The sequence below is a fragment of the Ectopseudomonas toyotomiensis genome, from assembly GCF_017167985.1.
In the GTDB taxonomy this organism is placed as follows: Bacteria; Pseudomonadota; Gammaproteobacteria; order Pseudomonadales; family Pseudomonadaceae; genus Aquipseudomonas; species Aquipseudomonas toyotomiensis.
Map to the genome: position 1 here is coordinate 1,067,501 of NZ_CP070505.1, position 56,846 is coordinate 1,124,346.

The 56,846-nt window shown below is 62.4% G+C and carries 54 protein-coding genes and 2 tRNA genes (2 of these 56 running past the window's edge); 24 read left to right on the plus strand and 32 right to left on the minus strand.

Annotated elements, in window-relative coordinates; all coding sequences use genetic code 11:
- From msrQ to ilvC, 4 genes are all read right to left on the minus strand, one after another.
- A protein-coding gene (gene msrQ / locus JWV26_RS04840) for a protein-methionine-sulfoxide reductase heme-binding subunit MsrQ (RefSeq protein ID WP_206418522.1) crosses the window boundary here: on the minus strand, positions 1-399 show its 5' portion. The gene continues 228 nt to the left of window position 1, outside the view; the window shows 399 of its 627 coding nt (coding positions 1-399); its start codon is at positions 397-399; the stop codon falls past the left edge of the window.
- Entirely contained in the window at positions 399-1,409 is a 1,011-nt protein-coding gene (gene msrP, locus JWV26_RS04845; protein ID WP_206418523.1) for a protein-methionine-sulfoxide reductase catalytic subunit MsrP, read from the minus strand. Before msrP ends, msrQ begins: the two co-directional genes overlap by 1 nt.
- 66 nt (positions 1,410-1,475) lie before the next feature.
- Positions 1,476-2,291, minus strand: a complete 816-nt coding sequence (pssA, locus tag JWV26_RS04850; protein WP_026088416.1) for a CDP-diacylglycerol--serine O-phosphatidyltransferase — start codon at positions 2,289-2,291, stop codon at positions 1,476-1,478.
- A gap of 147 nt (positions 2,292-2,438) precedes the next feature.
- The gene (gene ilvC / locus JWV26_RS04855) at positions 2,439-3,455 is read right to left on the minus strand and encodes a ketol-acid reductoisomerase (RefSeq protein WP_017675289.1); all 1,017 of its coding nucleotides are present in this window, start codon (positions 3,453-3,455) and stop codon (positions 2,439-2,441) included.
- A 126-nt stretch (positions 3,456-3,581) separates the two neighbouring features.
- Between ilvC and ilvY the strand changes: the two genes are divergently transcribed.
- Complete coding sequence (ilvY, locus tag JWV26_RS04860) at positions 3,582-4,463, plus strand: HTH-type transcriptional activator IlvY (RefSeq protein ID WP_206418524.1); 882 nt, start codon at positions 3,582-3,584, stop codon at positions 4,461-4,463.
- Between the two features lie 54 nt (positions 4,464-4,517).
- On the opposite strand, the gene ilvN is transcribed toward ilvY, so the two are convergent.
- Both ilvN and JWV26_RS04870 read right to left on the minus strand, forming a co-directional pair.
- Positions 4,518-5,009 (minus strand): acetolactate synthase small subunit, encoded by a 492-nt coding sequence (gene ilvN, locus JWV26_RS04865; protein ID WP_003462832.1) that lies wholly within the window; start codon positions 5,007-5,009, stop codon positions 4,518-4,520.
- Between the two features lies 1 nt (position 5,010).
- Complete coding sequence (locus JWV26_RS04870; protein WP_072424228.1) at positions 5,011-6,735, minus strand: acetolactate synthase 3 large subunit; 1,725 nt, start codon at positions 6,733-6,735, stop codon at positions 5,011-5,013.
- A gap of 401 nt (positions 6,736-7,136) precedes the next feature.
- Here JWV26_RS04870 and JWV26_RS04875 point away from each other — a divergent pair, with 401 nt between their 5' ends.
- Entirely contained in the window at positions 7,137-7,571 is a 435-nt protein-coding gene (locus JWV26_RS04875; RefSeq protein WP_206418525.1) for a DUF4124 domain-containing protein, read from the plus strand.
- Between the two features lie 18 nt (positions 7,572-7,589).
- Here JWV26_RS04875 and JWV26_RS04880 read toward each other — a convergent pair whose 3' ends face one another.
- From JWV26_RS04880 to mrcB, 3 genes are all read right to left on the minus strand, one after another.
- Positions 7,590-7,919, minus strand: coding sequence for a YqcC family protein (locus JWV26_RS04880; RefSeq protein WP_074916271.1), 330 nt, complete (start codon positions 7,917-7,919; stop codon positions 7,590-7,592).
- Positions 7,919-8,599, minus strand: coding sequence for a tetratricopeptide repeat protein (locus JWV26_RS04885; RefSeq protein ID WP_074916273.1), 681 nt, complete (start codon positions 8,597-8,599; stop codon positions 7,919-7,921). The genes JWV26_RS04880 and JWV26_RS04885 overlap by 1 nt, the downstream gene beginning before the upstream one ends.
- Positions 8,600-8,665: 66 nt before the next feature.
- Complete coding sequence (gene mrcB, locus JWV26_RS04890; protein ID WP_139228014.1) at positions 8,666-10,984, minus strand: penicillin-binding protein 1B; 2,319 nt, start codon at positions 10,982-10,984, stop codon at positions 8,666-8,668.
- A 114-nt stretch (positions 10,985-11,098) separates the two neighbouring features.
- On the opposite strand from mrcB, the gene JWV26_RS04895 reads away from it, so the two are divergent.
- From JWV26_RS04895 to JWV26_RS04910, 4 genes are all read left to right on the plus strand, one after another.
- Positions 11,099-12,661, plus strand: coding sequence for a bifunctional aminoglycoside phosphotransferase/ATP-binding protein (locus JWV26_RS04895; RefSeq protein ID WP_206418526.1), 1,563 nt, complete (start codon positions 11,099-11,101; stop codon positions 12,659-12,661).
- 87 nt (positions 12,662-12,748) lie between these two features.
- On the plus strand, positions 12,749-13,093 hold the full coding sequence (locus JWV26_RS04900) for a pentapeptide repeat-containing protein (RefSeq protein ID WP_072424234.1): 345 nt from the start codon (positions 12,749-12,751) through the stop codon (positions 13,091-13,093).
- Between the two features lie 100 nt (positions 13,094-13,193).
- A complete protein-coding gene (locus tag JWV26_RS04905; protein ID WP_017675298.1) occupies positions 13,194-13,466 on the plus strand; it encodes a TfoX/Sxy family protein in 273 nt (90 codons plus the stop codon).
- Positions 13,467-13,571: 105 nt separating this feature from the next.
- Positions 13,572-14,369: a cyclic nucleotide-binding domain-containing protein gene (locus JWV26_RS04910; protein ID WP_017675299.1), complete on the plus strand. Its 798-nt coding sequence runs from the start codon at positions 13,572-13,574 to the stop codon at positions 14,367-14,369.
- Between the two features lie 295 nt (positions 14,370-14,664).
- Here JWV26_RS04910 and JWV26_RS04915 read toward each other — a convergent pair whose 3' ends face one another.
- From JWV26_RS04915 to JWV26_RS04940, 6 genes are all read right to left on the minus strand, one after another.
- Positions 14,665-15,072, minus strand: coding sequence for a nuclear transport factor 2 family protein (locus tag JWV26_RS04915; RefSeq protein WP_206418527.1), 408 nt, complete (start codon positions 15,070-15,072; stop codon positions 14,665-14,667).
- A 61-nt stretch (positions 15,073-15,133) separates the two neighbouring features.
- Positions 15,134-16,015, minus strand: coding sequence for a ChaN family lipoprotein (locus JWV26_RS04920; RefSeq protein ID WP_206418528.1), 882 nt, complete (start codon positions 16,013-16,015; stop codon positions 15,134-15,136).
- Positions 16,016-16,030: 15 nt separating this feature from the next.
- Positions 16,031-16,798: a heme ABC transporter ATP-binding protein gene (locus JWV26_RS04925; protein WP_021489307.1), complete on the minus strand. Its 768-nt coding sequence runs from the start codon at positions 16,796-16,798 to the stop codon at positions 16,031-16,033.
- Positions 16,798-17,838: a FecCD family ABC transporter permease gene (locus JWV26_RS04930; RefSeq protein ID WP_420890292.1), complete on the minus strand. Its 1,041-nt coding sequence runs from the start codon at positions 17,836-17,838 to the stop codon at positions 16,798-16,800. Before JWV26_RS04930 ends, JWV26_RS04925 begins: the two co-directional genes overlap by 1 nt.
- Positions 17,835-18,734 (minus strand): heme/hemin ABC transporter substrate-binding protein, encoded by a 900-nt coding sequence (locus JWV26_RS04935; RefSeq protein ID WP_072424238.1) that lies wholly within the window; start codon positions 18,732-18,734, stop codon positions 17,835-17,837. Before JWV26_RS04935 ends, JWV26_RS04930 begins: the two co-directional genes overlap by 4 nt.
- Positions 18,735-18,794: 60 nt before the next feature.
- Complete coding sequence (locus JWV26_RS04940; protein ID WP_206418529.1) at positions 18,795-19,859, minus strand: hemin-degrading factor; 1,065 nt, start codon at positions 19,857-19,859, stop codon at positions 18,795-18,797.
- Between the two features lie 303 nt (positions 19,860-20,162).
- Here JWV26_RS04940 and JWV26_RS04945 point away from each other — a divergent pair, with 303 nt between their 5' ends.
- Positions 20,163-20,480: a Rieske (2Fe-2S) protein gene (locus JWV26_RS04945; protein ID WP_074916286.1), complete on the plus strand. Its 318-nt coding sequence runs from the start codon at positions 20,163-20,165 to the stop codon at positions 20,478-20,480.
- Between the two features lie 86 nt (positions 20,481-20,566).
- Here JWV26_RS04945 and sfsA read toward each other — a convergent pair whose 3' ends face one another.
- On the minus strand, positions 20,567-21,274 hold the full coding sequence (gene sfsA, locus JWV26_RS04950; RefSeq protein WP_206418530.1) for a DNA/RNA nuclease SfsA: 708 nt from the start codon (positions 21,272-21,274) through the stop codon (positions 20,567-20,569).
- Complete coding sequence (locus JWV26_RS04955) at positions 21,264-22,445, minus strand: pyridoxal phosphate-dependent aminotransferase (protein ID WP_206418531.1); 1,182 nt, start codon at positions 22,443-22,445, stop codon at positions 21,264-21,266. The genes sfsA and JWV26_RS04955 overlap by 11 nt, the downstream gene beginning before the upstream one ends.
- Positions 22,446-22,703: 258 nt before the next feature.
- Here JWV26_RS04955 and dksA point away from each other — a divergent pair, with 258 nt between their 5' ends.
- From dksA to pgi, 10 genes are all read left to right on the plus strand, one after another.
- The gene (dksA, locus tag JWV26_RS04960; RefSeq protein WP_013716970.1) at positions 22,704-23,150 is read left to right on the plus strand and encodes an RNA polymerase-binding protein DksA; all 447 of its coding nucleotides are present in this window, start codon (positions 22,704-22,706) and stop codon (positions 23,148-23,150) included.
- Between the two features lie 50 nt (positions 23,151-23,200).
- Complete coding sequence (gluQRS, locus tag JWV26_RS04965) at positions 23,201-24,085, plus strand: tRNA glutamyl-Q(34) synthetase GluQRS (protein ID WP_206418532.1); 885 nt, start codon at positions 23,201-23,203, stop codon at positions 24,083-24,085.
- 136 nt (positions 24,086-24,221) lie between these two features.
- On the plus strand, positions 24,222-24,398 hold the full coding sequence (locus JWV26_RS04970) for a hypothetical protein (protein WP_003244646.1): 177 nt from the start codon (positions 24,222-24,224) through the stop codon (positions 24,396-24,398).
- Entirely contained in the window at positions 24,382-27,336 is a 2,955-nt protein-coding gene (locus JWV26_RS04975) for a sensor histidine kinase (RefSeq protein WP_090435368.1), read from the plus strand. Before JWV26_RS04970 ends, JWV26_RS04975 begins: the two co-directional genes overlap by 17 nt.
- A 53-nt stretch (positions 27,337-27,389) precedes the next feature.
- Positions 27,390-28,817, plus strand: a complete 1,428-nt coding sequence (locus JWV26_RS04980) for a sigma-54-dependent transcriptional regulator (RefSeq protein ID WP_206418533.1) — start codon at positions 27,390-27,392, stop codon at positions 28,815-28,817.
- Between the two features lie 769 nt (positions 28,818-29,586).
- On the plus strand, positions 29,587-30,981 hold the full coding sequence (locus JWV26_RS04985) for a polynucleotide adenylyltransferase PcnB (protein ID WP_021489316.1): 1,395 nt from the start codon (positions 29,587-29,589) through the stop codon (positions 30,979-30,981).
- Positions 30,981-31,466, plus strand: a complete 486-nt coding sequence (gene folK / locus JWV26_RS04990) for a 2-amino-4-hydroxy-6-hydroxymethyldihydropteridine diphosphokinase (RefSeq protein ID WP_174892483.1) — start codon at positions 30,981-30,983, stop codon at positions 31,464-31,466. The genes JWV26_RS04985 and folK overlap by 1 nt, the downstream gene beginning before the upstream one ends.
- A 274-nt stretch (positions 31,467-31,740) precedes the next feature.
- A complete protein-coding gene (gene panB, locus JWV26_RS04995) occupies positions 31,741-32,541 on the plus strand; it encodes a 3-methyl-2-oxobutanoate hydroxymethyltransferase (RefSeq protein ID WP_059392570.1) in 801 nt (266 codons plus the stop codon).
- Positions 32,538-33,395 carry a pantoate--beta-alanine ligase gene (panC, locus tag JWV26_RS05000; protein WP_074916299.1) on the plus strand — a complete coding sequence of 286 codons (858 nt, stop codon included), beginning with the start codon at positions 32,538-32,540 and terminating at the stop codon, positions 33,393-33,395. Before panB ends, panC begins: the two co-directional genes overlap by 4 nt.
- A gap of 80 nt (positions 33,396-33,475) precedes the next feature.
- Positions 33,476-35,140, plus strand: coding sequence for a glucose-6-phosphate isomerase (pgi, locus tag JWV26_RS05005; RefSeq protein WP_072424248.1), 1,665 nt, complete (start codon positions 33,476-33,478; stop codon positions 35,138-35,140).
- 28 nt (positions 35,141-35,168) lie between these two features.
- Here the strand turns inward: pgi and JWV26_RS05010 are convergent, their stop codons facing one another.
- Complete coding sequence (locus tag JWV26_RS05010; protein ID WP_241201278.1) at positions 35,169-36,215, minus strand: GlxA family transcriptional regulator; 1,047 nt, start codon at positions 36,213-36,215, stop codon at positions 35,169-35,171.
- A gap of 30 nt (positions 36,216-36,245) precedes the next feature.
- On the opposite strand from JWV26_RS05010, the gene JWV26_RS05015 reads away from it, so the two are divergent.
- The 7 genes from JWV26_RS05015 (at position 36,246) to JWV26_RS05045 (ending at position 45,019) form a co-directional block, all read left to right on the plus strand.
- A complete protein-coding gene (locus JWV26_RS05015; protein ID WP_206418534.1) occupies positions 36,246-37,352 on the plus strand; it encodes a DJ-1/PfpI family protein in 1,107 nt (368 codons plus the stop codon).
- Positions 37,353-37,415: 63 nt separating this feature from the next.
- Positions 37,416-39,353, plus strand: coding sequence for an acetate--CoA ligase (gene acs, locus JWV26_RS05020; protein ID WP_206418535.1), 1,938 nt, complete (start codon positions 37,416-37,418; stop codon positions 39,351-39,353).
- Between the two features lie 70 nt (positions 39,354-39,423).
- Positions 39,424-40,296, plus strand: a complete 873-nt coding sequence (locus tag JWV26_RS05025; protein ID WP_206418536.1) for an oxygenase MpaB family protein — start codon at positions 39,424-39,426, stop codon at positions 40,294-40,296.
- Between the two features lie 100 nt (positions 40,297-40,396).
- Positions 40,397-41,413: a class I SAM-dependent rRNA methyltransferase gene (locus tag JWV26_RS05030; RefSeq protein ID WP_206418537.1), complete on the plus strand. Its 1,017-nt coding sequence runs from the start codon at positions 40,397-40,399 to the stop codon at positions 41,411-41,413.
- A 102-nt stretch (positions 41,414-41,515) separates the two neighbouring features.
- Positions 41,516-44,398 carry a DUF748 domain-containing protein gene (locus tag JWV26_RS05035; protein WP_206418538.1) on the plus strand — a complete coding sequence of 961 codons (2,883 nt, stop codon included), beginning with the start codon at positions 41,516-41,518 and terminating at the stop codon, positions 44,396-44,398.
- Positions 44,395-44,703, plus strand: a complete 309-nt coding sequence (locus JWV26_RS05040) for a DUF2845 domain-containing protein (protein WP_045736373.1) — start codon at positions 44,395-44,397, stop codon at positions 44,701-44,703. Before JWV26_RS05035 ends, JWV26_RS05040 begins: the two co-directional genes overlap by 4 nt.
- Before the next feature lie 13 nt (positions 44,704-44,716).
- On the plus strand, positions 44,717-45,019 hold the full coding sequence (locus JWV26_RS05045; RefSeq protein ID WP_074916311.1) for a DUF2845 domain-containing protein: 303 nt from the start codon (positions 44,717-44,719) through the stop codon (positions 45,017-45,019).
- A gap of 216 nt (positions 45,020-45,235) precedes the next feature.
- Here the strand turns inward: JWV26_RS05045 and JWV26_RS05050 are convergent, their stop codons facing one another.
- From JWV26_RS05050 to glmM, 14 genes are all read right to left on the minus strand, one after another.
- The gene (locus tag JWV26_RS05050) at positions 45,236-45,433 is read right to left on the minus strand and encodes a CsbD family protein (protein ID WP_074916313.1); all 198 of its coding nucleotides are present in this window, start codon (positions 45,431-45,433) and stop codon (positions 45,236-45,238) included.
- Between the two features lie 57 nt (positions 45,434-45,490).
- Complete coding sequence (locus JWV26_RS05055; protein WP_017675327.1) at positions 45,491-45,844, minus strand: BON domain-containing protein; 354 nt, start codon at positions 45,842-45,844, stop codon at positions 45,491-45,493.
- 318 nt (positions 45,845-46,162) lie between these two features.
- Positions 46,163-48,268 (minus strand): polyribonucleotide nucleotidyltransferase, encoded by a 2,106-nt coding sequence (gene pnp / locus JWV26_RS05060; protein WP_074679481.1) that lies wholly within the window; start codon positions 48,266-48,268, stop codon positions 46,163-46,165.
- A 171-nt stretch (positions 48,269-48,439) separates the two neighbouring features.
- Positions 48,440-48,709, minus strand: coding sequence for a 30S ribosomal protein S15 (rpsO, locus tag JWV26_RS05065; RefSeq protein ID WP_004424394.1), 270 nt, complete (start codon positions 48,707-48,709; stop codon positions 48,440-48,442).
- Positions 48,710-48,879: 170 nt separating this feature from the next.
- A complete protein-coding gene (truB, locus tag JWV26_RS05070; protein WP_004424396.1) occupies positions 48,880-49,800 on the minus strand; it encodes a tRNA pseudouridine(55) synthase TruB in 921 nt (306 codons plus the stop codon).
- A gap of 3 nt (positions 49,801-49,803) precedes the next feature.
- A complete protein-coding gene (rbfA, locus tag JWV26_RS05075) occupies positions 49,804-50,196 on the minus strand; it encodes a 30S ribosome-binding factor RbfA (RefSeq protein ID WP_004424397.1) in 393 nt (130 codons plus the stop codon).
- 109 nt (positions 50,197-50,305) lie between these two features.
- The gene (gene infB / locus JWV26_RS05080) at positions 50,306-52,792 is read right to left on the minus strand and encodes a translation initiation factor IF-2 (RefSeq protein WP_074916317.1); all 2,487 of its coding nucleotides are present in this window, start codon (positions 52,790-52,792) and stop codon (positions 50,306-50,308) included.
- Between the two features lie 27 nt (positions 52,793-52,819).
- Complete coding sequence (nusA, locus tag JWV26_RS05085; RefSeq protein WP_074916320.1) at positions 52,820-54,301, minus strand: transcription termination factor NusA; 1,482 nt, start codon at positions 54,299-54,301, stop codon at positions 52,820-52,822.
- A gap of 160 nt (positions 54,302-54,461) precedes the next feature.
- Complete coding sequence (rimP, locus tag JWV26_RS05090; protein WP_004424406.1) at positions 54,462-54,920, minus strand: ribosome maturation factor RimP; 459 nt, start codon at positions 54,918-54,920, stop codon at positions 54,462-54,464.
- Positions 54,921-55,049: 129 nt separating this feature from the next.
- Positions 55,050-55,126: transfer RNA gene (locus JWV26_RS05095), tRNA-Met, on the minus strand.
- Between the two features lie 97 nt (positions 55,127-55,223).
- Positions 55,224-55,309 (minus strand) — tRNA-Leu (locus JWV26_RS05100).
- A 7-nt stretch (positions 55,310-55,316) separates the two neighbouring features.
- Positions 55,317-55,694, minus strand: coding sequence for a preprotein translocase subunit SecG (gene secG / locus JWV26_RS05105; RefSeq protein ID WP_004424408.1), 378 nt, complete (start codon positions 55,692-55,694; stop codon positions 55,317-55,319).
- Positions 55,695-55,697: 3 nt separating this feature from the next.
- Positions 55,698-56,453, minus strand: coding sequence for a triose-phosphate isomerase (gene tpiA / locus JWV26_RS05110; RefSeq protein WP_206418539.1), 756 nt, complete (start codon positions 56,451-56,453; stop codon positions 55,698-55,700).
- Positions 56,454-56,518: 65 nt separating this feature from the next.
- A protein-coding gene (gene glmM / locus JWV26_RS05115) for a phosphoglucosamine mutase (protein ID WP_079782870.1) crosses the window boundary here: on the minus strand, positions 56,519-56,846 show its end. The gene runs 1,010 nt beyond the window's last position; 328 of the gene's 1,338 nt are visible here — the last part of the coding sequence; its start codon lies off the right edge, out of view — the gene reads right to left on this strand; it ends in the stop codon at positions 56,519-56,521.

A 56,846-nucleotide genomic window follows, 5' to 3' on the forward strand; every position in this document is an offset into this window, starting at 1 on the left:
GCTGAAGCGATTGGAAGTAACGGCCAGGGCAAGCAAGCCTATATAGGCCAATGCCCCAACGATTATGTAGGGGCGCTCGGAAAGATCGCGCAGCACCAGTTCCAGACGCACCCCAGCGATAAACAGCACATAGCCGGACAAGTGCAGCGTCACGTAGGCAAAGCACCACAGTCCCAGCTGTCGTCGCACGGCAATCCACCCACCCCAGCGCGTCAACTGCTGCAGCGGCGTCATTGCCAGGGTAATCAGCAGAAGGATCAAGGCGCCGAGCCCCAGGTTATCTACCAGCGCCTTGCCCGGATCAGGCCCCAGTAAATTAAAGGCAGCGCAGTACAGCCAATAGAGCGGCGGCACTAAAGCAGCCAGGAAGATACCGACACGCCACAACCGATAGCGCATCAGTAGTACCTCGCCAGGTCCATGCCTGCGTAGAGGTCAGCGACCTCCTCGTAGCCATTGAACATCCGCGTATCGATCACGTTGGGGCTGAACAACCCGCTGGGCAAACGTCGCTCGGTCGCCTGCGACCAGCGCGGATGGTCGACCTGCGGATTGACGTTGGCATAGAAGCCGTACTCATTCGGCGCGATACGCTCCCAGGTAGTTTTGGGCGCCTCACCCACAAGACTTATCCGCACGATGGATTTGATGCTCTTGAACCCGTACTTCCAAGGCACTACCAGGCGCAGAGGCGCCCCATTCTGGTTTGGCAAAACACGTCCGTACATGCCGACGGCCATGAAGGCCAACGGATGCATGGCCTCATCCAGCCGCAGCCCCTCGACATAGGGCCAATCGATCAGCGAGAACCCCGAGCGTTGCCCCGGCATGCGCTCACGATCGACCAGCGTCTCGAAGCGCACATAGCGAGCCGACGAGGTGGGTTCGACCTGTTTGAGCAGATCAGCCAACGGAAAACCCAGCCAGGGAATGACCATGGACCAGGCCTCGACGCAGCGCAGCCTGTAGATACGCTCTTCGAATGCATGCGGTTTGACCAACTCCTCGATGGAGTAGCGCCCTGGCTTGCTCACTTCGCCATCGACCATCACCGTCCAGGGCTCGACCTGCAACTTGCCGGCATTGGCTGCCGGGTCGCCCTTGCCCGTACCGAACTCATAGAAGTTGTTGTAGTGCGTGGCGTCCTTGAAGGGCGTGATGCTTTCACCTTCAGCGGTTATCGCCTGCCAACGCGCCGCCGCCAGCTTCTCTTGAAACCAGCCCGGAGCCTTCGACGACTCGACATCGGCGTAGACACCTGGAGTGTCAGCACTGGCCAGACCCGGCATGGCAGCCATGGCCGCCAGCGCCAGCGAGCCCTGCATCAGCTTGCGACGAGAGAGATAAACAGACTCGGGGGTGACTTCGGACTCGAGAGCCCGAGAGGAAGGAGGAACTCGGATGAGCATGGCAACTCCGCGACTACAGTTCGAGAAACGAACTGTAGACCACGGAGCGGAGAAGAAATTACAGCGTCAGGCAGATTTACGGCGACGCAATTGCAGCAGGTACTGGATCGGACCGGAAGCCGCATAAGCGAGGAAGATCAGCAGCAGGATACGAGGTGGGTCGCTGAACACCACCGCGAACACCAGCACCACGGCCAGAATGGCCACGAAGGGCACGCGCCCCTTCAGATCCAGGTCCTTGAAGCTGTAGTACTTGATGTTACTGACCATCAGGCAGCCCGCGGCAGCAACGAGCAGCGCCACGGCGAAGGACATGTTGGAGCCCTTGATACCGAAATCGCTGAATGCCCACACCGTACCGGCAACCACGCCCGCCGCAGCCGGACTGGCCAGGCCGATGAAGTAGCGCTTGTCGACGCTACCGATCTGCGTATTGAAGCGCGCCAGACGCAATGCAGCGCCAGCGACATAGATGAAGGCGACCATCCAGCCCACTTTGCCCATGCTGCCCAGTGCCCATTCGAATGCGAGCAGAGCCGGCGCCACACCGAAAGCGACCATATCGGAAAGCGAGTCGTACTCGGCACCGAATGCACTTTGCGTATTGGTCAGGCGCGCTACGCGACCGTCCAGACCGTCGAGCACCATGGCGACAAATACTGCGGCGGCGGCCACGTAGAAGTTGCCGTTCATCGCATTGATGATGGAATAGAAACCGGCGAACAGGTTGGCCGTGGTGAACAGATTGGGCAGCAGGTAGATACCACGGTGACGCACCTTGCGCCCTTCCGCGTCCTGCCCTTCCTCTATGTGCTCGTCGATCGGCAGCAGGCTTTCCAGATTGTCGCCAGCCGGCTTTTGATCCTCGGGACCTTCACTCATGAACAGCACCTTGCAACGGGTTTGACGAATTTCGACCGGGACGACTGAACTCAGTTCGCCACTCAGCGAGCTGGCTTTATACCAGAAGCCTCGCCGCAGAATGAAAAAACGCGGCATAAAGCCGCGTTCTTTCGCACATCGCAGACCTTAGTTCTTGGCCTTGTCGACGATCTTGTTGGCAGCAATCCACGGCATCATCGAGCGCAGTTGCTCACCGATGACTTCGATACCATGAGCGGCGTTGTTACGGCGCTTGGCAGTCATCGACGGGTAGCCAGTGGCGCCTTCGCTGATGAACATCTTGGCGTACTCGCCATCCTGGATACGCTTGAGGGCGTTGCGCATGGCCTGACGGGATTCGGCGTTGATCACTTCCGGACCGGTCACGTACTCGCCGTACTCAGCGTTGTTGGAGATCGAGTAGTTCATGTTGGCGATGCCGCCTTCGTACATGAGGTCAACGATCAGCTTCAGTTCGTGCAGGCACTCGAAGTAGGCCATTTCCGGCGCGTAGCCAGCTTCGACCAGGGTTTCGAAACCGGCCTTGACCAGCTCGACGGTACCGCCACAGAGAACAGCCTGCTCACCGAACAGGTCGGTTTCGGTCTCGTCCTTGAAGGTGGTTTCGATGATGCCGGTACGACCACCGCCAACGCCCGAGGCGTAGGACAGAGCGACGTTCTTGGCATTGCCGGAGGCGTCTTGGTAAACGGCGATCAAGTCAGGAATGCCGCCGCCCTTGACGAACTCGGTGCGTACGGTGTGGCCCGGAGCCTTCGGCGCGATCATGATCACGTCGAGATCGGCACGCGGCACAACCTGATTGTAGTGAATGGCGAAACCATGGGAGAAGGCCAGGGTGGCGCCCTTCTTGATGTTCGGCTCGATTTCGTTCTTGTACAGCTGACCCTGGAATTCGTCCGGGGTCAGGATCATGACCAGGTCAGCGGCAGCGACGGCAGAAGCCACGTCGGTCACTTTCAGGCCATGAGCCTCGGCCTTGGCAACGGTAGCCGAGCCTTTGCGCAGGCCGATGGTGACGTCAACGCCGGAATCTTTCAGGTTGCAGGCCTGGGCGTGGCCCTGGGAGCCGTAACCGATGATGGCGACTTTCTTGCCCTGGATGATGGAGAGGTCGCAATCTTTGTCGTAATAAACTTTCATGTTCTTGGCTCTTTTGAATCGAAAGGGATGGGGTGCGAGGCACCGCGACGAAGACACCTTAAGTGATCCGCACCATTGCGTAAAATGATATATTTGCAATACAACATGCCGATATATGAAACATAAATGGACAGCCATTCCCTCCGGCTTTTTCTCTCCCTGGCAGACAACCTGCATTTCGGCCGCACGAGCCGCGAGCAGCACGTCAGCCCGTCCGCGCTCAGCCGCAGCATCAAGCAGCTCGAGGACGAAGTGGGCGCCACGCTGTTCGTGCGCGACAACCGCTCGGTGCGCCTGACTCGCGAGGGCCAACAGTTTCGTGAGTACGCGAGCGAGGTCATCAATGGTTGGCAGGCGATTCGCCAGACCTTCATGCAGGACCAGTTGAACCTGCATGGCGAGCTGTCGCTGTATTGCTCGGTCACGGCAAGCTACAGCTTCCTCTATGACATTCTTAGCAGCTTTCGCCAGGACTACCCACGCATCGAAATGAAACTGCATACCGGAGATCCGGCCAAGGCTGTCGAACGGGTGCAGCAGGGACTGGAGGACCTGGCCATCGGCGCCCTCCCCGATAGCCTGCCGAGCGGCGTGGAATTCCAGTCGATCACTCGCTCGGAATTGCGCTTCATCGGCCCACAGGCTCCCCAGCTGTTGAACGAAGAACAACTGTGCAACCCAACTTCAGAGAGCTGGAAGGACGTGCCGATGATTCTCTCCGAGGAAGGCCTGGCCCGCACGCGCACCGACCGCTGGCTGAAAAGCCACAACATCAAACCGCGCATCTATGCCCAGGTCAGCGGCAACGAAGCGATCGTCAGCATGGTCAGTCTGGGCTTCGGTATCGGAGTGGTGCCGCAGATCGTGCTGGACAACAGCCCGCTGACCGCCCGCATCCGTATCTACGATATCCAGCCACCGCTTACCGCTTATGACATTGGCCTGTTCGCACTGGAAAAGCGCCTCAAGGACCCGCTGATCGCCGCCTTCTGGAATCGTCAGCGCTGAATGCCAGACAATAAAAAGCCCCGCACCAGGCGGGGCTCTGCATTACTACAGCAATTAGATGCTCAGTACCTTGTCGCCACGCGCGATACCGGTGACACCACTGCGCACCGTTTCTAGGATCGATGCAGTACCGACAGCCTGAATGAAGCTGTCCAGTTTGTCGCTGGTACCGGTCAGCTGCACGGTGTAGACGCTGCTGGTCACATCCACGATCTGGCCGCGGAAGATGTCGGTCGTACGCTTGACTTCGGCACGCTGGGCGCCGGTGGCCTTGATCTTGACCAGCATCAATTCGCGTTCGATGTGCGCGCTTTCCGACAGGTTGACCAGTTTGACCACCTCGACCAGCTTGTTGAGGTTCTTGGTGATCTGCTCGATCACCTCATCCTGACCAACGGTGGTGAGGGTCAGGCGCGACAGCGTCGGATCCTCGGTTGGCGCAACGGTGAGGCTTTCGATGTTGTAGTTACGCTGGGAGAACAGACCGACCACACGGGACAGTGCGCCCGGCTCGTTTTCCAGCAGCAGGGAAATGATGTGTCGCATCTTAGGTCCGCTCCGTCTTGCTCAGCCACATGTCACGCATCGCACCGTCTCTGATCTGCATCGGATAGACGTGCTCGCTGGAATCCACCGCGATGTCGAGGAACACCAGGCGATTCTTCAGGGCGAAGGCTTCCTCCAGCTTGGGCTTGAGGTCCTTCAGCGAGGTGATGCGCATGCCGACATGGCCATAGGCCTCGGCCAGTTTGACGAAGTCCGGCAGCGACTCCATGTAGGAGTGCGAATAACGGCTGTTGTACTGCATGTCCTGCCATTGGCGAACCATGCCGAGGGTGCCGTTGTTCAGGTTGACGATCTTCACCGGCAGGTCGTACTGCAGACAGGTCGACAGCTCCTGAATATTCATCTGGATACTGCCCTCGCCGGTGACGCACGCCACGTCGGCATCCGGGAAGTTCAGCTTGATGCCCATCGCAGCCGGGAAACCGAAGCCCATGGTGCCCAGGCCGCCGGAGTTGATCCAACGGTTGGGCTTGTTGAAACGGTAATACTGCGCAGCGAACATCTGGTGCTGACCGACATCAGAGGTGATGAAGGCATCGCCCTTGGTCACGTCACACAGGGTTTCGATCACGGTCTGCGGCTTGATGATCGAACCGTCGCCCTCGTTGTAAGGGAACAGACGGCCGCTACCACGCCACTCGTCGATCTGTTTCCACCAGCTGGCAACGGTGTCCTTGTTCGGAGTTTCGCCGATTTCCTTGAGGATGGCGACCATCTCGGTCAGCACACTGTCCACCGGGCCAACGATCGGGATGTCAGCCTTGATGGTCTTGGAGATCGAAGCCGGGTCGATGTCGATGTGGATGATCTTGGCGTTCGGGCAGAACTTGGCCGCGCCGTTGATCACGCGGTCATCGAAGCGCGCACCGACTGCCAGGATCACGTCGGCATGGTGCATCGCCAGGTTGGCGGTGTAGCTGCCGTGCATACCGAGCATGCCGATGAACTGGCGATCGGTACCCGGATAGCCACCGAGGCCCATCAAGGTGTTGGTCACCGGCAGGTTGAGCATTTGCGCCAGCTCGGTCAGCGGCGCGGAAGCGCCGCCCATGATCACGCCACCGCCGGAGTACATGACCGGACGCTTGGCAGCCAGGAGCATCTCGGCAGCCTTGCGGATCTGGCCGGAGTGGCCACGCACCGCCGGGCTGTAGGAACGCAGCTTGACCTTCTTCGGATAGACGTACTCGAACTTCTGGGTGGGATCACCCATGTCCTTCGGAATGTCGACCACGACCGGACCTGGACGGCCGGATTCGGCGAGGTAGAACGCCTTCTTCAGCACTTCGGGGATTTCCGACGGGTGCTTGATGATGAAGCTGTGCTTCACGATCGGGCGGGAAATACCGACCATGTCGGTTTCCTGGAAAGCATCGGTACCGACCATGGCACTCGGCACCTGGCCGGAGATCACCACCATCGGAATGGAGTCCATGTAGGCGGTGGCAATACCGGTGATGGCATTGGTCGCGCCGGGGCCAGAGGTCACCAGCACCACACCGGCCTTGCCGGTGGCGCGGGCATAGCCGTCAGCCATATGGGTCGCTGCCTGTTCATGACGGACCAGGATGTGGGTCACTTCCGGTTCTTTGAACAGGGCATCGTAAATATGCAGGAGAGCACCACCGGGGTACCCATAGATATGCTTAACGCCTTCGTCACGCAGGAAGCGGACGACCATTTCAGCGCCGGATAAAAGCTCCACGTTGTTCACCTCTTGAACGCCAGTATGCCACCCGACAACGGGTAGCCCTAAGTAGGTCTTACTGTCAGCGGACACGCACGACGGTGATCGTGGATTCGGAACATCAGCTTGACGAGTAACGGAGCAGCCCATGGTCTTGCGGGGCCGACCCTCCCAGCGCGAGGTAACGCGTTGCGGGTGTCACGGTTCGGCGCGGGTAGCGCCTCTTTTCCCCGAGCTGAAGGACGCTTGCGGCGGACTCCACTACGGGGGAAGGCTGGATTGTTCGGGTTCGGCGAGGGCAAGTCAAGAGATGACTAACCTATTATTCAACCTACTGCTGTGACGCAGCGCAGGATGAAGATTGCCGGCTTTTGGTTATAGTAACCATCAGCACCGCCGCTCTCGATAAAGGAAACAGCATGCGCCACATGATTCTTACTGGCACCCTGATGCTCGCTTTGAGCACATCCGCCATGGCCAGCCAGGTTTACAAGTGGGTAGATGAAAAAGGCGTGACCCACTTCGGCGCGCAACCTCCGCAGGGCCAAGAAGCCACGACCATCAATACTGCGGCCCCGCCTCCACGACCTACGCCAAGTGAGCCGGCACCGAGCATAGAAGAGCAGCTCGACCCTGAGCAGGCGGCCATCGACAAGAAGGTCAAGGAAGATGTGGCGAAGCAGGAAGCCGAGCGCAAGCAGTACTGTGAGAACGCTCGCACCAATCTGGCTCAGTTGGAAAACAATCCTCGCCTGCGCATCGAGGACGGTGGCGAGGTTCGCCGCGTTGACGAGAACGAGCGGCAGGAACGCATCACCGAGCTGAAGAAGTCCATCGCAGAAAACTGCAAATAATGGAGCACGCGCACGCCCTCAAGGCGTGCGCGTAATCAGGCGATCGAACTCACCAAGCAGTTCGAGCAGCCGACGCGCAACGCGCGGCTGCTGCTGATAGACCATCTCCGCCATGGCCTGAATGCCCGATACCGAGGGCAATGCTGCATCGGTTTCCAGCAGAACCTTCATACGCGGTAGAAAAATCCACTGCAGCCATTGTTCGAACGCCAGCGTATCGACACAGAACGGCTCCGGGCTGGCCAGGGCCTCGGCGCTCGGCGCCTCCTCCTGCCACCAACCCTGCACACGTAACTCACGCTCGATCAGCAGCAGGTGTTCGGCCAGTGCGCTTGCACGAGCATCCATCAGAGATTGACTCGTGCGCGTTCACGGGCCTGAGCCGCACCAGCGGGATCACCCTGGCGCTCACGGGCACGGGCAATCAGATCCCACAGACTGGCCTGCAGCGCCGGACGACCACTGGCTTGAGTCAGACCACGACGGGCCAGTTGCTCGGCCTGCGCTGCATCGCCCTGAGCCATACGTACCTCGGCAAGACGGTAGAGCACCTGCGGCTCACGCGGGGCGATGCGCTGGGCACGTTCCAGACTGGAGGCGGCGCCATTCAGATCACCACCGCCCTGTTGCTGTTGAGCAGTGGTCAGCAGCGCGAGAACCGGTCCATCCAGTTGCTCGTCAGCAGCCAGGCCGCCACCGCTGGGGATGCCACTGGGCATGCTCGGTGCCGAGTTGCCGAAGCTGCCTTGGCTCGGCGCAGAAGGCTGGCTACTCACGGGCGGATCGAAGGTCAGGCCGCCACTGGAGGTAATCGGCTGCGAGTCGGTCTGCAATGGCGTCGAGACGGCACCCTGCGGCACCATCACAACAACACCGGAGTCCTCCTCGATACGCTGCGGCGCAGCTGCGGGGGTTGGGCTGGTCGACGGACCAGAACCACCCGACGATAGTGGAGAGCCGGCATCGATCACCGGAATCGATCCCTGCGGTACCGTGCTGCAACCACTCAACACCGCCGTTGCCAGCATAGTGGCAAGCCACTTCTTGTTCACATCCAATCCTCTCAGGTAACACCGAATCACTCGATCCGGCCGTTATTCCAACCACCCTTTGACCCAGTCCATCACGGACTCGACCGGAGCCTGAATACCGCAAGCAGAGCCCGGAGCGGGTTCACTGCCGCGAATATAAGGCATCTGCACCGCATTCGGGCAGCCCGAAGCCGAACCCAGACCAGTCTGACGATCCACCCAGGCCTGGGTGACGTTGTCCGGCATCGGCATATCCAACGGCAGCGGATCCGCCTTGCGCATGAACCCGGTCCAGACCTGCAGTGCACCGGTCGCACCGGTCAGCGGGGTCGGACCGTTGTCGTCACGCCCCAGCCACACCACCGACAGCAGATCCTGACTGAAGCCAGCGAACCAGCTGTCGCGCGAGTCGTTACTGGTCCCGGTCTTGCCCGCCAGATTCAGCGAGCTGGGCAGTTGGCTGTAAACCGAGCGACCAGTGCCTTCACGCATGGTGCGCTGCATGGCGTTTTGCACCAGATAGATGGCACCCGGATCGAAACGCTGCTGGATCTGGAACGGATAACGGCCGAGCGGCTGGCCATCGGCGGTCAGCACGCTGCGAATGCCGCGCAACGGCGTATTGAAGCCACCGTTGGCCAGGGTCTGGTACATGCCCGCCACTTCCATCGGCGTCAGAGCCCCTGCACCGAGCAGCATCGACGGATAGGCCGGCCACTTGCGCTCCACGCCCAGTCGCTCGAGCGTCTTGAGCACGTTGGGCACGCCGATCTCCAGGCCGAGCTTGGCCGTGGACAGGTTGTAGGACTGCGCCAACCCCTGATACAGGTAGATGGTGCCATGAGCCTTGCGGTCGTAATTCTGCGGCGTCCAGACCTGGCCATCCTGACCCTTGATGGAAAACACTTCGTCCTCCAGCCAACTGGTCAGGGTGTACTGACTGGGACGCTCCAACGCAGACAGATAAATAGCCGGTTTGATCAGCGAGCCAATCGGCCGCACGGCATCCAGCGCCCGATTGAAACCGGCAAACCGCGGCTGGCGGCTGCCAATCAATGCCTGAATTTCCCCGGTCTCAGGATTGGTCACCACCATGCCAGCCTGCACTTCATCCACACCCTTGCGCCCAGCCAGGCGCTTGAGCGTCTCGGCCAGCGCCTCTTCTGCCTTGAGCTGCAGGATCGGATCGAAGCTGGTGAAGATGCGCAGGCCTTCTTCGGTCAGATCCTGCTCACGATAGTCTTCACGCAACTGACGCTTGACTAGATCGAGGAAAGCCGGGAACGAGCTGTCAGCCATGCTGCCGCGCGCGCTCACGCCAAGCGGCTTCTGTTTGGCTGCTGCGGCTTCCTCGGGGGTGATCGAGCCTTGCTCGGCAAGCAGATCGAGCACCAGATTGCGGCGCGCCAGCGCACGCTCAGGATTGCGCCGCGGGTTGAAGTAGGTGGGGCCCTTGACCATGCCCACCAGCAGCGCGACCTGCTCCAGCTTCAGCTCGGAAACCGGCTGACTGAAGAAGTACTGGCTGGCCAGACCAAAGCCGTGCACCGCGCGCTGACCGTCCTGACCGAGGAATACCTCGTTCATATAGGCCTCGAGAATCTCGCGCTTGTCATAGTGCAACTCGAGCAGCACCGCCATCATCGCTTCGGTGGCTTTACGCACCAGGGTGCGCTCGTTGGTCAGGTAGAAGTTCTTCACCAACTGCTGAGTCAGGGTACTGCCGCCCTGCACCAGGCGCCCGGACGTAGCGTTGATCCACAGAGCACGGGCGATACCCTTGGGTGACACGCCGAAGTGATCGAAGTAGTCGCGATCCTCGACTGCCACCAGCGCATCGATCAGATAGGCCGGCACCTGATCCAGCTTGATCAGGATGCGATCTTCCTGATGCGCCGGGTAAAGCCCGCCAATCAGCAGCGGCTCGAGTCGTGCCACCGCCAGGTTGCCGCCGTTGGCCTGGGTCAGACCGGCGACGTAATCACCAGAGAAGCGCACACGTACCTTCTGTGACGGTTCGGCACCTTCATAGAACTGAAAGCCGCGACTGTGCAGCTCGATGTTGTTACCGGCCACCGACACTGCGCCCGGCCCGTTGACCGTGCTCTCGCGGCGGTAGCCCAGCGCATCGAGCTCACGCAGGAAATCGTCCTTGGCCAGCTTCTGCCCGACGAAAAGTTCGAGCGGCCTGGCGTAGACCTTCGCGGGCACCGTCCAGCGCTTGCCGGAAAATTTTTCCTGCACCACGGCATCGAGATAAACGGCAAAGCCGGCAAGGATCACCAGACCAACCAGACCGAGCTTGAGGCCCCAGGCAAACCAGGGACGCATACCGGACGAGCGGGATTTTTTGTTTGAGCGGGGGGAGCGTTTTCGAGTCATGGCGGGATTATACGCACTTTACATAGGGGCCAGCAGGCCGCCTGGATGGTTTGCAGAGCAGCTCACAGCGGCCATAATGCCCAGCTCGAACAGCGTCTAGAACAAGGATCGAACGTGAGCCAAGCCCTGATTGCCGCATTGCAGAAACCGGCCCTGTATCCGCATCCTGTGGATGGGTTTCAGGTCATTGAGACCCACATTTCCTGGGTTTTGCTCACTGGCCCCTACGCCTACAAGATCAAAAAGCCGGTCAATTTCGGGTTTCTCGACTTCACCGAGCTCGATGCACGCCGTCATTTCTGCGAAGAAGAGCTACGCCTCAATCAGCGCCTGACCCAGGATTTGTATCTGGACGTGTTGCCGGTCGGCGGTAGTGAAGACGCGCCCAGTCTCGACGGCAGCACGCCAGCCATCGAATACGCGCTGAAAATGCGCCAGTTCCCGCAGGAGCAACTGCTCAGCGCCATTCAGGCACGTGGCGAACTGAACGACGCCCATATCGACGCCCTGGCCGAGCAGATCGCCACTTTTCATCTGAACGCACCGAAGGTGCCGCAGGAGCATCCGCTGGGTAGCGCAGAAGCGGTAATGGTTCCGGTGCAGCAGAATTTCGACCAGATTCGGCCGATGCTCAGCGAGCAGGCAGACCTGCAGCAACTCGATGCCCTCGAGGCCTGGGCCCAGTCCAGCTACGAACGCCTGCAACCACTGCTGAGCGAACGCAAGGCGCAGGGTTTCATCCGCGAGTGCCACGGTGATATTCACCTGGGCAACGCCGCCCAGATCGACGGTCGAGTGGTGCTGTTCGACTGCATCGAGTTCAACGAACCCTTCCGCTTTACCGACGTTACCGCCGATATCGCCTTCCTGGCCATGGACCTCGAAGACCGCGGCCTCAAATGCCTGGCACGCCGCTTTATCAGCGGCTGGCTGGAGCGCACTGGCGATTATGCAGCCCTGCAACTGCTGAACTTCTACAAGGCCTACCGCGCCATGGTGCGCGGCAAGGTCGCGCTGTTTCGCCTGGGGCAAGAAGAGAGTTCGGTACAACGGGCGGTCATCCTGCGCCAGTACCGCGCCTATGCCGCACTGGCGGAAAGCTACAGCGCCATTCCATCGCCCTTCCTGGCCATCACCCATGGCGTTTCGGCTGTTGGCAAGAGCCACGTGGCCATGCGCCTGGTGGAAGCACTGGGCACCATCCGCCTGCGCTCCGACATCGAGCGCAAGCGCCTGTTCGGCGAGCAAAGCGCCGAAGCCAAGGATCAGCTGGCCGCCGGTATCTACAGCACTGACGCCAGTCAGGCGACCTACCAGCGGCTGCATCAACTGGCGCGTCAGACACTACTGGCAGGCTTCCCCGTGGTGATCGACGCAACCTATCTCAAGGCAGCGCAACGCCAGGCCGCCAGCGAAGTCGCCGAAGAGACCGGCGTGCCCTTCCTGATTCTCGACTGCCATGCGCCGCAAGCCGTGATTGCCAGCTGGCTGGAGCAGCGCCGCAGCGCAGGCCAGGACCCTTCCGATGCGACGCTGGAAGTGATCCAGGCCCAACAAACCAGCCGCGAGCCGCTCGACGATGAGGAGCAGAGCCACAGCAAGCGTGTCGATACACATGACAGCGCAAGCCTGGACAGCCTGGTCGAGCGTATTCGCCAGCGCCTGCCAGGGATCTGAGCATAGCCCCAAGCAGTCGGCACGCCCTGCCAGGCAAACCCTGGCAGGGCTTCTATACTGCCGGTGAAGCCATCACCGGTATCCGCCATGAGTCAGCCACGCCAGCTTGATCATCCGCTCTACCACCTGCTGCACAACGACGATGTGAAAGGCTTCAATGCGCAGAAGCCAAAAGGTGTGGAGGTCGATCTGTCCGGTGGCGACTTTCGCGGGCTCGACCTGCGCAACATGGACACCGACGCCGTCAATTTCAACGACGCGTATTTTCGCGGAGCAGACCTGCGCGGCCTGGACTTTCGCAATGCCCGGATTGAAGGGGCCAGCCTGGCCCACGCGCAGATTTCTGGCGCCTACTTTCCAGCCGAACTGACCGCCGACGAGATTCTCATGTCGGTCAACTTCGGCACTCGCCTGCGCTATCGCACCAAGTAGCACACTTCGAGCGACGACGCGAAGCACCCAGGCCATTGGCCGCTACACTTCTTGGCAGGCACGCCAACGTGAACCTTTCACCTGCACGCATGGAGGCCCGATGAACGACGAACTGCAACACCTGAAGAACCTGGGCAAGACCTCGGCGCAGTGGCTGCACGCCGTAGGGATTCACAGCGCCAACGACCTGCGTCGCTACGGCGCTGTCGGAGCCTATCGCGCGGTCAGGGCGCGCGGTTTTCGTGCATCCAAGGTGCTGCTTTACGCCATCGAGGGCGCGCTGCTCAATGTGCATTGGAGTGAGCTCCCCCCCGCGCACAAAGCCGAACTGAACGGCAAGCTGGACGAAGCCCAGAGCCACAACAAGAGCTAGCTCACAACACCAGTGCAAGGTGATTTACTCGAAGAGCCGCACAGCCTATTGTTTCAGGGACCTTCGTGTGGTCAGCCAGTCCAGCCAGTTCAAGGAATTACGGTTATGTATTTACTCGGGGAGCAACCGGCCTACGCCGATCAGTTGATCAATCGCCTGCAGAGTATCCCCACTCAGCTGCTGGAAGGGCTGCAACCCGCGGGTGAGCCACTGCGTCTGGAGCGTGTCGATGATCTGGCTCAGGTACTGCCTGGCAACCAGCTATTCATCATCGAGAACGGCCTGTTGCATGCGCTGGTCGATGAGCGCCCATTGTTCTATCTGCAAGAGGGCGATCTGGTCGGCCTGCGCCAGGGCATCGACCTCCCCTCCTGCCGCTACAGCAGCGAAGAACCCATCAGCCTGATTCCCTACTCGCGCAGCGAAACGTTCCAGCACATCTATGCCAGCGAGCAGCGCCAAGAACAGTTCATTCAATATCTGATCGGCCATACCGCCCTACTGTCCGACGCACTGGCACGTCTGAAGCAGCCGGAGATCCGTCCGGCGACGGGCTTCCAGCATTTCGCTGCCGGCGAGGAGCTGATTCATCAGGGCGATGAAGCTGACCACGTGTTCATCATCATCGAGGGCCACGCCGAGGCCTACGTCGACGGACAGAAGGTCGGCGATGTGCAAAAGGACGAAATCTTCGGCGCCATGGCTGTTTTCACTCGCGAGAAGCGCAGCGCCACGGTGGTCGCCAGCGAGCCCTGCACGGTCATGGTGATTCCCAAGGAGCAGTTCCTCAGCCTGATGCAGAGCAACCCGCGCATCGCTCACAGCCTGATCGAGAGCATGGCTCGACGCATCGACCTGCTGAACAAGGAAGTCACTCAGTTGCGCTTGCCAGGGGAATCCTGAGTCTCCAGCCCGCATGAACGAACCCCGGCCCGAAGCCGGGGTTTTGCATTTTTGGGCCTGACAAAAACTTTCTGAGAAAAATTCTCAAAAGAGCGTTGACTATGTAATGAGAATTGTTATTATTATCTCAACTGGTCGCGAGATCAGCCGATAAGCTAAAGAGACCATTCAGTCGGACTCTTCAGATTATCTCCTCATCAGGCTAATCACGGTTATTGACCCGGCTCTTGCCGGGTCTTTTTTTGTCTGGACAAAAGTGCGTCCTGCCGTCTCCGCACGAAGCCCTTAGCGGGGTCTAGTCGTCGACCTGAGCCAGCCAGTCCGGCAAATTGAAATGCAGGCTGATGCGCGCGATCAGCCCGTGCTGGATCTCGAAGAAGGCGCCGACGCGCATCTCGTAACGCTGCCCGCAGGCCTCCGGCAGGCCATCATCGGTAGCCAGGTACTCGCCGATAACGCGGTACTCGCAGGCCGCATGTCGCCCCTGTGGCTCGACCAGGATCACCAGCGCCTCGATCATCTCGCGATAGCAATGCAGCTGCCGCTCGAGAAAAGCCGCGAATGCATCGCGCCCGTGCTCGGTGAACCCCTGATTGGGCTGCAGAATCAGCTCGTCGCTGACCAGTGCCATACAGGCGCGGATATCACGATCATTGAGGGCGTTGAAATAACCTTGCAGCAGGTCGCGAACGTCGATGGACATAGGCCAGGCTCCGAATCGGCAAAGCGCCAAGGATACCTTGCAGGTGGCCCACGAAAGGCGGCTAGGGTCGCAGTTTGGCGCAGTGATCCTGCTCCGGCTGCGCTGCCGTGAACCAGACGTAATCGGCCATGGAGGCGTCCACCGCACGGCCGACTTCGGCCAATATCAGTACTGCGTTGCCAGCCTGCGCGCTGAGGTCCGCCAGATGCAGTGGAACGCCGAGGTCCTTGCGTACATGGAAGGCGCCGGCCAGCAGCACGCTGGGCTGCGGCGCCGCCAGCAATGCCTCGGCCATGCGCCGATCACGCTGTTGCTGCACAGCAAGCATCGCCGGCAACTGGCTGTCCGGCAGCAGGCCGCAGTGCGATTCACGGATATCGGCCAGCAAACGCTCCTGCACCTCGGCAGCACCAGAGCGCTCCCCCCCGAGCACAGGGCGCTGACGATAGATCTGCATGATCTCGGCACGATCCAGATTGGCCGCAAGCAAGGGATAGGGCTGACGCAGTTGATGCATGACCAGCGGCCCGTAAAGCGACCAATCCCATCCAGGTTGCCAGGCCAGGGTAGCGAACGGATCGGTAATCGCCTGCCCCGCGCGCGCAGTTGTCTGGGCCTGATCGACCTTGTTCTGCTGATCGGGGTTGAGCATCTCCATCAACACGCTGCCCTGCAGGCGCAGCCTGGATAGCTCGCGCAACAGCCAGAGCTGCAGGGCATGGTGATCAGGATTGTCGTGCTGCTCACCGACCAGTACCCGCTCGGCCCGTGCCAGGCGATCAAGCAGTTGTTCAGGGCTGATCGCCTGCCCGCTGGCGAGATCGACGATACGCCCCAGATCAGCATGCTCATGCCCCAGTGGAGCGAGCGGCGCAGGCGGTGGCATAGGTGAGCCCTGGCAGGCAGCCAGCAGCATCAGACAGCTCAGCAGTACGACTCGCATCGAGGGCTCCAACATTCAGCGTGCAACGATCAGCGGGTGACCGCGTTCAGGATGAGTCTGCACCAGCACTTCCAGACCGAACACGGCCTGCAGGGGCTCGGCCCGCAATACTTCGGCAGGCGTACCCAGCGCATGCGCCCGGCCCTGCTCCAGCAACAGCAGGCGGTCACAGTAACGTGCGGCCAGATTGAGGTCATGGAGGATCACCAGTACCGCCGCGCCGGATTCGGCCAAACGACGAACCGCCTGCAGGCAGGTGTGCTGATGCAGCGGATCGAGCATCGAGGTCGGCTCATCGAGCAGCAGGATCTGCCCCTCACCGCCTGGCCACAACTGCGCCAGCACCCGCGCCAGGTGCACGCGCTGGCGCTCCCCGCCGGACAACGCCAGATAGCTGCGCCCTGCCAGGTGAACAGCATCGGCTGCCTGCAACGCCTGCTGCACGATCTGCGCATCGCGCACGCGACCGCTGTCATGGGGCAGACGGCCCATGGCGACCACTTCTTCTACGCGGAAGGCGAAATTCAGACTGGAGCTCTGCGGCAGGACGGCCAGGCGCCTGGCGCGCTCCGGTCCGGCCCAGTCATCAAGCGCGCGCTGATCCAGCGTCACCTGCCCGGCGCTGGCCGGCAGCTCGCCGGTCATCGCCGCCAGCAAGGTGCTCTTGCCCGCACCGTTGGGCCCCAGTACACCCAGCACTTCGCCGGGGTGCAACTGCAGATCGATGCCACTGAGCACCACGCCCTGCCCGCGGCGGACTTCCAGCTGTTCGACCCGCAGCATCAGCTTCGCCCCCGCACCAGCAGATAGAGAAAGAACGGCGCACCAATCAGCGCCGTGACAATGCCGATCGGCAACTCGGCAGGCGCAAGCGCCAGGCGCGCGATCAGGTCGGCCAGCAGCAGCAGGCTCGCGCCGGCCAACGCCGAGGCAGGCAGCAACAGGCGATGATCGGGGCCCACCAGCAAGCGCATCAGATGCGGCACCACCAGGCCGATGAAGCCGATCAGGCCGGCGGCCGCCACCGCAGCACCGACACCCAATGCCGTACAGAACACCAGCTCGCGCTTGAGGCGCTCGACATCGAAACCGAGGTGGCGTGCCTCCGACTCGCCCAGCAGCAGCGCGTTCAGCGCCCGCGCCCGTCGCGGCAACCACAGCGCCACGGCCAACGTGGCCAGCAACAGCGGCCAGAGCCGCGTGTAACTGGCACCATTGAGGCTGCCCAGGTTCCAGAAGGTCAGGGTACGCAGGGTCGCATCGTCCGCCAGGTAGGTGAACAGGCCGATGGCCGCACCGGCCAGCGCGGTCAGGGCGATACCCGCTAACAACATGGTCGCCACATTGGTCTGTCCGTCACGTCGGCCCAGACGGTAGACCAACGCCGTGACCAGCAAACCACCGACGAAGGCACAGGCCGACAGCAGATAGGGCGCGAAGGCTTCCGGCAAGCCGCCGAACGCAGCGCCGCCGACAATGGCCACCGCAGCGCCCAGCGCGGCGCCGCTGGAGACGCCGACCAGACCGGGGTCAGCCAGTGGATTGCGAAACAACCCCTGCATCGCCACGCCACAGAGCGCCAGCACCATGCCTACGGCCAGCCCAAGCAAGGTGCGCGGCATGCGGATCTGCGACAGGATCAATTCCGCCTGCTGGATCGATGCATCCGCCGCGAGAGGCAGGCCCAGCAAACGCAACGCAGCACGCATGGTATCGCCCAATGGCAGACTGACCGGTCCGAGCGCCAGCGACAGCCACAGCACGAGCATGAGCAGCAGGCCCAGTGCGATGAACAATGGGCGCGTCGAAAAAGAGGAGGTCATGGCTCGCGCTTGGCTTCGGTTGTCGGAAATTGGCTGGCAGGATAAAAGCCTGCGGCTAGCATCGCCAGCCCATCCGGCACGCGCGGCCCCAGGCCACCGACCAGCAGGGTCGGGTCCAGCGCCAGTAAACGTCCCTCGCGCGCCGCGCGGGTACCGGCCAGGGCAGGGTTCTGCTGCAGCAGGGCCTGCCTGGCTGCGTCACCCTCCAAGGCGCGATCAGCCACCACCACGACCTGCGGATCGAGCGCCAGCAGCGCTTCGCTGGACAACGCCTTGTAGCCGCTGTGACTGGCCAGGTTGCGCCCGCCGGCACGGCTGATCAGCCAATCTGCAGCGGTGTCGATACCACCCACCAGCGGACTGCCACCGGCATGACCGAGCAATAGCAACACACCAGGCACGTCCTGACTGCGCTGCGCCTGCTCGACCCATTGCTGCTGGGTCTGCAGGCGCTCCTGGTAATCGGTAAAGGCGCGTTGCCCTGCCGCCTCATCACCGAGCAACTGGCCCAGGCGCTTCAGGTTGGCCTGCAGGCTATCCAACTCGGCTCGCGCAGTCAGGCGTTCGATACGCACACCCGCCGCCGCCAATTGCGCGAGCACTGGTGGCGGGCCCATCTCCTCGCTGCCGAGCAGCAGGTCCGGACGCAGGGCGAGAATGCCCTCGGCCGCCAGTTGCCGCTGATAACCGACGCTAGGCAGCTTGGTCAGCGAGGCGGGATGACGACTGGTAGTATCGACGCCCACCAGCTTGCTCTCACCGCCAAGCAGCACCACCCACTCACTCAGCGCGCCACCGGAACTCACCCAGCGCTGCGGTAAGGGCTCGGCTGCCAGTACCAGATTGGGAAACAGCAGGACAGCCACCAGGCCGCCCAGGATATTGGCAAGACGCATGATCTCGACTCCTCGAAGGTGACATCGACCGGGCCCCTGCGGGAGGCCGGCACACTCGGTTCAGGCCAGCACAGGCAATGATTCGGCCAGCTCGCGCCAGTCAGCGCGCTCGGCCATGCCCGGCTTGCGCGCACCGAACAGCTGGACCACCAGCCCGCCCTCGGCATCGAAGGCCTCCAGACTGGTGATCACGCCGTCGATGCTGGGTTTGCGTACGCGCCACAACTCGACCACACCGCGCGTTTGCAGGTGCAGGTTGAAGTCGGGGTCAACCACGTTGAACCAGCTGTCCATCCAGCGCAGGTTGTGCACCGGACCAGTGTGAATCTGAATGCAGTGGCGGTTGCCGACGAACACCATGATCGGCACTTCAAGGGCAGCAGCCTGCTCCATCAGCGCCGTCAACTCAGAAGTCGCCAACGGTTGCGCCCATTGCTCACCCGCCAGGCGCAACGCCTGGGTACGGGCCACCTCATGCTTCTTCAAAAGGGCGAAGAAATGGTGGGTGTCCTGCAGCGTCGCCCAGCCTTCACGCAGCGCCTGACTGTCGACCTCCGCATCGGCCTTGCGCACCGGCGAGGCTGGCGGCGGCAACAACTGCAATTCGGCGCTCTGCTCGCCAGCGAAGCGTTCGACCAGCGGCTGCCAGGCGCTCAGCTCACTGCGTTCGGTCAGGTAGACCTTGTGCACGGCAATGCCCTGCTGGTCGAACACCTGGATGCTGCGCTGGGTGCCCTTGGCGGTTTGCTCGGCGACGGCGAACACGCTGGCCCATCCACCGAGGAAAAGACGCAGGTCGATATCGGCAGACACCACCAGGCCCATTTGTCCAGATGCGGCAACACTCACCTCGCGGTACAGCCCCTTGCGTTCATGTACACAGTGCTCGTTGCGAGTCAGCACCATCACATGGCCGAGCGCGCCGAGTGCCGGCAGCAACTCGGCCCAATCCGGGCGCAGCCGCTGGGTGTCGATGCCCAGACGGCTTGCAGTCAGCTCGGCCTCGCTCACGCCCAGCTGCGCTGCCGCCTCGCGAGCGCGCAGACGTGGTTGTTGCAGGCGTAACGCTTGCCAAGTCTGGTAAAGATCGACCGCCTGAGCGGCAGCAGTTGGAGCGGTACTCATGGGAACAGTCCTTCCTCGCGGGCGATTGCCAGTCTCTTTGCAGCACTGATGCTAGGCCGGCACCAACAAAACAGAGCGATAATCTACATGATAATCACTTATATATGGAGTAGTAATCTGCCGCCCCAATCATGGCAACGCCGCCAACCTCGGGCTTAGGCGTCATACCTGAGCATGGATGCGCCCTCTTTCTTCTTGCGGGATAATCCGCCCCTCTTGCGGCGCTACGCGCCCCCCCTCTCAGGAGGGAGAAGATCATCAGAGGTCGCCACTAAGCGACTTCCACGCTAACGGGAAACCGCGATGATTCGCCTGTGCGCCCCACACGAACTGGCCGAAGGTCAGAGCCGGGGCTTTGTGATCGACCAATTGAACCTGCTCGCCGTGCGCAGGGCTGGCCAGGTGCATGCCTACCTCAACCGTTGCCCGCATCGTGGCATTGCATTGGAATGGCAGAAGGACGATTTTCTCGATGACAGCGGCAGCCTGATCCGCTGCGCGACCCATGGCGCGCTGTTTCTGATCGAAAACGGCGAATGCGTGGCGGGTCCCTGCGAGGGGCAGGCGCTGCAGAGACTGACGTGCAGGGAAGATGCGAACGGGATCTGGATCGCGCCGTAGGGTGCGCAATGCGCACCAGGCGATATGGATGATGTCGCAATTGTTGCGGACAGGATGTAGCAAAGAGCCGGTGCGCGCGGCGCACCCTACCCCAGTACTTCCAGCCGACAAACCAGGGCGATCCCCTCGGGGCTAAGCTCGGCGCCGTAAGCCAGCACCTCAACTCCCGCGGCCTTGGCTTCGCGCAAGCCGGCCGCGTAGGCAGGGTCGATTTCCTCGGCAGCGCGCACGGCGCGGATACCGGAAAGGTTCACGCAATACAGCTGCACGGTCCGCACACCGGCACGCGCCAGGGCCGCCAGCTCACGCAGGTGCTTGGCGCCGCGCTGCGTCACCGCATCGGGAAAGGCCGCCACATCGCTGCCATCGAAGCCCAGCGTCACGCTCTTGACCTCGACATATACCGGCCCTTCCGGGTAGTCCAGACGAAAGTCGGCGCGGCTGTTCTCCACCCCGTAGGCCACCTCGCGCTTGAGCGCGGTGAAGCCGGCCAACTCGGTGATCAGCCCGGCACGCAGCGCCTCTTCCACCAGCGCATTGGCCCGCGCGGTATTGATGCAGGCCAGACGCCCTTGCGGCGTTTCGCTGATTTCCCAACTGCCCGGTAACTTGCGCTTGGGATCATTGCTGCGACTGAACCACACCCGGCACCCTTCGCTCATGCAATTGAGCATCGAGCCGGTGTTGGCACAGTGGATGGTCATCTGCTCGCCGCTGGCGGTCTCGATATCGGCGAGAAAGCGTTTGTAGCGACGCAGCAGGCGCGCCTCTTCCAGCGGCGGATCAAAACGCATCGGGCTTCCAGCTCTTCAAACCGCGGGCGATACGCTCGACTGCCTGCTGCAGGCGCTCGACATTCTGCGTGTAGGCGAAGCGCACATGGTGCCCGGCCTGGTGACGGCCGAAATCCAGGCCCGGGGTGAAGGCCACATGCTCGGTTTCGATGAAGTGGCGGCAGAAGGCGAAGGCGTCGCCGCCAAAGGCGCTGATGTCTGCATATAGATAGAAGGCACCTTCAGGCGTAGCGGCGATACCGAAGCCCAGCTCGCGCAGCGCCGGCAGCAGATAGTCGCGGCGGCGTTGAAATTCATGGCGGCGCTCTTCGAGGATCGCCAGGGTGGCGGGCTCGAAGCAGGCCAGTGCGGCATGCTGGGCCATGCTCGGCGCGCTGATGTAGAGGTTCTGCGCCAGCTTTTCCAGCTCCGGCACGGCCGTCTCGGGCGCCACCAGCCAACCCAGGCGCCAGCCGGTCATGCCGAAATATTTGGAGAAACTATTGAGGACGAAGGCATCGTCGTCCACTTCCAGCACGCTCGGTGCATCGCAGCCATAGGTCAGACCATGGTAGATCTCGTCCACCACCAGATGACCGCCACGCTGCTTGAGGCAGGTCGACAGCGCCGCCAGCTCATCCTTGTGCAGCAGCGTTCCAGTCGGATTGGCCGGCGACGCCACCAGCGCGCCGACGCTGTCCGAGTCCCAATGCCGTTCGATGAGTTGCGGGGTCAGTTGGTAGCGCACCTCCGGGCCGACCGGCACCAGCTGCGCGGCGCCTTCGACCAGACGCAGGAAGTGCCGGTTGCACGGATAGCCCGGGTCGGCCAGCAACCAGTGCTTGCCCGGGTCGACCAGCAGGCTGGCGGCCAGCAGCAGCGCCCCGGAGCCACCCGGCGTGACCAGGATGCGCTGCGGATCGATGCTCAGGCGGTAACGCTCGGCGTAGAAGCCGGCAATCGCCTCGCGCAGCTGCGGCAGGCCGCGCGCTGCGGTGTAGCGCGTGTGCCCGGCGGCCAGCGCGGCCTGGCCGGCACGGATGATCGGCTCGGCGGTGGTGAAGTCCGGCTCGCCGATCTCCAGGTGAATGACATCGTGACCGGCCGCCTGCAGCTCGTTGGCACGCGCCAGCAAGGCCATCACATGGAAGGGTTCGATGGCGCGACTGCGCGCGCTGTAGAGCTGAGCCATGGGTCCGTCTTCAGGGTTGCGAGGCGCGGATTCTAGCAGGGCAGCTTGAGGCCTCGGCAAGGACGTGAAAGCGCCGCTACGCTTGCTAGCCGGTGCCATGCAGATTTCGTTCACAGCCCGGACAGGGCGGAGACAACCGGGAGTAGCGCGCCCCGATTCGATCTGGTAAGTTCGCCGGCTTGCAGTCGCAGGGCCGGACAAACGCCTGGCAATGGAATAACCTGCGCGATGGATTCGAAAGAGTGAGAGGCGTCATCCATGCCCACAAAAGAAAAAGCCAAAAGCACCAGCCAGCTGATTCGTGGTTTCGAGCCTTATCCGGAAAAGAAAGGCGAGGAATACATGAGCGAGCCGATGCGCGCTCACTTCACCAGCATCCTCAATAAGTGGAAGCTGGAGCTGATGCAGGAAGTCGACCGTACCGTGCACCACATGCAGGACGAAGCGGCCAACTTCCCCGATCCGGCCGACCGCGCCAGCCAGGAAGAAGAGTTCAGCCTGGAACTGCGTGCCCGTGATCGCGAGCGCAAGCTGATCAAGAAGATCGACGAGACCCTGCAGCTGATCGAAGACAACGATTACGGCTGGTGCGATTCCTGTGGCGTCGAGATCGGCATTCGCCGCCTCGAAGCCCGCCCGACCGCGACTCTGTGCATCGACTGCAAGACGCTGGCGGAAATCAAGGAAAAGCAGATCGGTTCCTGATCTGACGACGGGGCGCTTAGGCGCCCCGCTCTGTTTCTGGCCCTCGCTTCATGAACACAGCCTACATCGGGCGCTTCGCCCCTACGCCCAGCGGTTATCTGCACTTCGGCTCGCTGGTCGCCGCCCTCGCTTCCTACCTTGATGCCCGCGCCGTCGGCGGCCGCTGGCTGCTGCGCATGGAAGACCTCGACCCGCCGCGGGAAGTGCCTGGCGCACAGGATGCGATCCTGCGCACCCTGGAGTGCTACGGGTTCGAGTGGGACGGTGAACTGGTACGCCAGAGCGAGCGCCACGCCGATTACGCCGCAGTGATCGCCCGCCTGTTCAACCAGGGGCTGGCCTACGCCTGCATCTGTTCACGCAAGCAACTGGAAGGCTACGCCGGCATCTACCCGGGCTTTTGCCGCAACGCCTGCCACCCTGACCAGGACGCGGCCATCCGCCTGCGCGTACCGGAGCTGGACTACCACTTCATCGACCGCGTGCAGGGCGAGTTCCGTCAGCAACTGGGCCGTGAAGTGGGCGACTTCGTGATCCGACGGCGTGATGGATTGTTCGCCTATCAGCTCGCCGTGGTGCTGGACGATGCCTGGCAGGGCGTGACCGACGTGGTGCGCGGCGCCGACCTGCTCGACTCCACCCCTCGCCAGCTTTACCTGCAGGAGCTGCTCGGGCTGCCGCAACCGCGCTACCTGCACGTGCCGCTGATCATCCAGCCGGACGGCCACAAGCTGGGCAAGAGCTACCGTTCGCCACCGCTGCCCGCCGACCAGGCCGGGCCTCTGCTGCTGCGCGCCCTGCGTGCGCTGGGCCAGCAACCACCCGCCGAACTGCAAGGCGCGGCGCCTGCCGAGCTGCTGGCCTGGGGCATCGCCAACTGGGACGCCACGCGCATTCCCCGCAGCCGCACCCTGGCCGAAGCGCAATTGAAGTAGCCGTAGCCCGGATGCACCCCGGGAACGATGGGCTGGCATTCCCGCACTCCATCCGGCTACGCGAGCCGGTTTCAAGTTTGTGGCTTGCGATGCGCGCCATCCTTTACCATCGCGACATCCTTCGACGAGATGTCACATGTATATCTACCGACTGGTTCTGATCCTGGTAGTGGGGATCTACCTGTTCTCACCGGCCATCATGGACTGGTGGATCGACCCCAATGGCGCCTGGTACCGGCCCTATCTGCTGTGGCTGATCCTGATCGTCGTCACCTTCATTCTTCAGAGCCAACGCGATGCTGACGAGCTTTAGCCTGAGCGAACTGATCCTGATCAGCGCCGGCTATCTGCTGATGCTGTTCGGAGTCGCCTGGGTCAGTGAAAAGGGCCTTATCCCCCGCTGGATCATCCGCCACCCGCTGACCTACACCCTGTCGCTGGGCGTGTACGCCAGCGCCTGGGCCTTCTACGGCACGGTCGGCCTGGCCTACCAGTACGGTTACGGCTTTCTCGCCAGCTATCTCGGGGTTTCCGGGGCCTTTCTGCTGGCCCCGGTGCTGCTCTACCCGATCCTGCGCATCACCCGCACCTACCAGCTGTCATCGCTGGCCGACCTGTTCGCCTTCCGTTTTCGCAGCACCTGGGCCGGCGCACTGACCACCCTGTTCATGCTGATTGGCGTGCTGCCGCTGCTGGCCCTGCAGATCCAGGCGGTGGCCGACTCCATCGGCATCCTCAGCCGCGAGCCGCTGCAGGAGAAGGTCGCGCTGAGCTACTGCGGGCTGATCATCCTGTTCACCATTCTGTTCGGCGCGCGCCATATCGCCACGCGCGAGAAGCACGAGGGCCTGGTGTTCGCCATCGCCTTCGAGTCGCTGGTCAAGCTGGTCGCCCTCGGCGTGATCGGCTGGTACGCGCTGTATCAGGTGTTCGGCGGCCCGCGTGAGCTGGAGCTATGGCTGGTGCAGAACCAGGCGGCACTGGCCACGCTGCATACGCCGCTGCAGGAAGGCCCGTGGCGCACCCTGCTGCTGGTGTTCTTCGCCTCGGCCATCGTCATGCCGCACATGTACCACATGACCTTCACCGAGAACCTCAACCCGCGCGCCATGGTCAGCGCCAGCTGGGGCCTGCCACTGTTCCTGCTGCTGATGAGCCTGGCCGTGCCGCTGATCCTCTGGGCCGGCCTCAAGCTCGGGGCGACCACCAACCCCGAATACTTCACCCTGGGTCTGGGTATCGCGGTCAACAGCGAAACCCTGGCCCTGCTCGCCTATGTCGGCGGGCTGTCCGCCTCCAGCGGCCTGATCATCGTCTCGACCCTGGCGCTGTCCGGCATGGCGCTGAACCACCTGGTGCTGCCGCTGTACCAGCCGCCAGCCGAAGGCAACATCTACCGCTGGCTGAAGTGGACGCGACGCGCGCTGATCGTGGCCATCATCATGGCCGGCTATGGCTTCTACCTGCTGCTCGGCGCCCAGCAGGATCTGGCCAACCTGGGCATCGTCGCCTTCGTCGCCACCTTGCAGTTCCTGCCCGGCGTACTGTCGGTGCTGTATTGGCAGACGGCCAATCGCCGCGGTTTCCTAGCAGGCCTGCTGGCCGGCATCAGCGTCTGGGCACTGACCATGCTGCTGCCGCTGCTGGGCAATCTGGAAGGTTTCTACCTGCCCCTGTTCAACGTCATCTATGTGCTCGATGACGCCAGCTGGCACCTGGCGGCCATCGCCTCACTGGCGGCCAACGTGCTGATGTTCACCCTGGTGTCGCTGTTCACCGAGGCCAGCCCCGAGGAGAAGAGCGCCGCCGAAGCCTGCGCGGTGGACAACGTGCGCCGCCCGCAGCGGCGCGAGCTGGTCGCCGTGTCTCCGCAGGACTTTGCCGCACAACTGGCCAAGCCGCTCGGCGCCAAGACCGCGCAGCGCGAAGTGGAACAGGCCCTGCGCGACCTGCACCTGCCCTTCGACGAGAGCCGCCCTTATGCCCTTCGCCGCCTGCGCGACCGCATCGAGGCCAACCTGTCCGGCCTGATGGGGCCGAGCGTGGCGCAGGACATCGTCGAAACCTTCCTGCCCTACAAGTCCGGCACCGAAGGCTACGTCACCGAGGACATCCACTTCATCGAAAGCCGCCTGGAGGATTACCAGTCGCGCCTCACCGGCCTGGCCGCCGAGCTCGACGCCCTGCGTCGCTATCACCGCCAGACCTTGCAGGAACTGCCCATGGGCGTGTGCTCGCTGGCCAAGGACCAGGAAATCCTGATGTGGAACCGGGCCATGGAAGAACTCACCGACATCCCTGCCCAGCGCATCGTCGGTTCGCGCCTGAGCACCCTGGCCGAACCCTGGCAGAGCCTGCTGCAGGACTTCATCGAACGCCCGGACCAGCACCTGCACAAACAGCATCTGGCGCTCGACGGGCAGATTCGCTGGCTGAATCTGCACAAGGCAGCCATCAACGAACCGCTGGCGCCCGGTAACAGTGGCCTGGTGCTGCTGGTCGAGGATCAGACCGAAACCCAGATGCTCGAAGACAAGCTGGTGCACTCCGAGCGCCTGGCCAGCATCGGCCGCCTCGCCGCCGGGGTCGCCCACGAGATCGGCAACCCGATCACCGGCATCGCCTGCCTGGCGCAAAACCTGCGCGAGGAACGCGAAAACGACGGCGAGCTGACCGAAATCAGCGGGCAGATCCTGGAACAGACCAAGCGCGTATCACGCATCGTCCAGTCGCTGATGAGCTTCGCCCACTCCGGCAGCCACCAGCGCAGCGACGAGCCGGTGTGCCTGGCCGACGTGGCGCAGGACGCCATCGGCCTGCTGTCGCTGAACAAACGCAACTTCGATATCCAGTTCTACAACCTCTGCGATCCGCAGCACTGGGCCTGCGGCGACCCGCAGCGCCTGGCCCAGGTACTGATCAACCTGCTGTCCAACGCCCGTGACGCCTCGCCGCCCGGCGGCGCCATCCGCGTGCGCAGCGAGGCCAGCGAGCATACCGTCGACCTGATCGTCGAGGATGAAGGCAGCGGCATTCCCAAGGCGATCATCGACCGTCTGTTCGAACCCTTCTTCACCACCAAGGATCCCGGCGAAGGGACCGGCCTGGGCCTCGCGCTGGTCTATTCGATCGTGGAAGAGCATTATGGACAAATAACAATCGACAGCCCGGCCGACCCCGAGCGCCAACTGGGCACTCGCATTCGGGTCACCCTGCCAAGGCATGTCGAGGCGACGTCCGTAGCGATGTAAACAGCGATATAGGGTGCCAACGGCACCACCGTGACCGTCGAGAGATCGAATTAATGCCACATATTCTTATCGTCGAAGACGAAACCATTATCCGCTCTGCCTTGCGCCGCCTGCTCGAACGCAATCAGTACCAGGTCAGCGAAGCCGGCTCGGTGCAGGAAGCCCAGGAGCGCTACAGCATCCCCACCTTCGACCTGATCGTCAGCGACCTGCGCCTGCCTGGCGCGCCGGGTACCGAGCTGATCAAGCTGGCCGAAGGCACGCCGGTGCTGATCATGACCAGCTACGCCAGCCTGCGCTCGGCGGTGGACTCGATGAAAATGGGTGCGGTGGACTACATCGCCAAGCCCTTCGACCATGACGAGATGCTGCAGGCCGTTGCCCGCATCCTGCGTGATCGCCAGGAAGTGAAGAGCGCGCCGACGCCGACGGCCGCCAGCAATGCACGTAACACTACCGAGAAGGCTGCGGACAACGCCAACGGCGAGATCGGCATCATCGGCTCCTGCGCTGCCATGCAGGAGCTCTACAGCAAGATTCGCAAGGTCGCCCCCACCGATTCCAACGTTCTGGTGCAGGGCGAGTCCGGCACCGGCAAGGAGCTGGTCGCGCGCGCCCTGCACAATCTGTCCAGGCGCGCCAAGGCGCCGCTGATCTCGGTGAACTGCGCGGCCATTCCAGAGACGCTGATCGAGTCCGAACTGTTCGGCCACGAGAAAGGCGCCTTCACCGGCGCCAGCGCCGGGCGCGCCGGCCTGGTGGAAGCGGCCGACGGCGGCACGCTGTTCCTCGACGAAATCGGCGAACTGCCGCTGGAAGCTCAGGCGCGACTGCTGCGCGTGCTGCAGGAAGGCGAGATTCGCCGGGTCGGCTCGGTGCAATCGCAGAAGGTGGATGTCCGCCTGATCGCCGCGACCCACCGCGATCTGAAGACGCTGGCCAAGACCGGTCAGTTCCGCGAAGACCTCTACTACCGCCTGCACGTCATTGCCCTGAAACTGCCGGCGTTGCGCGAGCGCGGTAACGACGTGATCGAGATCGCCCAGGCCTTTCTGGTCCGCCAGTACACGCGCATGGGCCGCGAACCGCTGCGCTTCGCCCATGATGCCGAGCAGGCGATACGCCATTACTCCTGGCCGGGTAACGTACGCGAACTGGAAAACGCCATCGAGCGCGCGGTGATTCTCTGCGAGGGGACGGAAATTTCCGCCGACCTGCTGGGTATCGACATCGAGCTGGACGATCTGGACGAGGAGGATTTCGGCCTGCCGTCCGCCGGGCAAAGCGCTGGCAACAGCCATGAGCCTACCGAAGACCTGTCGCTGGAGGACTACTTCCAGCACTTCGTCCTCGAGCACCAGGACCACATGACGGAAACCGAGCTGGCCCGCAAACTGGGCATCAGCCGCAAATGCCTGTGGGAACGTCGTCAGCGCCTGGGCATTCCGCGGCGCAAATCCGGCGTGACGAGCGGCCCTTGACGTCACGGCGTCGGTGACAGCCTGCCCGCGCATGGGCTCCACAGGTTGTTACCGTTTCAATATCTCGTAACAAAGGCCGGGTCTAACGGTAACGAAAACCCGGCTTTTTTCTACCCACCCGAACACCCCAGATAGCCTCAAGCCCTTGATTTACAAGGAATCGTAAAAACTGGCACGGCATCTGCTTTATCTCTGGCACAACAACAATAACAAGCAATGCCCTACACAATAAGAACAAGACGTAACGACTCCACAACAACAAGAACAACAAGGTAAGGAGGCGCAGCTAACTGATTCTTTTGGAGAGGAGTTGCCACAAGGGGTTCGCCCCAGCGACCAGACTGAGAACAATAAAACTGCCTCGAGGCAGCGCCGGAACTGGTTGATTAAGGCAGCATCAGCGTCCAAAGAAATCCGTTTGCTATTGGCTCCCCATTCTAGGGAGCACCCGGTAAGCCACGGCGAGCCGGGAAGGGCCGAACAACAAAAACAACAGGCCCTCAATAACAATAAAAATAGAGCACGCACCAACTTGGGGGGGAGCTTCGGCTCCCCCAGTAGCTTCCGGTCCTCGGATCCCCGCCTGCCGCCCTTCCATACACCTTCTCCCGACACGATGCTAGAATCCGCAGCAATCATGCGGTCATCGTTTCGCATGCAGTTGAAAAACCTTGCCGAAGCAAACTGCTTTTGACGCCGTGATGCTCACGCAATTCGATTTTCAAGCGCATGCGCAGCAGGCCGACCACTACTCCAAACAGTGCATCCCATGCTGAAAAAGCTGTTCAAATCTTTCCATTCACCTCTGCGCCGTGCCCCACGTCCACGCAGCACTCCCGAAGTGCTGAGCAGCAGCCAACATCCGCTCAAGCGCAACGAGATCAGCCGTCACGCCATCAGCGTGGTCGAGCGCCTGCAGAAGGCCGGCTACCAGGCCTACCTGGTCGGCGGCTGCGTACGCGACCTGCTGCTGGATATCGACCCCAAGGATTTCGACGTGGCCACCAGCGCCACGCCCGAGCAGGTCCGCGCGGAATTCCGTAACGCACGGGTGATCGGCCGCCGCTTCAAGCTGGTACACGTTCATTTTGGTCGCGAGATCATCGAAGTGGCCACCTTCCGCGCCAATCACCCTCAGGGTGACGAGGAAGAGAACAGCAATCTGGCGTCGCGCCACGAGAGCGGCCGCATTCTGCGCGACAACGTCTACGGCACACTGGAAGACGATGCCCAGCGCCGCGACTTCACCATCAACGCGCTGTACTACGATCCGACCCAGGAACATATCCTCGACTACGCCCGCGGCATGCACGATGTGCGCAACCATCTGGTGCGCCTGATCGGTGACCCGGAACAGCGTTACCTGGAAGACCCGGTGCGCATGCTGCGTGCGGTGCGTTTCGCCGCCAAGCTGGACTTCGAGATCGAAAAGCACAGCGCCGCGCCGATTCGCCGTCTGGCGCCAATGTTGCGCGACATTCCCTCGGCGCGTCTGTTCGACGAAGTACTCAAGCTGTTCCTCTCCGGTTACGCCGAATACACCTTCGACCTGCTGCTCGAACACGACCTGTTCGCCCAGCTGTTCCCGGCCAGCGGCGCAGCGCTCAAGCAGAATCCGCAGTACACCGAGAAGCTGATCCGCCAGGCGCTGATCAACACCGATGACCGCATTCACGATGGCAAGTCGGTCACGCCGGCCTTCCTCTTCGCGGCGCTGCTCTGGCCTGCGCTACCGGCCCGTGTACTGCAACTGCAGAACAAGGGCATGCCGCCGATTCCGGCGATGCAGGAAGCCGCCCATGAACTGATCGCCGAGCAATGCCAGCGCATTGCCGTACCCAAGCGCTTCACCATCCCGATTCGCGAGATCTGGGACATGCAGGAACGCCTGCCGCGCCGCAGCGGTAAACGTGCCGATCTGCTGCTGGAAAATCCGCGCTTCCGCGCCGGCTACGACTTCCTCCTGCTGCGCGAACTGGCCGGGGAAGATACCGGTGGCCTGGGCGAATGGTGGACGGACTATCAGGACGCCAACGACAGCGAGCGCCGGCAGATGATTCGCGACCTCGCCAGCAAAGGCGAAAGCACCGGCAACGCGCCGCGCAAACGTCGCCGCAGCAACAACAATCGCCGTAAGCGCAGCGACGACAGCGGCGGCGAGTGATGGAGCGGGTTTACATCGGCCTCGGCAGCAACCTGGCCGAACCACTGCAACAGCTGCGCGCGGCCCTGCACGCCATCGCGCAGTTGCCGCGCAGCCAATTACAGGCGCACTCGTCGTTCTACATCAGCGATCCCCTTGGCCCGGCCGATCAACCGCGTTACGTCAACGCCGTGGCAGCGCTGGATACCGAGCTGGAGCCCTGGCAACTGCTTGATGCGCTGCAACGCATCGAGCAGGAACAGGGGCGCGTGCGCAAGGCCGAGCGCTGGGGCCCGCGTACACTGGACCTGGACATCCTGCTGTTCGGTGAGCGCCTGATCGACGATGAGCGTCTGACCGTGCCGCACTACCACATGCAGGCGCGCCCCTTCGTGCTCTATCCGCTGGCCGAACTGGCCGCAGAGCTGCAGCTTCCGGACGGCCGCAGCCTCGATGCATTGCTGGAAGCCTGCCCCTTCACCGGGCTGGAACGCCTGGCCGAGTAGCCCGGCCGCCCTCTGTAGGAAGGGCTTCAGCCAAGCCCCGACAAGCTCGCCGCTGAAAGCGCCTCCCACCGGACGGTCCCTTGCGCAACCCGACATCCCGCGCATTGGCGGTAACGCCAGTAACAGAGCGGTAACACCTGCAATTGACTTCACGCCCCCCCATCAGGACTATAGGCGTCCCGTCGCCCCGCGCCGGGCGCACCTTTGATGCCAATCCAGGCCGGATTGCAGCCAGATAGAAGCGGTATACCGAGCCTGAGCGAGGACCTTTGAAATGCCTGACGTTACCCTGACCACCCTGCAGAGCCTCAAGCAGAACGGTGAAAAGATCGCCATGCTGACCTGCTATGACGCCACCTACGCCCATGCGGCCTGCCAGGCGGGTGTCGACGTGTTGCTGGTCGGCGACTCCCTGGGCATGGTCCTGCAGGGCCACGACAGCACCCTGCCGGTCAGCGTCGAGGAGATGGCCTACCACACTGCCTGCGTCAAACGCGGCAACCAGGGCGCACTGATCGTCACCGACCTGCCATTCATGGCCTACGCCACCACCGAGCAGGCTCTGCACAACAGCGCCAAGCTGATGCAGGCCGGCGCGCATATGGTCAAACTCGAAGGCGCCGGCTGGCTGGCCGAGCCGATCCGTTTGCTGGCCGAGCGTGGCGTACCGGTGTGCGCGCACCTGGGCCTGACCCCGCAAGCGGTGAACATCCTCGGCGGCTACAAGGTACAAGGCCGTCAGGAAGCGCAGGCACGGCAGATGCGCGCCGATGCCATGGCACTGGAGCAGGCCGGTGCTGCCATGCTGCTGCTCGAATGCGTGCCGAGCGAACTGGCCGCAGAAATCACCCAGGCGGTGAAGATTCCGGTGATCGGCATCGGCGCTGGCAGCGCCACCGACGGTCAGGTGCTGGTGCAGCATGACATGCTCGGGCTGTCGCTATCGGGCCGCGCACCGAAGTTCGTACGCAACTTCATGGAGGGGCAGAGCAGCATTCAGGGTGCTTTCAGCGCTTACGTACAGGCTGTCAAGGACGGTAGCTTCCCCGCCGCCGAACATGGCTTTTCCGCATGAACACGGTGAAAACCCTGCGCGAGTTGCGCGCAGCTGTCGCCCAGGCACGGGCCGAAGGCAAGCAGATCGGTTTCGTGCCGACCATGGGCAATCTGCACGCGGGTCACGTTTCGCTGGTAGAGATCGCCGCCCAACGCGCCGACTTCGTGGTTGCCAGCATCTTCGTCAATCCACTGCAGTTCGGCGCCGGTGAAGATCTGGACAAGTATCCGCGTACCCTCGCCGCCGACCAGGAAAAACTGCTGGCAGCCGGCTGCCACCTGCTGTTTCACCCCGATGTTGCGGAAATCTACCCGCACGGCATGGGTGACCAGACCCGCGTCAGCGTTCCCGGTGTTTCCGAGGGCCTATGCGGCGCCAGCCGTCCGGGGCATTTCGAGGGTGTGGCGACGGTGGTGACCAAGCTGTTCAACATGGTCCAGCCTGATCTGGCCGTATTCGGCGAGAAGGACTATCAGCAACTGGCGGTAATCCGCGCGCTGGTGCAGGACCTGAACATGCCGATCCAGATCATCGGTGCGCCGACTCAACGCGCCGAAGACGGCCTCGCGCTGTCTTCGCGCAACGGCTACCTCAGCGACCAGCAACGCGCCGCCGCCCCAGCTCTGTATCGAGGCCTGCAAGCGATTGCTGAAGAACTGCGCCGCGGCGCCCGCGACTACCCGCGGCTTATCGAGACTACCCAGGCGCAACAGCGTGCTGCTGGTTTCGTGCCCGACTACCTGGAGATTCGTAACGCGCTGAATCTGCGCCCGGCACAGGTCGACGACCATCACCTGGTGATTCTGACCGCCGCACAGCTGGGTAGCACCCGTCTGATCGACAATCTGGTGGTTGAACTGCCGCGCCAGTAGCTGCCTGCAAAGGCAGCCGGTTACACTCTCAAAGGCCCGGATCGATCCGGGCCTTTTGCTTTTGTGGATCAGGAGCTCCGATGGCCTATTACCAGCAGCCTCAAGACGTCACCACCCTGCCCGCCTGGCAGGCCCTGCAGCAACATCGTGCCGAGATGGCCGGTTTCAGTATGCGCGAGGCCTTTGCAGCAGATACAAGGCGCTACCAGCGATTTTCTCTCGACAGCTGCGGGCTGCTGCTGGATTACTCGAAAAACCTGATTGATGAGCGCAGCCTCGAGCTGCTGATTCAACTGGCAGAGCAGGCCGGTCTGCAGGAGTCCATCGCCAACCTGTTCAACGGTGAGCAGGTCAATGCTTCGGAAGGCCGCGCCGCCCTGCACACGGCCCTGCGCAGCCCGATCGGCCGCCGCCTGCTGGTCGATGGCCATGACATCATCCCCGAGGTCCATCGCGTGCTGAACCAGGTCACCGAACTGGTCAGTCGCATTCACAGCGGTCTGTGGCGCGGCTACAGCGAAAAACCGATCAAGGAAGTCGTCAACATTGGTATCGGCGGCTCCTTCCTCGGCCCGCAACTGGTCTCCGAAGCGCTGCGCCCGTTCACGCAACGCGGTGTGCGCTGCCACTACCTGGCCAATATCGACGGCAGCGAATTCCGCGAGCTGACCGCCCGCCTCAACCCGGAAACCACCCTGTTCATTGTTTCCAGCAAGTCCTTCGGCACTCTGGAAACCCTGAAGAACACCCTGGCCGCGCGCGACTGGTACCTGGCCATGGGCGGCCCGGAAGAGCAATTGCATCGCCATTTCATCGCCGTGACCAGCAACCGCAAGGCGGCCATCGAGTTCGGCATCGGCGAGGAGAACATCTTCCCCATGTGGGACTGGGTCGGCGGCCGCTATTCGCTGTGGTCGGCCATCGGCCTGCCCATCGCCCTGGCCATCGGCGTATCCAACTTCAAGGAGCTGCTGGCCGGCGCCTATGCCATGGACGAGCACTTCACCCAGGCACCATTGGCCGAGAACATGCCGGTGCTGATGGCCCTGCTGGGCATCTGGTACACCAACTTCTGGGACGCGCAGAGCCACGCGATTCTGCCGTACGACCACTATCTGCGGAACTTCACCAAGCACCTGCAGCAGTTGGACATGGAGTCCAACGGCAAGAGCGTGCGCCAGGACGGCACGCCGCTGGATATCGCCACCGGCCCGATCATCTGGGGCGGCGTCGGCTGCAATGGCCAGCACGCGTACCACCAACTGCTGCACCAGGGCCGCCTGCTGGTGCCGGCGGACTTCATCGTCCCGGTCAACAGCTACAACCCGCTGTCCGACCATCATCAGTGGCTGTTCGCCAACTGCCTGTCGCAGGCCCAGGCGCTGATGCAGGGCAAGACCCGCGAAGAAGCCGAGGCCGAGCTACGTGCCAAGGGGCTGAGCGAAGACGAGGTGCAGCGCCTGGCGCCGCACAAGGTGATCCCCGGCAACCGACCGAGCAACATCCTGGTGATGAACCGCATCGCGCCATTCAACCTCGGCGCGCTGGTGGCGCTGTACGAGCACAAGGTGTTCGTGCAGAGCGCCATCTGGGGCATCAACGCCTTCGACCAGTGGGGCGTGGAACTGGGCAAGGAAATGGGCAAGGAGGTCTATCAACGCCTCACCGGCGCCAGTGGTGAACCGGCCAGCGACGCCTCCACCCAGGGACTGATCGAGCACTTCCGTTCCCAGCACCGCGGCTGATCGTTCCGCCGCGGGCGCATCCGTGCGCCTAGCGGCAGAAGCGCTGCCGGTACTCCGCCGGCGTCACCCCCAGAGCCCGGCTGAAGGCATGCCGGAGGTTGTACCCGCTGTCGAAACCGCTGCGCTGCGCCACGCGCTTGAGCGAGGCTTCGCCTGCCTCCAACAGCTGGCAGGCGCACTCCAGGCGCAGCTGCAACAGCAACCGCGCCGGCGTCAGCCCCAGTTCCGCCTGGCAGTGACGGTGCAGCGTGCGCGTCGACATGGCCATGTGCTCGGCCATGGTCTCGACATCCAGCGGCTCGGCCAATGACTCGCGCAACCACTCCAGCAGCCGCCGCATCTGGCCATCCGGCGGTGCCTGCTGCGCCAGCAGCTCGGCGCTGAACTGGCGCTGACCGCCCGGCCGGCGCAGGTACATCACCAGCCCCTTGGCCACCTGCAACGAGGCCTGGCGACCATGGTCGTCCTCCACCAGGCTCAGGCACAGATCCATGCCAGCGGTGACCCCCGCCGAACTGTAGAAGGTGCCGTCACGCACGAATAAGCTGTCGTGCAGCACGCGCAAGCGGGGGAACAGGCGTTGCAGCAGTTCGGCGTAACGCCAGTGGGTGACCACCTCGCGGCCGTCCAGCAGGCCGGCCTGCGCCAAGAGAAAGGCGCCGGTACAGACCGAGCCGCAGCGCGCCGCCAGCGGCGCGGCCTCGCCCAGCCAGCGGGCGATCCGCCCTTCCTGCATGGCAGCCTGTACGCCACTTCCGCCGGCCACCAGCAAGGTGCTACCGGCAACCGAGCGAGGCTCGGGCAGCGCCTCGGTGCTCAGCGTCAGGCCGGCGCTGGAGGCCACCAGACCACCTTGCGGCGAGATCGTCTGCAGCCTATAGGCAGGCCGGCCCGCCGCTGGCAGATGTTCGTCCACTGCCGCGAACACCTCGGCCGGCCCGGTGGCGTCGAGTAATTGAAACTCGGGAAACACCAGTAGCAGCACGCGCCCCGTCATGGCTATCGCCTCAATCTGAAAACCGATTGGCAGATATTCACTCATCAGTGACAGATACGACAGCAGCCACTGCGCCACGCTGCATTCCAGCCTTGATGGAGATGCCGCATGCGCCATACCGTACAACTGTCCCGCTACCTGCTGTGGTTGCTGTGCCTGGCCGTGCCGACCCAGGCCGCAGAGGAAAGCCTGGAGCCCTACCAGCCGAGATTCGGCCGTGAACGGCCGGTGGTGGCGGTGGTTGGCCAGAACCGGATGACCGAACTGGCCGACTATGTGGTGCCGCTGGGCGTGCTGCGCCGTTCTGGCCATGCGCAGGTGCTGGCGCTGGCCAACGAGGCGGCCCCGATCGAGCTGATGCCGGCCCTGAGCCTCCGCCCCGACGCCAGCATTGCCGAATTCCGCCAGCGCTTCCCGCAGGGCGCCGACTATCTGATCGTGCCGGCCGTGCACGACAGCCGGGATCCGCTGCTGCTGGAGTTCATCCGGCAACAGGCCGCCCTGGGCGCCACCCTGGTCGGCATCTGCGACGGCGTGCTGCCGCTGGCCCATGCCGGCCTGCTGCAGAGCCGCCGCGCCACCGGCCACTGGTACTCACGCAGCCAGCGCCTGAAGGACTTCCCCGACACCCTCTGGCAGGAAGATCGCCGCTATGTGGTCGATGGCGCCCTGATGACCACCTCCGGGGTCAGCGCGGCGTTGCCCGCCTCCCTGGCACTGGTCGAGGCCATCGCCGGCCACATCAGAGCCTCGATACTGGCGCGGGAGTTTGGCGTGGCCAGCTGGTCGCCCGAACACCACAGCCAGGGCTTTGCCCTGGGCGCGCAAGGCTACCTGACGGCCTCCGGCAACTATCTCGCCCGGTGGCGACATGAGCGCTTCGCTGTCACCTTGCACGACGGCCTGGACGAGGTCGCCCTGGCGCTACGGGTGGACGCCTGGGCGCGCACCTTCCGCACCCAGGTCTACGGCGTTGCCCCACATACCGTGCGCAGCGCTGGCGGGCTGGCATTCGTCCCGCAACGAGATGGCGCCGGGCTGCCGGCGCTGCCAGGGCGCCAAATGGATGCCGCCCGGGCCATCGATGAAGCGCTCGACGGCATTGCCGGGCGCTACGGCGAGGCGACCCGGCGCCTGGTCGCCGCGCAGCTGGAACATGCGCCCGCCGGCTCGGTCAATCCTGTGAAAGGGCAAATCGAGTTGCATAGCCCTTGAACCTGCACGGGCTTGGATGCACCCTTGGGCCTGTTGCGGACAAACAATTACAAGGACCCCGCCATGTTCGAGATCACCCGTCACCCCGTGGCCGACGCGGTGCGCCAGCGTGCACACCTGGATAACGACGCCTATCTGCGCCTGTACCAGCAGTCCGTCGAGCAACCCGATACCTTCTGGGCCGAGCAGGCCAAGGCCTTCCTCAGCTGGTTCAAGCCCTGGGATCAGGTCCACAGCAGCGACCTGAAGCAGGGCCGCGCCGAGTGGTTCAAGGGCGGCCAGCTCAACGTCGCCTACAACTGCATCGACCGCCATCTGCAACAGCGCGGTGAGCAGATCGCCATCATCTGGGAAGGTGACAACCCGGCCGAGTCGGCGCACATCACCTACAACAAGCTGCACCACAACGTCAGTCGCCTGGCCAATGTGCTGAAAAGCCGTGGCGTGAAGAAGGGCGACCGGGTGTGCATCTACATGCCGATGGTGCCGGAAGCGGCTTACGCCATGCTCGCCTGCGCGCGCATCGGCGCGGTGCATTCGGTGGTGTTCGGCGGCTTCTCCCCCGATGCCCTGCGCGACCGCATTCTCGATGCCGACTGCCGCACCGTGATCACCGCCGACGAGGGTGTGCGTGGCGGCAAGTACATTCCGTTGAAGAACAACGTCGACAAGGCCCTGCAGAGCTGCCCGAACGTTTCCACCGTGGTGGTGGTCGAGCGCACTCAGGGTGACGTGGCCTGGGTGGAGGGCCGTGACCTCTGGTATCACCAGGCGCTCAAGGAAGTCGAGGCTGACTGCCCGGCCGAGCCGATGGACGCCGAGGACCCGCTGTTCATCCTCTACACCTCGGGCAGCACCGGCAAACCCAAGGGCGTGCTACACACCACAGGCGGTTACCTGCTCGGCGCGGCGATGACCCACAAGTACGTGTTCGACTACCACGAGGGCGACATTTACTGGTGCACCGCCGATGTCGGCTGGGTCACCGGGCACAGCTACATCGTCTACGGCCCGCTGGCCAACGCCGCTACCACACTGATGTTCGAAGGCGTGCCCAACTACCCGGACGCCTCGCGCTTCTGGCAGGTGATCGACAAGCACCAGGTCAACATCTTCTACACCGCTCCCACTGCCCTGCGCGCGCTGATGCGCGAAGGCGAGGCGCCGGTCAAAGCCACCTCGCGTTCGAGCCTGCGTCTGCTCGGTACGGTGGGCGAGCCGATCAACCCCGAGGCCTGGGAATGGTATTTCCATGTGGTCGGCGACATGCGCTGCCCCATCGTCGATACCTGGTGGCAGACCGAAACCGGCTCCATCCTGATCACCCCGCTGCCCGGCGCCACCGACCTCAAGCCCGGCTCGGCCACCCGCCCCTTCTTCGGCGTGCAGCCGGTGCTGCTCGACGAACAGGGCAAGGAGATCGACGGCCCCGGCAGCGGCGTGCTGGCCATCAAAGCCAGCTGGCCGAGCCAGATCCGCAGCGTCTACGCCGATCATCAGCGCATGATCGACACCTACTTCAAGCCCTACCCCGGCTACTACTTCACCGGCGACGGTGCGCGCCGCGACGAGGACGGCTACTACTGGATCACCGGCCGCGTCGACGACGTGATCAACGTCTCCGGCCACCGCATCGGCACCGCCGAGGTGGAAAGCGCGCTGGTGCTGCACGATGCGGTGGCCGAAGCAGCCGTGGTCGGCTACCCGCACGACGTCAAGGGCCAGGGCATCTACGCCTACGTCACCCTGATGAATGGCCAGGAACCGTCCGACGAGCTGAAGAAGGACCTGCTGGCCCTGGTCGGCAAGGAGATCGGCAGTTTCGCCAAGCCGGAGCTGATCCAGTGGGCGCCGGGCCTGCCCAAGACCCGCTCGGGCAAGATCATGCGACGCATCCTGCGCAAGATCGCCTGCAACGAGCTGGAGAACATGGGCGATACCTCGACCCTGGCCGACCCCAGCGTGGTCGACAGCCTGATCGATCAGCGCCTCAACCGCTGAGCCTCGCGCCCGGCCTGAAAGGGCCGGGCGCATCTTGTCTTGGGCCAGCCAAGCGCTGAAACTGCGCGTCATGGAAAGCCTACGTCGTCAGATCGAAAAACAGGTGCACAGCCTTACCGGCGCCTCGCTGGGCATACTCGACCTCGACCAGCCGCGCGGTGATGCCGGACTGTTCGGCCCCGAGTCGATGGTCTGGAAAGTCCACGCCGACTTCACCGCGATGATGGTCAGCGGCATCTCCGCCCTACTCCTGCAGATGCTCCACCCGCTGGCGCTCGCCGGGGTGTGGGATCACTCCACCTTTCGCCAAGACATGCTCGGCCGCCTGCGCCGCACCAGCCTGTTCATCGCCGGCACCACCTACGGCGGGCTGCACGATGCCGAACAGCTGATCGACAAGGTGCGCCACATCCACCTGCAGGTGGTCGGCAGTGCGCCGGACGGTCGCCCTTATAGCGCCAGCGATCCCGAGCTGCTGACCTGGGTACATGTTTCCGAGGTCAGCCAGTTTCTCGCCGGTTACCTGCGCTACGTCGACCCGCAGCTAGCATTGGCCGAACAGGATCGCTACTACCGCGAGGTCGCGCTGATCGCCGAGCGCCTCGGCGCGCGGGACGTGCCCAAGTCGCGCCAGGCCATCAGCGACTACCTGCAGCGTATGCGTGCGCAGCTGCTCTGCGACGAGCGCACCCGCCAAGTGGTGCGGCTGCTGTATGCCGCACCGGTGCCCAACATTCTCGCCAGACCCTTCGGCAACCTGATGATGCAAGCCGGCGTTGACCTGCTGCCGGACTGGGCCAGCGATCTGCTTGGCGAGCATCAGGCGCCCTGGCGCCGTCCGCTGATTCGCAGCAGCGTGCAACGCACCGCCACGCTGCTGCGCTGGGCGATTCGCAACAGCGCCGCACAGCGTGCCCACCGTCGTCTAACGCCGCACCTGTAGGGTTGCCACAGTCGAGCAGGCGGGTTACGCCCGCCCTGTGGCCATACCCAGCGGCTTTTCTTGATAGACTGCCGGCCTTCCTTTCTCCGAGACGCCGCGCATGCCTTCTCTTGACCAAGCGCTGCGCGCCGCCCTCGCCGCTCGCGAAAACCTGCTCGCGGAGCTGCACGCCCAAGGCACCGACTGCTACCGCCTGTTCCACGGCAGCCAGGAAGGCGCGCCAGGCCTGACAGTCGACCGCTACGGCCCGCAGCTGCTGGTGCAGAGTTTTCATCAACCGCTGGAGGCCGACGATCTGCACAGCATCGTCGGCAGTGTCGAAGCCTATCTGAGGCAGCCATTGCTGTTGGTCTACAACGACCGCTCCAAGGGCAATTCGCGGATCGATCGCGACCCAACCCTGTTCCAGGCCGAGGATGCAGCACTGGAGGATATGGTCAGCCGCGAATGGGGGCTCAATTACCGCGTACGCGGTCGGCATGCCGGACAAGATCCTCTGCTGTTTCTCGACCTGCGCAACGCCCGTGGCTGGGTCAAGGCCAACAGCGCTGGCAAGGCCGTGCTCAATCTCTTCGCCTATACCTGCGGCGTCGGTCTATGCGCCGCAGCAGGCGGCGCACGCGAGGTGATCAACCTCGACTTCGCCCAGGGCAACCTCGCCGTGGGCCAGGAGAACGGCGCGCTCAACCCCGAATTGCCCGCCATGCAGTTCATCCAGTCCGACTATTTTCCGGCGATTCGTCAGTTGGCCGATCTACCGATCAGCAGCCGCCGAGGACAGAAACTGCCGAGCTACCCGCGCCTGCAACCGCGCCAGTTCGACCTCGTGTTCCTCGACCCGCCCGCCTGGGCCAAGAGCGCCTTTGGCACCGTCGACCTGCTGCGCGACTACCAGAGCCTGCTCAAACCGGCACTGCTGGCCACGGCCGAAGGCGGCACCCTGGTGTGCTGCAACAACCTGGCAAAGGTGGAGATGAGCGACTGGCGCGCGCAGGTGCTGCGCTGCGCCGAGAAGCTCGGCCGCCAGGTGCAGGATTGCCAGGTCATCGTTCCTGCGCCCGATTTCCCTTCGCAAGACGCCAAACCGCCGCTGAAAACCCTGATCCTGCACCTCTGAACCGGGACTTACGTGCAATCTGACTGCAGCGATAACGACCGGAACTGAACCGCCGTGCCATACTCCAAGTCGTCTCCTCGTCTGGATAGATGACGCCAAGCCATGCCCAAAGGACTGAAGCGCGCGCTGAGCGCACTGTTGATCACCGTTTTCCTCTACAGCCTGATCGGCTTTCTGATTCTGCCGGGCATCGCCCTGCGCATCGCCAATCAGCAGTTGGCGCAGTACGCCACGCTACCCGCCTCGCTGCAGCGCGTGCAGCTCAACCCCTTCACGCTCGAGCTGAGCCTTTGGGGCCTGCGTATCGGCGAGAGTGGCCAGGAGCAACTGAGCTTCCAGCGCCTCTACGCCAACCTGCAGAGCGATAGCCTGTGGAGCGGTGCCCTGCACCTGAGTGACGTAGAGCTCGACGGCGCACGTACCGAGATACTGTTCGACAAAGATGGCACGCTCAATCTCACCCAGTTGTTCAATCTGCCGCAAAGCCAGGCAGAACCCAAGGCAGAGAACAGCGAGCCCTTCCCGCTGCGCATCGACAGCATTCGTCTACGCGAGAAGTCGCTGCGCTTCCAGGACCTGCGCCCGAGCGAGGCCGTGGAATTCGCCTATGACGCACTCGATCTGGAATTGCACAACCTCAGCACCCTGGCCGGCGACAACGCCGAAATGACCATGACCGCCAGTGGCCCGCACGGCGCGCAGATCGACTGGCGCGGCCAGGTCAGCCTGACGCCCATCACCTCCAGTGGCAGCCTGAGCGTCAGCGACGGCCGCCTGAGCACCTTCTGGCCTTACGTGCGCGACGCACTGCCACTGGTCCTCAAGGAAGGCCAGGTCGACCTCAGCAGCGACTATCGCCTAGACCTGTCCAGCGGTACCGAGCTGCAACTGAGCAAGATCAAGGTGCAGTTGGCCCCCTTCGCCATCGACGACCCGCAAGGCAAACCGCTGGTACGCCTGCAACGCCTGGATATCGACAACACCAGCCTCGACCTGGCCAAGCAGCAGGTGGTGGTCGGCGAGGTACGCAGCCAGGGGCTGGAGGCCTGGGCAGCACGCGAAGCCGACGGCCAACTGGACTGGCAGAAGCTGTTCGCCAAACCAGAAAGCGCCAAGAGCGAAGCAGCCGAACCCGCGGAGCAGGCCGGTGAGAGCAAGCCCTGGCAAGTGCTGCTGCAGGATGTGCAGCTGCGCGACTACAAGGCTCACCTGGCCGACCGCGTACCGCAACAGGAAGTGGCGGTGGAGGTCGGCCCACTGAACCTCGACCTGAAGAACTTCGACAGCCTCGGCGACAAACCTTTCGACCTCAGGCTCGACACCGGCCTGGGCAAGCAGGGCAAGCTGCAGGCGGCCGGCAACGTACAACTGAGCCCAACCAGTGCTCAGCTCAAGGTCGCCACCCAGGACATCGACCTGCGCCTGGCGCAGGCCTACCTGAGCCCCTTCATTCGCCTGGAACTGCGCAGCGGCCTGCTCGGCAGCGACCTCGACGTGCAGCTCAAGAGTACCGAGCCGCTGGCACTCAGCGTCACAGGCAGCGCCCACGTCGATCAGTTGCACACTCTGGATACCCTGCGCGAACGCGATTTCGTGCGCTGGAAACAGGTACGGGTGAGTGGTCTCGACTACCGCCACGGCGAAAGCCTGGCCATCGAACGCGTGGAGCTGGATCAGCCCTATGCACGCTTCGTGATCAACGAGAACCTGACCACCAACGTCAGCGAGCTGATCGTGCCGCAGCCGACGACGCCGAACGAGAGCAAGACCGATGCGGGCAAGCCGCTGGCGATCCGCATCGGCGGCGTAGCCATCAATGACGGCTCGGCCAACTTCGCCGACTTCAGCCTGACCCCCAGCTTCGCCACCGCCGTTCAGCAGATGAACGGGCGCATCGGCGTACTCGACAATCAGAAGCCGCAAGCCGCCAGCGTCGATATCCAGGGCAAGGTCGACCGCTACGCGCCGATGAGCATCAAGGGCAAGCTGACGCCATTCGATCCGCTCAACAGTCTGGATATCGCCACCAGCTTCAAGAATGTCGAGCTGACCACCATCACCCCCTACTCCGGCAAGTTCGCCGGTTATCGCATCCGCAAGGGCCGCCTCAACCTCGACCTGCACTACCGCATCGAGAAGGGCCAGCTCAATGCCGAGAACAAGGTGCTGGTGGAGAACCTGCAACTGGGCGAGCGCGTCGACAGCCCCGACGCCGTGGACCTGCCGATTCGCCTGGCAGTCGCCCTGCTCAAGGACACCCAGGGGCGCATCGCCATCGAGTTGCCGGTACAGGGTGATCTGAACAATCCGCAATTCAGCGTCATGCCCATTGTCTGGCAGACCCTGCGCAATCTGGTGTTGCGCGCGGCCCAGGCGCCGTTCAAGTTCATCGCCGGGTTGGTCGGTGGCAGCAACGTCGACCTCAGCACCGTGCCCTTCGTCGCTGGCTCTGCGGAGCTGCAGGGCGACGCGCGCCAGGCCCTGGACACACTGGCCAAAGCGCTCGAAGAGCGCCCGAATCTGCGTCTGGAGGTAGAAGGCCAGGCCGCGCAGAGTGCCGACGGCCCGCTGCTGGCCGAGCAGCGCCTGCAGCGCGAATTTCGCGAAACCTGGTACAAGGTGTTGCAACGCCGTGGTGACAGGGTACCGGCCAGTCCCGATGAGCTGACGGTCGCCGAAGACGAACAGGCCGCGCTGCTCGAAGGCATCTATCGCGCCCGCCTCAAGCAGCAGCCGCCAGCCGAGTGGGCCGAACTGGACAAAGAGCAACGCCAGCAGAACATGCGCAAGGCGGTGCTGGACTCCTGGGCGCAAAGCAAGCTGCTGCTGCGCCAACTGGCTCAGCAACGCGCTGCAACGATCAAGGATTATCTGGTTGAACAAGGCGGGTTGTACGATGAACGTGTCTACCTGATCGATGCCAACCTGGGTGAACCCGAAGCCGACGGCCGCGTGCTCACCACCCTGCACCTGGACAGCCAATGATCATGCGCAGCTTATCCATCATCACGCTCACAAGCCTGGTTGCCGGCCTGCTCAGCATCAGCGCGCAGGCCGACACGCTACGCTGCGGCAGCGCTCTGGTCAGCCTTGGCGACCGTCCGTTCGAGGTCGAGCGTAAATGTGGCGCGCCGGTGCACCGTGACCCGGTCGGCTACACCCTGGGCTCCTATGACCGCCGCGAGTACATGATCGAGGAATGGGTATACGGCCCGAGCAATGGCATGCTCAGCATCCTGCGCTTCGAGGGTAACCGCCTGACCGCCATCGAACGCCGCCGCGAACGCTGAACAGGAGGCTCTCATGCGCAAATTCAGCTGTCTGCTCACGCTACTCTGTCTGCCCCTGATGGCCGAGGCGTCTTCCACCTATCGCTGCGGTAGCGCCCTGGTCAGCAAGACAGCACCCACCGCAGAGGTGCTGAACAAATGTGGCGAGCCGTCCAGTCGCGACTTTGTCGGTTACAAGGAAGTGGTCGACAGCTACGGTTTTCGCAACGAAGTGAGCGTCGAGGAGTGGGTCTACGGCCCGAAAAGCGGTATGTACCACTTTCTACGCTTCGAGGGCGGCCGCCTGACCGAAGTCCGCAGCAAGCGCGGCAGTTGATGCTGCGCAGCATGCAGGGCACTCGGAGCGGCATGCGCATCGTGCGCCCTGCATAAAAATCAAGGCCCCGCCGGTCACACCGGCGGGGCCTTCGCGCATCCATGCCTGTCGCTATCCGTGCTGAACAGGCGTCCTGCCCGTAGCCATCCGTGCTGAAGATACATCCGTTTCTGAAGCTATCCGTACCTGTGGGCATCCTTACCCGGCAATCCGTGCTCAGAGCTTGTCGCTGAAATCGCGCAGCTCTTGCTGGGCCTTTTCCTTGGTCCAGCCGTAACGTTCTTGCAGCTTGCCGGCCAGGTACTCGCTGTGGCCCTCGGCGACGTCCAGGTCGTCATCGGTCAGGTTACCCCAACGCTCCTTGATGCGACCGCTGAGCTGCTTCCATTTGCCTTTGATGATGTCGCTATTCATGGTCATTCTCCCAGTGACAGAAAGTGGGGCCGGGCGCTGGCCCGGCCGGCTCGGCTATCAGTCAGCGGTTTTCAGGGCATCGGCGGACACGTCACGCACACCCTCGATTTCCTTGGTCTTGGCGATGGCCAGATCACGCTCGGCGTCAGTTGCGACCACGCCGGACAGGGAAACTACGCCCTGGTTGGTCTCGACCTTGATGTCCAGCGCGCTGAGGTTCGAGTCAGCAACGAAGGTGGACTTCACTTTGCTGGTGATCCAGGTGTCGGATACCGCCTGCTCGGCTTTATCCACAGTGTCATTGGCCGCCAGCATGGTCGGCTCTGCGGCGAAGGCTGCCGAGGCCAGCGACATGCTCAGCACGGCAGCGGTCAGGGTGGTAGCGGCAAAACGGTTGATTGGCTGTTTCATGATTCGACTCCTGTACATTCCAGACAATCTGCAAACCAACTCCTGGTTGCAGGTTCACCAGTACTATTGCAGGGCCTGTGCCAGGTTTTTAAATTAAATTAAATCCTTTAAAAACAAGAACTTAAATAAAATTACCACTATGCTTTTGATTGCATTTCGCCGAGTCGCAAAAAATCTCTCGGGCAATTTGCATGATCCGATAAGCGAGTAAACGCATGCATCGCAGTCGCATCTCAGGTCGGCAATGATGAACCCTGACGATCACGCACAAAAAAGGGCTCCCGCAGGAGCCCTCTCGTTCGAACAGGCGAACCGTGCTTAGACGCCAGAGGCCTCGGCAGCCGCTACGTCCTTGATCGACAGCTTGATACGGCCGCGGTTGTCCACGTCCAGCACCAGTACCTTCACTTCCTGGCCTTCCTGCAGCACGTCAGTGACCTTCTCCACGCGCTGATCGCTGAGCATGGAGATGTGCACCAGACCGTCCTTGCCCGGCAGGATGTTGACGAAGGCACCGAAGTCGACGATGCGCTCGACCTTGCCGACGTAGATCTTGCCGATCTCGGCTTCGGCAGTGATGGCCAGAACGCGCTGCTTGGCAGCCTCGGCCGCTTCCTTGGTTTCGCCGAAGATCTTGATCGAGCCATCGTCCTCGATGTCGATCGAGGCCTTGGTTTCTTCACAGATACCACGGATGGTCGCGCCACCCTTGCCGATCACGTCGCGGATCTTGTCCTGGTCGATCTTCATCGCCAGCATGGTCGGCGCGTTGGCCGACAGCTCGCTGCGCGATTGGGCGATAACCTGGTTCATCTGGCCGAGGATGTTCAGGCGGGCTTCCAGCGCCTGCTCCAGCGCCTGCTCCATGATTTCTTCGGTGATGCCCTGGATCTTGATGTCCATCTGCAGCGCGGTGACGCCTTTGGCAGTACCGGCTACCTTGAAGTCCATGTCGCCCAGGTGGTCTTCGTCACCGAGGATGTCGGTCAGGACGGCGAATTTCTCACCTTCCAGCACCAGACCCATGGCGATACCGGCAACCGGTGCCTTCATCGGCACACCGGCGTCCATCAGCGCCAGGGAAGCGCCGCACACCGAAGCCATGGAGGAAGAACCATTGGACTCGGTGATTTCCGACACCACGCGGATGGTGTACGGGAACTCGTCAGCGCTCGGCAGCATGGCGGCAACGCCACGACGGGCCAGACGGCCGTGGCCGATTTCGCGACGGCCAGTAGCGCCCATGCGACCACACTCACCGACCGAGTACGGCGGGAAGTTGTAGTGCAGCATGAAGGGGTCTTTCTTCTCGCCTTCGAGGGTGTCGAGCAGTTGCGCGTCGCGGGCGGTACCGAGGGTGGCCACGACCAGCGCCTGGGTTTCGCCACGGGTGAACAGCGCCGAGCCGTGGGTCTTGTCCAGTACACCGACTTCGATGTTCAGACCACGTACGGTGCGGGTGTCACGGCCATCGATACGCGGTTTGCCGTTGACGATGTTCTCGCGCACGGTGCGGTATTCGATCTCGCCGAAGGCTTCCTTGACTTCACCGGCAGTAGGCTGACCTTCTTCGCCGGAGAACTTGGCCACGACCTGATCGCGCAGCTCGCCCAGACGCGCGTAGCGGTCCTGCTTGATGGTGATGGTGTAGGCCTGGGAAATCGCGTCACCGAACTCACCACGGATGGCGTTCAGCAGCGCGGTGTTTTCCGGCTTCGGCTGCCAGTCCCAGGTCGGCTTGCCGGCTTCGGCAGCCAGCTCGGCGACAGCCTGGATGACAACCTGGAACTCCTCATGGGCAAACAGCACAGCGCCCAGCATCTGGTCTTCGGTCAGCTCTTTGGCTTCCGATTCGACCATCAGCACGGCGTCCTTGGTACCGGCCACGACCATGTCCAGGCTCGAAGCCTTGAGCTGCTCGTAATTCGGGTTCAGCAGGTAGCCGGTTTCCGGGTGGAAGGCAACGCGCGCAGCACCGATCGGGCCGCTGAACGGGATACCGGAGATGGCCAGGGCAGCCGAAGTACCGATCATCGCCGCGATGTCCGGATCGGTCTTCTTGCTGGTGGAAACCACGGTGCAGATGACCTGCACTTCGTTCTGGAAACCTTCCGGGAACAGCGGACGGATCGGACGATCGATCAGACGCGAGGTCAGGGTTTCTTTCTCGGAAGGACGCGCTTCACGCTTGAAGAAACCACCTGGGATCTTGCCGGCAGCGTAGGTCTTTTCCTGGTAGTGCACGGACAGCGGGAAGAAGCCCTTGCTTGGGTCTGCAGTCTTGGCGCCGGTTACGGCGACCAGCACGCTGACGTCGTCGTCAACGGTTACCAGCACTGCGCCGGAGGCTTGACGGGCGATACGGCCAGTCTCGAGGGTAACGGTCGACTGACCGAACTGGAATTTCTTGATTACCGGGTTCACGGTGTTTTCCTTCTCTTTGTTGCCTTGGGGGAAATTGGAAAGAAGCGCGGGAGTCGGACCCGATGCATCCCTCGAAAAGCCAAAAGCTGGGAGCCCAGCGCCCCGAGGTGAGGATCACTCCCCACTCGCGACGCCGAACTCCCAGCTTCCAACTTGTGCAGCTCGCGTCTATTAACGACGCAGGCCCAGGCGACCGATCAGGGCGCTGTAACGACTGGTGTCTTTACCCTTCAGGTAGTCCAGCAGCTTACGACGCTGGTTAACCATACGGATCAGACCACGACGGCTGTGGTGATCTTTGCCGTTGGCCTTGAAGTGGCCTTGCAGCTTGTTGATGTTGGCGGTCAGCAGGGCAACCTGCACTTCCGGGCTACCGGTATCGCCTTCAGCTTGCTTGTAGTCGTTAACGATCTGGGCTTTTTCTTCAACGCTGAGTGCCATGTTGGCTTCCTCTCATCTGGAAACTGCCGAAGCAGTCTCAATAGGCCGGGAATCGCTTCCCGTGTTTTAAAAAGAGGTATGACCGTGCCTACTAACAGCCACCCTCGCAGCACCTGATGACGACATCGTCAGCATCAGGCTTTCAGCCATCTCGGCCGAACCGTTCGGTGCTACGCACCGGTATAAATCAATCGACGCGGGGCGATACGCCCATCGTCGCTCACTTCACCGATACCGATGAAGCGACCATTGTGATCCTGCACCCGCACCATGCCGAACTTCGGAGCTTCCGGCGCACGTACCGGCTGCCCTTGCAACCAGTAGAACGCGCTGTGCTCGGAGAACTGCAGCAGCGGCCAGTCTTGCAGACCACTATCGGCCGGCAGCAGGAAGCGATCCAGCGCCTCGTTACCACCTTCGGCGTGTGCGGCTTCCAGTTCTTCAAGCGTCACGGTGCGCGTCAGGTCGAACGGGCCCGCCTTGGTACGGCGCAGCTCGGCGACATGTGCCCCGCAGCCGAGCAACTGGCCGAGATCCTCGACCAGCGTACGGATATAAGTGCCTTTGCTGCAATCAACCGCCAGGCGGGCCTGCTCGCCTTCGCAGGCCAGCAGTTCCAGGCGCGCAATAGTAACAGAACGCGCTTCGCGCTCCACTACTTCACCCGCACGAGCCAGCTTGTAGAGTGGCTGACCATCCTTCTTCAACGCCGAGTACATCGGCGGTATCTGCTTGATTTCACCTCGAAAGCGCGGCAGCAGCGCCTCGATCTCGGCGCGACCGACGGTCACCGGGCGCCGTTCGATCACGTCGCCTTCGGCATCACCAGTGGTGGTGGTGACGCCCAACTGAGCGACGGTCTCGTAGCCCTTGTCGGCGTCGAGCAGATACTGGGAGAACTTGGTCGCCTCACCGAAACACAGCGGCAGCACACCGGTGGCCAACGGGTCGAGGCTACCGGTGTGACCGGCCTTCTCGGCATTGAGCAGCCAACGCACCTTCTGCAGCGCGGCGTTGGAGGTGAAACCGTGCGGCTTGTCGAGCAGGATGATGCCGTCAACCTTGCGGCGAATACGTTTTACCTGCGCCACGCCTTACTCCTTGGAACCCGCGGTGTCGTCGTGCAGACGATCTTCCGCCACGGCACGCTCGATCAGTGCCGACAGGTGAGCACCGCGCTGGACGCTCTCGTCGTAGTGGAAGTGCAGCTGTGGCACGCTGCGCAGCTTCATCGCCTTGCCCAGTTGCATGCGCAGGAAACCGGCCGCGTCGTTGAGTACCTTGAGGCTCTCTTTGATCGCCTCGGCATCATCCTGCCCCATGACGGTGATGAAGACCTTGGCGTGACCGATATCACGACTGACGTCGACTGCGGTGATGGTCACCAGCCCCAGACGCGGATCCTTGACCTCACGCCGGATAAGCTGGGCCAGTTCGCGTTGCATCTGGTCGCCGATACGCTGGGTACGGCTGTAATCTTTGGCCATTTTCTACTTACCTTTACTGCGTCCGCCGTCTGTTCGCCAGCGGACTCAAAAGCGGCAAACGCCCGGCCGCGCGAATGCGGGGCCGGGCGTTGCGTGTTGCGACTCGCGATTACAGGCTGCGAGCCACCTGGACTTTCTCGAACACTTCGATCTTGTCGCCGACCTTGACGTCGTTGTAGCTCTTCACCGCGATACCGCACTCCATGCCGTTACGCACTTCGGCGACGTCGTCCTTGAAGCGACGCAGCGATTCCAGCTCACCTTCGAAGATCACCACGTCTTCACGCAGTACACGGATCGGACGGTTACGGAAGACAGTGCCTTCGATGACCATGCAACCGGCAACCGCGCCAAACTTCGGCGAACGGAACACGTCACGCACTTCGGCGGTGCCCAGGATGTTCTCGCGAACATCGCTGCCGAGCATACCGGTGAGCGCCTTCTTGACGTCTTCGATGATGTCGTAGATGACGTTGTAGTAGCGCATGTCCAGGCCTTCGGCCTCGACGATCTTGCGCGCACCAGCGTCAGCACGGACGTTGAAGCCGAACAGCACGGCGTTGGAAGCCAGCGCCAGGTTGGCATCGGACTCGGTGATACCACCGACGCCGCCACCGACCACACGCACCTGCACTTCATCGTTACCCAGGGTGCTGAGCGAGCCTTGCAGGGCTTCCAGAGAACCACGCACATCGGACTTGAGCACGATGTTGAGGGTTTTCTTCTCTTCCTGGCCCATGTTCTCGAAGATGTTTTCCAGCTTGCCGGCGTGAGCACGGGCCAGCTTGACCTCACGGAACTTGCCTTGACGGAACAGGGCAACTTCGCGGGCCTTCTTCTCGTCGGCGACCACAGTCATGTCGTCACCGGCATCCGGCGTGCCGTCGAGGCCGAGGATCTCGACCGGAATGGACGGACCGGCTTCCTTGATCGGCTTGCCGTTCTCGTCAAGCATGGCACGCACGCGGCCATAGTTGACGCCGACTAGGACCATGTCGCCCTGACGCAGGGTACCGTCCTGAACCAGCACGGTGGCCACCGGGCCACGGCCCTTGTCCAGACGCGATTCGACCACCACACCACGACCCGGGGCCGACGGAGTGGCTTTCAGCTCGAGGACTTCAGCCTGCAGCAGTACGGCTTCGAGCAGCTCGTCGATGCCGGTACCCATCTTGGCCGACACATGCACATAAGGTGCATCGCCGCCCCACTCTTCCGGGATCACGTCGAGAGCGGCCAGGCCGTTCTTGATGTTGTCCGGGTTGGCATCAGGCTTGTCGATCTTGTTCACCGCGACCACGATCGGCACGCCAGCCGCTTTCGCGTGCTGTACGGCTTCCTGGGTCTGCGGCATCACGCCGTCGTCAGCTGCAACGACCAGGATGACGATGTCGGTGGCCTTGGCACCACGCGCACGCATGGCGGTAAACGCAGCGTGACCGGGGGTGTCGAGGAAGGTGACCATGCCACGCTCGGTTTCCACGTGGTAAGCACCGATATGCTGGGTGATGCCACCCGCTTCACCGGAAGCCACCTTGGCGCGACGAATGTAGTCGAGCAGCGAGGTCTTACCGTGGTCGACGTGACCCATCACGGTCACCACCGGCGCGCGGGACACGGCCTCACCTTCGAACTTCAGCGACTCGGCCAGCGAATCTTCCAGGGCGTTATCGCTGACCAGCTTGACCTTGTGGCCCAGCTCTTCGGCGATCAACTGGGCAGTTTCCTGATCCAGCACCTGATTGATGGTCACTGGGGTGCCCATCTTGAACATGAACTTGATGACTTCAGCAGCCTTGACCGACATCTGCTGGGCCAGGTCGGCCACCGTGATGGTTTCGCCAATGGCTACGTCACGCACCACCGGGCCGGCCGGAGCCTGGAAGCCATGCTGGTTGCGCTTCTTCATCTTCGACTTGCCGCGGCCACCACGACGGAAACCGTCGCTTTCTTCATCGACGCTACGCGGAGCGACGCGCGGAGCCGGCGCCTTCTCCTTGGTAGCGGGGCGATGCTGGGTGTGCTTGCGATCGCGACGCTCGTCTTCATCAGAGCGTGCCTTCTCGGGGCGACGCACTTCTTCTTTCTTGCGCTCGACTTCGACGACCGGAGCGGCAACCAGCGGTTCGCTGACAGGCGTCGGCGCGGCAGCAGGTGCGGCAGTTTCGGTCGTGGCAGTTGCAGCCTGGCGCTTGGCTTCTTCTTCGGCCTTGCGCTTAGCTTCTTCCTCGGCCTTCAGGCGCTCGGCCTCGGCAGCGGCCTGCTGAGCTTCCAGCTCGCGCTGCTTCTCGGCTTCCAGCTCTTCCGGGCTGCGCTTGACGAAGGTCTTCTTCTTGCGCACTTCAACACTGATGGTCTTGCTACCAGCGACGCGCAGCGTGCTGGTGGTCTTGCGTTGCAAGGTAATCTTGCGCGGCTCTTCGACCTTGTCGCCGTGACTGCTCTTGAGATGGGCCAGCAGGGCCTGTTTCTCACTATCGGTCACTACTTGTTCGGCACTGTCGTGGGACAGGCCAGCTTCACGCATCTGCTGCAGCAGGCGCTCAACCGGGGTGTCGACCACTGTGGCCAGTTCTTTCACCGTGACTTGCGTCATGCATCTTTCTCCTCAGGCCGCAACCGCTTATTCGAACCAATGGGCTCGGGCGGCCATGATCAGCTTGCCGGCACGCTCTTCGTCGATGCCGTCGATGTCGAGCAGGTCGTCAATCGACTGCTCGGCCAGGTCTTCACGGGTAATCACGCCGCGCAGCGCAAGCTCTAGAGCCAGCGCCTTGTCCATGCCTTCCAGTTCCAGCAAATCATCTGCCGGATGGGCATCGGCCAACTTCTCCTCGTTGGCGATCGCCTTGGTCAGCAGACGATCCTTAGCCCGTGCACGCAGCTCATTGACGATCTCCTCGTCGAAGCCATCGATACTGAGCATTTCTTCCATGGGTACGTAGGCAATCTCTTCGAGACTGGTGAAACCCTCTTCGACCAAGACTTGAGCCAGTTCTTCGTCGACTTCCAGCTCGTCGATGAAGGACTGCATGATGTCGCCGGTTTCTGCCTGTTGCTTGGCCTGAATGTCCGCTTCGGTCATCACGTTCAGGGTCCAGCCGGTCAACTGACTGGCAAGACGCACGTTCTGACCGCCACGACCAATGGCCTGGGCCAGGTTGTCTTCGCCAACGGCGATGTCCATGGCATGGGCATCTTCATCGACGATGATCGCAGCCACTTCAGCCGGCGACATGGCATTGATGACGAACTGCGCGGGATTGTCGTCCCACAGCACGATATCCACGCGCTCACCGCCCAGTTCACCGGAAACGGCTTGGACGCGCGAACCACGCATACCGATGCAGGCACCCTGCGGGTCGATACGCTTGTCCTTGGAGCGCACGGCGATCTTGGCGCGCGAACCCGGATCACGGGAGGCGGCCTTGACGTCGATCAGCCCTTCGGCGATTTCCGGTACTTCGATGCGGAACAGCTCGATCAGCATTTCCGGAGCGGTACGCGACAGGATCAGTTGCGGGCCGCGGTTCTCGGTACGAATTTCCTTGAGCAGGGCACGCAGACGCACACCAACGCGGAAAGTCTCGCGCGGAATGATGTCTTCACGGGCCAGCAGCGCCTCGGCGTTGTTGCCCAGGTCGACGATGACGTTGTCGCGGGTGACCTTCTTCACGGTGCCGGAGATGATCTCACCCAGGCGCTCGCGGTAGGCGTCTACCACCTGAGCACGCTCGGCCTCGCGCACTTTCTGCACGATGACCTGCTTGGCGGTTTGCGCGGCGATGCGACCGAACTCGATGGAATCGACCTTCTCTTCGAGCACGTCACCGATCTTGGCGTTGGCCTCGACGGCCTGCGGCATGTCCTCGGTCACCTGGTAGGCCGGGTCCTCGAACTCGGACTCATCGACCACGGTCCAGCGGCGGAAAGTTTCGTAGCTACCGTTCTGACGGTTGATCGACACACGCAGGTCGACTTCGTCCTCGAAACGTTTCTTGGTGGCGGTCGCCAGAGCCAGCTCCAGCGCCTCGAAAATCACGCCGGCCGGTACACCCTTTTCGTTGGATACCGACTCAACAACCAGCAGTACTTCTTTGCTCATCGTACGCCTCGCCTTTCGCAATCCATTGGTTCTGCACAGTCCGCATCACGTTCACGCCATTGGCGCTATCTTCGTGAGCTGCCGCGCTACCTTCGCGCCATCTGTGTCGCTTGCGCTGCGCCGACAATCGACAGTCCAGCAGCGCCACAGAATCCGCATCTCAATCAAATCGGGGGATGATATTGGCCTTGTCGATCAGGTCGATCGGCAACAGATACTCGTGGTCATCCACCTGAACTACCACGTCCTGCTCCTCCACACCGCGAAGGAGGCCCTGGAAGTTACGACGCCCGTCGAAAGGCGAACGCAGCTTGATCTTCACCTGTTCACCGGCATGCGTCGCAAACTGTTCGAGGGTGAACAACGGACGATCCATGCCAGGAGAAGAAACTTCCAGTGTGTACTCCGAGGTAATCGGATCCTCGACATCGAGCACACCACTGAGCTGACGGCTGACGATTTCACAATCGTCGATCAGGATGCCATCGGCTTTATCGATATAGACACGCAGCAGCGAATGACGCCCCTGCGACAGGAACTCGATGCCCCAACATTGATAACCGAGCGCCTCGATTACTGGGGCCAACAAGGCCTGCAACTGTTCTAGCTTGCTCGACACTTAACGGCCCTCGTGCATGCTGTGCAAATAAAAAATGGGCGAAACGCCCATCCCTTCAATCCGCCGTAAATACCAACGGACACTGTCTTTCAGCTAACAAAAAGCCCCTGAAAAGGGGCCTGCTGAAACTGGTTGCGGGGGCAGGATTTGAACCTACGACCTTCGGGTTATGAGCCCGACGAGCTACCAGACTGCTCCACCCCGCGTCAAAGCTGGGCCGGAATTATACGGCCACCCCCTGGCGAGGGTCAACCAAACACTCCAGCAACAAGAAAGCCCGCGAACTGCGGGCTTTCTTGAGTATGGTACCGAGGAGGGGACTCGAACCCCTACAGCCTATGGCCACTACCACCTCAAGGTAGCGTGTCTACCAATTCCACCACCTCGGCAAAACTGTTACTGCTCTGGAGCCTCCGGCACATCCGAAGCATCGGACGCTGGAGCTTGCTCTTCGAGCACCGGCACATCTTCGACAGCCGGTTTTTGTTGAACTTCCAGAACCGCTGGATCTGGCAGACCAACTTGAGTCAGTGCATCAGCTTTTTCTTTAGCAAAGAACGCTAAACCCAAGCTGGTAATGAAAAAAGCCGCGGCAAGTATACCAGTAAACTTACTCAGAAAGGTAGAGGAACCTTGGCTTCCGAATACAGTTGCCGAAGCACCCGAACCGAACGACGCACCCGCGTCAGCGCCTTTACCCTGCTGCAACAGCACCAGCACTACAATCCCGATCGCACCCAGCAGGTGCAGAACAACAATGACTGTTTCCAGCATTCTTCAGTTTCCTGCAGCGCGACAGATCGCACCGAATTCATCCGCATTCAGAGAGGCGCCACCTACGAGCCCCCCATCGATATCCCGCATGCCGAACAACTCGGCAGCACTGGCGGCCTTCACACTGCCACCATAAAGAATTCTCAGCCCACTCGCGACACCAGCATCGAACTGCGCAACTTGCGCGCGGATCGCTGCATGCACTTCCTGAGCCTGCTCGGGCGTAGCGGTCAACCCGGTGCCAATGGCCCATACAGGCTCATAGGCAACTACGGCGTTCTTCAGCGCATCGACACCCAACGCATCGATCACCGCGGCCAACTGGCCACCCACCACACCCAGCGTTGTATTCGCTTCACGTTGCTCGCGGGTTTCACCAACGCAGAGCACCGGAGTCAAACCTGCAGCCTGTACCGCTGCAAACTTGCGCACGACCACTTCGTCACTTTCACCCAGAATCAGGCGACGTTCGGAGTGACCAACCAGCACCAGCTCACAACCGCCGTCGAGCAACTGACTAACCGCCAGTTCACCAGTCAAGGCACCCTGCTCTACTTGTGCTGCACAATCCTGCGCTCCAACCATCACCGCTTTACCATTCAGGCTTTCGAAGACCTGAGCGATATGCAGACTGGAGGGAAACACCGCAACATCGACATCAGCAGGAAGTACCTGCTGACGTACACCTTCGATCAGCTCTGCGACGCTTGCGCGGGTACCGTGCATTTTCCAGTTACCAGCGACCAAGGGGCGACGCATGTTTTACCTCGTCGATCAAAGAGGGCGCAGATGTTACCCAAGAGCACCCGCGGTAGCAAGCGCAATCAAGCACAGACTTCGGCAACAATCTTAGCCAATTCATCGGCATAGCCGCGAACCGAGCTTTCCTCGTCACCTTCGACCATCACCCGCACCAGCGGCTCGGTGCCGGACTTGCGCAGCAGCACGCGACCGCGCCCAGCCATGCTCTCGGTCACCCGCGCGCAGGCTTCCTTCACCGAAGGATGCTCGAGCGGATCGACAGCACCGGAGAACCGCACATTGACCAGCACCTGCGGACACTTCTTCAGATCGCTGCGCGCATCAACCAGGCTCTGACCACGGCGCTTGAGTGCCATCAGCACCTGCAGGGCCGCAATAATCGCATCGCCA

Excerpts from the sequence above, each read along its gene's own strand:
- mrcB (WP_139228014.1), bottom strand. The coding sequence starts at position 10,984 with ATGACTCGAAAACGCTCCCCCCGCTCAAACAAAAAATCCCGCTCGTCC.
- pgi (WP_072424248.1), top strand. The coding sequence starts at position 33,476 with ATGGCCTATTACCAGCAGCCTCAAGACGTCACCACCCTGCCCGCCTGG.
- panB (WP_059392570.1), top strand. The coding sequence starts at position 31,741 with ATGCCTGACGTTACCCTGACCACCCTGCAGAGCCTCAAGCAGAACGGT.
- JWV26_RS05025 (WP_206418536.1), top strand. The coding sequence starts at position 39,424 with ATGGAAAGCCTACGTCGTCAGATCGAAAAACAGGTGCACAGCCTTACC.
- JWV26_RS04980 (WP_206418533.1), top strand. The coding sequence starts at position 27,390 with ATGCCACATATTCTTATCGTCGAAGACGAAACCATTATCCGCTCTGCC.
- tpiA (WP_206418539.1), bottom strand. The coding sequence starts at position 56,453 with ATGCGTCGCCCCTTGGTCGCTGGTAACTGGAAAATGCACGGTACCCGC.
- infB (WP_074916317.1), bottom strand. The coding sequence starts at position 52,792 with ATGACGCAAGTCACGGTGAAAGAACTGGCCACAGTGGTCGACACCCCG.
- JWV26_RS04910 (WP_017675299.1), top strand. The coding sequence starts at position 13,572 with ATGTATTTACTCGGGGAGCAACCGGCCTACGCCGATCAGTTGATCAAT.
- JWV26_RS04920 (WP_206418528.1), bottom strand. The coding sequence starts at position 16,015 with ATGCGAGTCGTACTGCTGAGCTGTCTGATGCTGCTGGCTGCCTGCCAG.
- msrP (WP_206418523.1), bottom strand. The coding sequence starts at position 1,409 with ATGCTCATCCGAGTTCCTCCTTCCTCTCGGGCTCTCGAGTCCGAAGTC.
- ilvC (WP_017675289.1), bottom strand. The coding sequence starts at position 3,455 with ATGAAAGTTTATTACGACAAAGATTGCGACCTCTCCATCATCCAGGGC.
- JWV26_RS04925 (WP_021489307.1), bottom strand. The coding sequence starts at position 16,798 with ATGCTGCGGGTCGAACAGCTGGAAGTCCGCCGCGGGCAGGGCGTGGTG.
- JWV26_RS05040 (WP_045736373.1), top strand. The coding sequence starts at position 44,395 with ATGATCATGCGCAGCTTATCCATCATCACGCTCACAAGCCTGGTTGCC.
- secG (WP_004424408.1), bottom strand. The coding sequence starts at position 55,694 with ATGCTGGAAACAGTCATTGTTGTTCTGCACCTGCTGGGTGCGATCGGG.
- JWV26_RS04985 (WP_021489316.1), top strand. The coding sequence starts at position 29,587 with ATGCTGAAAAAGCTGTTCAAATCTTTCCATTCACCTCTGCGCCGTGCC.
- sfsA (WP_206418530.1), bottom strand. The coding sequence starts at position 21,274 with ATGCGTTTTGATCCGCCGCTGGAAGAGGCGCGCCTGCTGCGTCGCTAC.
- JWV26_RS04885 (WP_074916273.1), bottom strand. The coding sequence starts at position 8,599 with ATGCTGGCAACGGCGGTGTTGAGTGGTTGCAGCACGGTACCGCAGGGA.
- JWV26_RS05055 (WP_017675327.1), bottom strand. The coding sequence starts at position 45,844 with ATGAAACAGCCAATCAACCGTTTTGCCGCTACCACCCTGACCGCTGCC.
- JWV26_RS04875 (WP_206418525.1), top strand. The coding sequence starts at position 7,137 with ATGCGCCACATGATTCTTACTGGCACCCTGATGCTCGCTTTGAGCACA.
- JWV26_RS04905 (WP_017675298.1), top strand. The coding sequence starts at position 13,194 with ATGAACGACGAACTGCAACACCTGAAGAACCTGGGCAAGACCTCGGCG.
- JWV26_RS04915 (WP_206418527.1), bottom strand. The coding sequence starts at position 15,072 with ATGTCCATCGACGTTCGCGACCTGCTGCAAGGTTATTTCAACGCCCTC.
- JWV26_RS05035 (WP_206418538.1), top strand. The coding sequence starts at position 41,516 with ATGCCCAAAGGACTGAAGCGCGCGCTGAGCGCACTGTTGATCACCGTT.
- JWV26_RS04935 (WP_072424238.1), bottom strand. The coding sequence starts at position 18,734 with ATGCGTCTTGCCAATATCCTGGGCGGCCTGGTGGCTGTCCTGCTGTTT.
- rbfA (WP_004424397.1), bottom strand. The coding sequence starts at position 50,196 with ATGGCCAAAGATTACAGCCGTACCCAGCGTATCGGCGACCAGATGCAA.
- panC (WP_074916299.1), top strand. The coding sequence starts at position 32,538 with ATGAACACGGTGAAAACCCTGCGCGAGTTGCGCGCAGCTGTCGCCCAG.
- gluQRS (WP_206418532.1), top strand. The coding sequence starts at position 23,201 with ATGAACACAGCCTACATCGGGCGCTTCGCCCCTACGCCCAGCGGTTAT.
- ilvY (WP_206418524.1), top strand. The coding sequence starts at position 3,582 with ATGGACAGCCATTCCCTCCGGCTTTTTCTCTCCCTGGCAGACAACCTG.
- folK (WP_174892483.1), top strand. The coding sequence starts at position 30,981 with ATGGAGCGGGTTTACATCGGCCTCGGCAGCAACCTGGCCGAACCACTG.
- nusA (WP_074916320.1), bottom strand. The coding sequence starts at position 54,301 with ATGAGCAAAGAAGTACTGCTGGTTGTTGAGTCGGTATCCAACGAAAAG.
- JWV26_RS05015 (WP_206418534.1), top strand. The coding sequence starts at position 36,246 with ATGCGCCATACCGTACAACTGTCCCGCTACCTGCTGTGGTTGCTGTGC.
- pssA (WP_026088416.1), bottom strand. The coding sequence starts at position 2,291 with ATGAGTGAAGGTCCCGAGGATCAAAAGCCGGCTGGCGACAATCTGGAA.
- dksA (WP_013716970.1), top strand. The coding sequence starts at position 22,704 with ATGCCCACAAAAGAAAAAGCCAAAAGCACCAGCCAGCTGATTCGTGGT.
- JWV26_RS04970 (WP_003244646.1), top strand. The coding sequence starts at position 24,222 with ATGTATATCTACCGACTGGTTCTGATCCTGGTAGTGGGGATCTACCTG.
- ilvN (WP_003462832.1), bottom strand. The coding sequence starts at position 5,009 with ATGCGACACATCATTTCCCTGCTGCTGGAAAACGAGCCGGGCGCACTG.
- JWV26_RS05030 (WP_206418537.1), top strand. The coding sequence starts at position 40,397 with ATGCCTTCTCTTGACCAAGCGCTGCGCGCCGCCCTCGCCGCTCGCGAA.
- JWV26_RS04945 (WP_074916286.1), top strand. The coding sequence starts at position 20,163 with ATGATTCGCCTGTGCGCCCCACACGAACTGGCCGAAGGTCAGAGCCGG.
- rpsO (WP_004424394.1), bottom strand. The coding sequence starts at position 48,709 with ATGGCACTCAGCGTTGAAGAAAAAGCCCAGATCGTTAACGACTACAAG.
- JWV26_RS04900 (WP_072424234.1), top strand. The coding sequence starts at position 12,749 with ATGAGTCAGCCACGCCAGCTTGATCATCCGCTCTACCACCTGCTGCAC.
- JWV26_RS04940 (WP_206418529.1), bottom strand. The coding sequence starts at position 19,859 with ATGAGTACCGCTCCAACTGCTGCCGCTCAGGCGGTCGATCTTTACCAG.
- JWV26_RS04880 (WP_074916271.1), bottom strand. The coding sequence starts at position 7,919 with ATGGATGCTCGTGCAAGCGCACTGGCCGAACACCTGCTGCTGATCGAG.
- JWV26_RS05045 (WP_074916311.1), top strand. The coding sequence starts at position 44,717 with ATGCGCAAATTCAGCTGTCTGCTCACGCTACTCTGTCTGCCCCTGATG.
- JWV26_RS04975 (WP_090435368.1), top strand. The coding sequence starts at position 24,382 with ATGCTGACGAGCTTTAGCCTGAGCGAACTGATCCTGATCAGCGCCGGC.
- acs (WP_206418535.1), top strand. The coding sequence starts at position 37,416 with ATGTTCGAGATCACCCGTCACCCCGTGGCCGACGCGGTGCGCCAGCGT.
- JWV26_RS04955 (WP_206418531.1), bottom strand. The coding sequence starts at position 22,445 with ATGGCTCAGCTCTACAGCGCGCGCAGTCGCGCCATCGAACCCTTCCAT.
- JWV26_RS05050 (WP_074916313.1), bottom strand. The coding sequence starts at position 45,433 with ATGAATAGCGACATCATCAAAGGCAAATGGAAGCAGCTCAGCGGTCGC.
- JWV26_RS04930 (WP_420890292.1), bottom strand. The coding sequence starts at position 17,838 with ATGACCTCCTCTTTTTCGACGCGCCCATTGTTCATCGCACTGGGCCTG.